Source organism: Chryseobacterium sp. G0162 (genome assembly GCF_003815715.1).
Classification (GTDB): domain Bacteria; phylum Bacteroidota; class Bacteroidia; order Flavobacteriales; family Weeksellaceae; genus Chryseobacterium.
Genome location: NZ_CP033922.1, coordinates 5,205,709 through 5,263,379, shown reverse-complemented (window position 1 = coordinate 5,263,379; position 57,671 = coordinate 5,205,709). Strand labels below are relative to the sequence as shown.

Sequence of the window (57,671 nt, the reverse complement as noted above, 5' to 3'; positions counted from 1 at the left end):
CTAATTAAGATTGCAAGTGCGTACCATGCATTTGGCGATATTGGGAATAAAATCATATTTACGTTTTCCAAGAAAATTATTTTAACAGAAAATAAGCAGTTCCGAGCTTTGCTATCTTGCTAAGTTAAGAACGTTGGATAGATATTTAAATCTCAAAAAGGATATGAACAAAAATTTACTTATTAATGAAATTAAGAAGAAATGATCCCTGTCCATGTGGTTCTGGATCGGTATACAAGCTTTGCTGCAGAAACAAGCCAAAAGAGAAACGTGATCAACCAAAGTCATATAGGCAGGAATATCAGTTACCATTCATGTCTCAATTGGATCGGATGGATTTACTTAAAACTTTTGCTGGCCTTTCGATTATACCTGAAAATCACGGTAAATATATTAGGTTAGAAGAGTTGATTGTTTATGCTTTGCTTCAAAACAACTCTGGGACGAAGCATACAGAAAGCGTAACAATTAAAAAAATTGTTGACCGCAATTTTTCTAGCCACCATATGGAAGATGTTTGCGTAAACACTTTTACTGACCTCATTACATTTTATGGGGGTGATTACATAACTTTTCCAGGAATAGCAGAAAATAGTCAGGAAAAATTAAAGAACCTTTTGTCAGCGGTCTTTTTAGATCCTAAACAAAATATACCGGATTGGGTAAAGGATAATGTAAGGATGAGTTCATTACTGATGCTTGGAATTTCAGATCTCATTGCAAAAAGATTAAATTATAGTCGGTATGCGGAAGGTAAAAATACTCAGAGCAGATTATTTGTCCCGGATCAGGATAAGCTTGAAGAGCTAAAGACGGCGGTTACCATAACAAACGCTCAAATGTATGAACTTGTTAGGGAGAAAAGGATAGATCCTGAAGTAATAGAACTCTTTACCGTTGATCCTGAAAAGGAAATTGGAGAACATAGTTTTGATCCATACTCCAATGCTATATTGTATAAACCGCTTCTCAAAACTTCAGAAGGTTATATTGTACTATCTCCATCAACAATTAGCCTGTCATTAACAGCATTTATCTGGACAATGGCAAAGGAAAATAATTGTATGGCTGTGGTCAACGAAGCCTATCACTTTTTAAGTTGGCACAATTTACAATTGCAACTTAGGAATATGGGTTTCAATTACATTGAAGTTGAAGATCTTCAAAATGAAGCAGATAGAAGATCCGGTTTTTACCAGTTTGATACTGATAAAGTTGCGTATATCAGATATTTGGGTGATAATGGTCAAAATTATCTGGTAATGGGAGAAGGTGGAAATGGTTCATCATCGTTTGGGAAGGATGATGATGGAAAGCAGGCTATTTCTGATTTTAAGAACCTTCCGGAATTTAAAGATTATAAAGTTCTTTCCATAACATTGTTGTCCGTGATTGGTGAGGTCTTAATGTATTCAATAAGGAAAAATGGTGCTGACAGGGTACTGGCAATGCCTGTACAGGAGCTGAGTATAATATCGGAGCTTGGAAAAGCTGATGCCATTGATCTTTGGAAATTTACAATGGCAAGAGATCGTTTGATGAGTTCAGCACCTTCTTTTTTTAGCATTTCTTTTTTAGACCTTTTTATACTATATAAGAAGAATTCTGATTCGTTTTATTTGTCGGACGATACATCGGCAATAGTTCCTGTTATTGAACCTGGTTATGCCCAGGAATGGTTTCTTGAATCAAAAATAAAGAGCGATAAGCATTCGATGATGCAGAGTTTAGGGGGCAGGATGAAATTTGTGGAGGTTCAAAAAAAGGATAGTTTTATGCCGGTATATTACAGCATGCACGATGTTGCATCGGGTGTACCAAAATTCGGTGTTGGTGGTTTTGAGCAACCAATATGGGTGATGCCTGACGGTATGCTTTCCGTAGCTTCGCAGGGCCTAAAAATTATATACATGCAAGTTTCAGAAGGTATTGCTTATTGGTTGTGGCAAATACAAGATGGGATAAAGGAAGTATTGTCCCAGTTGGGCAATACACCATTAGAACTGATTTTTGCTTTTGATAAAGTAGAAGAATTTGATGTTATCAGTAGAGACTATAGCAGGGTGGAAGATTTACCATCATTTTTTAAGGTAGATGCAGAAAAGGATAAGATCAGAATAATTATCCCGGCTGAAATTCTGCCATTTTTATACGGCATGGACAATGAAGGGGAAAGGGTATTGGTAGAACAGATGATCTTCGGATTTAATGAGGTACTGAAACTGAATGGTTGCCAGGAGATTACTCAGGAGGTAATCGATAACATTATGGAGTCAGATGTGCCTCTGGGCATGAAAAAGAAATTCTATCTATTAGATACCAGTGATAATTTTCTGATAGATCCCCGTAACTTAGGAAGACATAGATATATTCAGGATTATGATACCGGTAGAGTTTCGGATCAGATAACGACGCTACTGGGGACAGATTGTCCAGCCATAGGGAAAATCGAAGAAAAAGCAGAACGTGAAGAACTATCACGAAAAATTTCTGACGAGTGTTTAAAAGGACATTTAAGAGACAGACTAAAAGAACTGGACAGTGCTGAACTTCTTAAAAGGCTGTTGGGATTAAATGAAAGCCTGATTAAAAAAAGGGAAATGCTTAGAATACAAACGCCTACCAGGATTGCGTGTTTTGTAAGTGTAGAACAGCAGATAGCCGATGTCTATGAGAATCTGGTTGATATTAACAGGACTACAATTGCTGTCCGGTGCCTTATAGAGCACGTGACAGCGGAGCAGGACACAGGAACAAGGGCGCCGTCAACTACTGATATTGATGAACTTATTGGTATCATGGATCAGATTATTTCGTGGGGATCAGTTCATGATTATATACTTTATGATCTATTTGATATAGAGATGGGAATATTGCCATCGGGAAGAATCGGGACGACAAAAAAAATGGTTTCAGACGTTTTTGATCCTTATTATAAGTCAAAAACAACAGAAAATGTGCAGGATGCAGTACAGGCGTTCAATCAGGTATTTCCACAGCGCAATACTGAAGCAGGTGGAGATGTCCCGGAAAACCTCGACAATGCATTTATGACGGATTATGGAGTTTCGTTTTCCAGAATATGCGTGTTTAGTGACTCATTAGCTGATATAGGATTTCGACAGTCAAATGCTTATGGTAGCTTACCATTGGATGAATTAAGAGATGAAGTTAATAAAGTTGCTGTAGATAAATTTTCAGAAGAAGAATTTCAAAGTGTAGTTTCGTACTTATCCTTAGTACATAGAGGAAAAGTGGAAAATGTGGATGAAGACGCCGGTTATGATGCAGTTGATATTATGCCTTGCAGGTTTAACAGGATGCTGTCGCTTTTAAGAAAACCTATTGTTATTTTAGGCGATGTAGAAAACCCTAAAAGAATAGCTCTTTGGGGACCAAGACAGATACTTGACAGCAAAAAATACCTTGCAGATCAATGTTTGTCTGATAGAATACGAGTGCCAAAAGACTGTAAAGAAATCAAAAAGGTTACTGGTGGCTTTGCAGATGCCAGAGGTAAAAAATTAGTGCAGGCAATTGTAGATGCTATAGATCCGGCTGGTTTGATGATTGATCAGGAAGTTCCTATTTCTCCCAAACGACAGCTTAAACATACTAAAGATTTAGGTGATGTTGATGTTCTGATTATAGATCAGGCTGCAAAAATGATATATAGCTTGGAAAGCAAATCTATGTCACCGAGCAGGAATATCAAGGAAATGGTAAGCGAGGTAAGTAAGCTTTTCGGTGGTTCAAAAAAAGGCTGGATTGATAAGCATCTTGAACGTCATGATTGGCTTGAAAATAATAAAGACCAGTTAGGTGCAAAATATGGAATTGACTTGTCTGATTTTGGGGTTAAATCTTATTTTGTGACTGATGAAGATATGCTGACGCCACATTTGAAGAAAATGACATTGCCTCTTCCATTTATAACAAGATACGATTTGGAGAAGCATGGCTATAATGCTATTAAAGTATAAATATTGATAATAAGTGATGATTCCAGACAAATTATTTAGGGTGATGATGACCAGCAAAATATCGGGCAGCTGAGATATAGTAGTTCACAACAACAATTTCATACTAACTTGATAAAGGGAGGGAGCGGCAAGGTAATTTTTACCGAACCGTTGCTTTATTTAGTTAATAGTGGTTGTTTGGATGCTCCGGAATATTTTACCATTAATAGGGGGAGCAATTTGAGCTGTTTAATACTTTTGAATATTGATAAATGGAGGGCATCGAATTCAGAAAGGCAGGAGCTAAATTGATTTTGGTCTAACACTACTCAACTTATTTACAAAACGATTGGGTCAGGGAAGAACCCAAAGAACATGGGAGTTTTACTTTGAAGCGTACTTTTGATTTTGAAAAAAAGTATATAGTAAAGGTTGACTATGATAAATATGATTGTGATGAATTTATATTAGGGATTAAAGTAGATAAGTTTTATAAGCTTAACAGAACAGTTTTAAGAACAGCCAATGATTTTTATATTCAACATGATATTGACGTAAAACTTAAGTTTTTTTGTTGCTGAAAGTAAGATTTCTGCTTTAAATACCATCAAAAAATGACCATCAAAAAGATAATGATAAAAAGTTAATTATTATTTATGGAAAATTATTCACGTCAGCATAAATTTGAAATTGGGACAAAATGTTCGGTTGGAAACTGTGAAAATATCGCAGAATTTGAAGTTGTCTTGTATGACTTTTACGACTTTGATGATGAACCAGAAACTTTTTACGAACAAGATTATACATGTCCATTTCTCTGTAAAAAACATTTAGATATAAATGAAAATAATGCAGAAGGTGAAAGAAAACCCAGAGGCATTGTTTATTATCCGTACACAAATAAACATAATGCACAAGGATATTCAAAATACAATCCTATAAAAGAGGTTTATCCACAACTTTTTTCTTCTGAAGAAATAGAAAATAATCAACAACTTCAAATTCAATTGAATGAAATTAATGAAGAATTGATTTCCTACTTGTCCAAACATCCTGAATATATAAGACAATTGCATCATCGAAAGTTTGAAGAGTTAATCGCTGAAATTATAAGAAGTAAAGGATTTGATGTGACACTAACACTGAAAACAAGAGACGGTGGAAAGGATATTATTGCACTTTACAAAAGTCCATTTGGACACCAAATGTTTATTGTAGAATGTAAAAAATATAATGAAGAGAACAAGGTTGGTGTTGAATTAGTTCGTGGCTTGTATGGTGTTAAAATAGCTGAAAGAGCTACAAAAGGAATTTTAGTAACTTCATCTACTTTTACAAAAGATGCGCGAGATTTTGTAAAACCATTAGAATTTGAACTTGCCTTGAAAGATTATAGAGATATTATTCAATGGTGCAAAGACTATAAAATTAGTAAGTATCAAAAAACGATTAAATAACTATTTTATGATTTTCAACCTTTTACAGCTACGCTAAGATTCTTGACAGTCATACTTATGAAGAAATAAAAAGAATGGGAATTAAAAAATAATATTTACGCAAATAGATTGCGTAATAGGTATGTATTTTTGTCTTAATATTTATCAAAGTAAAAATTTATATTAATAGAATGGCTTGCGACTATCATATAGTTTGAATTGACGAAATGCATTTATTTAAAAGTCAACACAGAATAAAAAACATATCTCAAATTAAATGAATACACTAAAAATGAATGAATGGACTGAAGGAGAAAAGGCAAATAATAATTTTTTCGGCAATGCTGTTGGAATTGATATGCAACTTGATGAACTGAAAATATATCTTAAAGAAGTTCACAATTTTATTGAAATCACACACATAAATCTTCAATCTGACAGAATACAGGGTTTGGACAGCGAGACACTAGAGAATTTAAGTTATCATTTCGAGCACACACAAGGAGAAATTTTAAGAAAATCAATTATTATATCGATAGTTATTTTATTGGAAGCCGAAATCGATACATACTGTGAAGACTTTAGGAAACATAAAAAATTATCAATAGGCTACAATAATTTTAAAGGTGACTTGCTTGACAAATTCAAGACATTTACTTCCAAACTATTGCAGTCTGACTTCGACTTTCAAGGAATACTTTGGCAAGACATTGGTGGACTTTATGAGATTAGAAATTCATTAGTTCATAACTGCGGACTTGTTTCAGATTTTGGAAAAAGAAAGACAATCGAGAATTTTATTTGTAGAAACAAATCATTTGAAATTGATGACAACGAGAGAATAATTATTTCGCACCAAGCCTGCCTCGATAGTATCAAAATTGTTGAGACATTTTTCAATGAAATAACAGACTTTGCTTTGAGAGTATTTCCGGACAGACATCACTATATTGACAATGGAACAGAACCTTTTTAGCTTTGCAAGAAAACCTACCGCTACAGGCATTTGACAAAAGTGGCTGTTCATTGTCCGCATACAGTTTTTATGGTTAATCAAAGTTTGGTTCCGAACATCAACATCTATGATGAAAATCCCAACTTTCGCCAAGCGTCGAACTATTATAATTCCTATTAAAATCTCAAAAAACGATGAATACTACTTTAAAAGGAGACAAATTTGAAGACCTCGCAGTAGATCTAGTGCATAAATTAATTGAAGAAGAAGAGCTTCTCATTAATATGAAGTATATCCGTCCTTATAAGAAAAAAAAATACAAATCTTTGTCAAGAGATGGTTATGTTGAATTTGATTATGTCATCGAACTCTGGTCGCCAAATGCAGAAAGATATTCGATAGCTTACTTTATTGAATGTAAGGATTATAAAAATAGAGTTGGTGTAAGTCAGCTAAAAAAGTTCCATAATGATATTCAGGAAGTTTCTGGAGCTAATGCAAAAGGAATTCTAATAACAAGGTCGTTACTGCAAGAGGGAGCTAAAACATATGCAGAAGCAAACGGGTTTATGGTTGTACAGGTAAATAGTATCGAAGATTACAAAATTATCTACCACAAAATAGAATCCAAAGACAATTCTATCCCTACACTCAGTGGTATTATTCGGGATGAAGGTATTTTAGGGTTAACAAAGATTATTGATAAACAAATTAATAAGGCTTTTGAAGAATTTAAAGTAGGTGTTAGTTATAACATTGATCGAATTTCTAAAGAAACAATTGAAGAAATGTGCCATGTTGAACTGCAAGAAGTAAATCCTCGCATTCTTTCTGATGCTGAGAATTTGGACATTAACAAACTTAAGAACCATTTAGAAAAAAAATACAATATTTCCGTAAAATATCATGATGATAATAACCTATTAGGTTATTGTGATATTGCAAATAACACCATTTCATTGCATCAAAATGTTCAAAGAACAAAAAGAGAACTTTTTATTTTATGTCATGAATTCGGACATTATAAACTTCACCAGAAATTAATAATAGATCAGTTTACATATAATAATTTTACTGAAAGTGAATACAATTTTAAGATGGGAAAACATTCGCTAACTAATCCAAAGCATTGGATCGAATGGCAGGCAAATTATTTTGCAGTTTCTATGATTCTACCTAATACTTCTCTTCTTGCAATGCTTTGGCAACATCAGCAAAGGCTGGGGTTGAACCCAGGGAAACTATACCTAGATGATCAAAAAGATAACTACCTGAATTATCAAACTCTATTATATAGACTTAGTGAATATTTTAATGTCACTAGGCCTAATATTCTTTATCGTTTGAAAGAACTTAAACATTATGAAAATAGATCTAATTTAAAAAATGTTAGAGAAATTCTTGAAGGCATGGTGATAGATCAGCATATTTAGAATAAATTCTTGCGAATGTAAAAAAAGACTTTAAATCTCCAAAAACGATAGTAAAGAGCTCCCAGTAGAGGAGATCATGATAGCTTTCAAGATAGTAAAAAAACAATATTCTATAAAATAATTAAATCTTAAAACAATAAATAACCATGTTAATACCATTGAAACAATTTATATGTGATTCTTGCAAAAAACCTATAGTTAATATTGAAGACGGTTGGATCGAATGGGAATCATATATTGATGCTAAAACAGATAAAATTGTTAGCAAGAATTTTCGTATCTGTCACCATAATAATAAATGCCAAAAACTAATTAAGCATCCCAATTGTGCCGATCTACCATTATCTGATTTTACTGGAGATTATGCTATTGTACAAACTATTAGTATGCTTGATATAGGTGTCTATCATGATCCCACATATGCTGTTGGTAGTGAGATTGAAAATTTAAGAGAATTTGCAGAGCTTCAAAGGAGATTATTGCTGCCCTATTATGAAGAAGCAAGGCAATACTGGAATGAAGCAATTAACCAAGGATATTTTGGAGATATGAATGAGATTTCTATTTATTTGCCTAGTTTTCTAAAAAGAATGATAGAAGACTTTTCTGAAAGTCATTAATTTTAAAGACCCTTAAATATTAATTTTTTATAATATGAAGAAAAATGAGGTGCTTAAGGATTTAATTTTTTTTAGAACAACACCCAATATTTGAAGGTTCTGATGAAGACATTTATTCTGTAAGAAAAGATTTAAAGATCAAATTGTGGATGGATGGAGGATTTATTTTTGATTTATACCCTTTAAATTTTGAAATAAACTTTAAAGGAATATTAGTAATAGCTGATAGAAATAATGGGAGTGTGCTTAGAATTTTAGCGAAAATATTATTGGTTTTGAATTAATTAGAGAATCTGATTTTAAAGGGAATTTAAATGAATTATTTGCATTAAGAGATAACCAAAAAAATTAAATCTCAAAATAAGATCAAAACCAATTTTAAATTAATAATGGAAAGAGCTTTACGAAAATATTAGAAGTAAAGGATTTGATGTAACATTAACACTGCAAACAAGAGATGGAGGTAAAGATATTATTGCACTATATAAAAGTCCATTTGGGCACCAAATGTTTATTGTAGAATGTAAAAAATATAATGAAGAAAATAAATTTGGGGTTGAATTAGTTCGAGGAAAATATTAGGATTAATTTTAATTTCATATTTGATGGGAATTCTAACCCAAAGAATAATTAGCTATTACAATTGCAAAAGAGAGAGTAAAATAAGCCATTCTAACGCCTGTAGGAAGAAAAGGCTCATTTTGAATAGCTAATTAATAACATCTCAAAAGATTAACCTTTATTTAAGTTAATCTTTTGTTTTTGTAATTATATTATAAAGTAATTAGCCAGGAGTGCAATTGGATTCATTTACCTAATAAACTTCCGATCTTTATTTCATGATGATCTATAATACCTCCATACATAAAGTAGACCTATGGCTATTAAAATATAAGAAATCCATTTTCCAAAGCGTTCAAAATATCTCAGGATTGTAGCTTTTTCATAACTAGAAAACTCTTCAATTCCACCAATGCCCCGACGATTAAACTTTCGCCGATTTATCCAATAACGTAATGCAAAACCTAATAGTAAAAAGACCATTGAAGTAATTAATAAATACATAGAGTAGAATTTTAGAATTATTTACTAATCTTAAATTTATATAAATGTATTTGATTGATAATCAAATTGAAGATTAATTTTTACGAAACGTTAATAAATTATGGATTTGATAATAGTTTTATAACCTAAAAAAGTCTTAGTACTAGTTCAATTTTAGGAGAAAAGCTCCAATAATCATAAAGGATTTTTACCAGTATGTGATGAAATTGTAAGGTTTGGCGAAAAGATGTAGATTCTTTGTTTGCAAAATCATCTAATTTTTTACATCTGCAATAGTTTTCGATTCATCACTTTCGTGCTGGTAACTTTATACTGAATGGAGATTAATTAATAATATCTAATGATGATTGCCTTTAATCTGGTATATTGATACCTTTCACATTTTCAAATTCTTTAAAGAATTTTTCTAATGAATATCTTTCATGTCGAAGTATATTATAAATTGTCGACATTGGTACATCATAACCTGCAGGTAGTTTCAATTTTGAAATTGTAGAAGATGTAATTCCGCATAGTTTAGCATACTTATTTTGTGAAACAATATTACCCTCCTGATCATAGTATTCACGAAGAAATTTACTTTCAATAAAATTACATAAATGTTTATTTACTAAAGCATTTTTTCTATTCAAAACATCTTTATTTTGCATATCCACAATATTCATTACTCAAAACAAGAGATTTAATTGAAATTTACTGTTCGTTATAGCGAATGATGTTCTTTTTTTTCTTTATATTTGTAAAATAGGTTGCAATAAATGTAACTTTGCGATACTTCAACTAAATATTAGAAGCTATTGCTTAGAGTCTTGATCTGAAAACTGGTAATTTTTAACGTACAAGATGATAAGCAGGAAGCTCACGACCTAGGCGTGGGCTCTCTTATCTGTACGTAGGGTATACCAGTGCCTCAGATCGGATATTGTAGAGTCCCATGCCGTTTTTTATTGATGCAGTTCTGCTTTTCTACAATTATCTTTTTATTCTAAGCCGCTTTACAAAATAGAGGTATACTGATACGGTACAATGGGGTGTACAATCCATTGCGGCTTTAGGGCTTTCACGGGAACACAGATTTCATTCATATTCACATTTGACCTTGTAAGGAGGAGCTTTATGCTTTGTCTTGGGTTTCTCCTACATGGTTTTTGAAATGGGTATTTACACTAAAAAACATTGAAAAATAAAGAAATGGCTGTTGAACCGGGTAGGAAGAAGGGGGAGGATCTACGGGGTATTGAGGAATTCTTTCAGAGTAACGATCTGGTTGCAGTAAAACAGATGCTCAGTTCCATAATGCAGTATGCGGTAAATGGGAAAGACTGGATAAAGGAAGAACCTTCTGTCGTTTTGAAGTTTTATGAATCACTGCGCTTATTGATCCATGAAGGTGATAGGATAAGCAGGAAGGCTGGGAAATGGAAAGTGAAGGAAGGGGAAAGAGTGAGCTCATTACTGATGATGGGTGCTCTGTCTCACGAAGAATATGAAAATCCACTCTTGGTTTTTGAAAGAGCCTTTGAGGAATATAATGCTCGGAAGTTTGACTACTTTATTTCCGGAATTGTCTATTACTCTCTTAGAGTCTATAGATATGGACCGGAAGGGAATCTGGTTGGACCTTATATCCATTTGAACAGGATGCTTGATGCGGCATATATTATTCTTCAGAGAGGAATTCAGAAGCGTAAGAAAGGAGGGGGAAATAATAACAAACGAAATGAAAGTAAATAGAAAGGATAGAAAAAGAACAGGAAGTAACTACAAAAAAATAGAAAAATAAAACCATAGGAAAATGAAAAAGCCCTTTCCATAAAAGTTGACCGCTTGGCAGGAAAGAGCATTGTCTAATAAATTAAACTTATTCAAAAGTATGAAAAAAAACTTTTGCAGCCTGAGTCATGTTCAAATGGCTTTTGGGCTGGTATTGCTGGTGTCTTGTTCAGCAATAGGACAGGTACGTGAGATTTCAGGTACCGTCACAGGGAAATCAGGTGCTTTAAGCGGGGTTTCAGTATTTCAGGAAGGAACGGATCAGAAAGTTGTAACAGGTAGTGCAGGTGGCTATACAATAAAGGTTACCGGTAAAAATCCGGTACTGGTATTCAGGTATGATGAGTATCCGCTTAAAAAGGTGAAGCTGGAAGATAGCGATGGTGTGGGTGAGGAAAATCGTATCGGTGAAAATAATACGAAGGGAAAGAAGATCATTAACGTTACCCTTAGCAGGAATTCTGAGGATACATCTTTTGATAAAACCCAGGTAACCGGAATTGGAGAGATCGTACTGAATGCAGGGTATTATAAAGTGAAAGAGAAGGAGAGTACGGGAAGTATTGCAAGGGTGGGAGCTAAGGAGATCGGAAATCAGCCCGTAACCAATGTACTGTCAGCAGTACAGGGAAGGGTGACAGGAGTAAGCATTACCCAAAGCTCGGGAGTGGCAGGAGGCGGGTACGATATCCAGATCCGGGGAAGAAACAGTTTACGGAATCTGACCAATAGTGTGGTGGATGGCAATCAGCCCCTCTACGTAATTGATGGAGTTCCCATAGGAGGACAGCTGAACTCAACTTTTTCGGTGGGGGTGATTCCACTGAAGAATATCAGTCCGCTGAATGCCATCAGCCCTAATGATATAGAGAGTATTGAAATCCTTAAAGATGCAGATGCAACAGCTATTTATGGATCAAGGGGAGCTAATGGGGTGGTGCTGGTGACGACTAAAAAAGGAAAGAGAGGGAGACTGGGTGGGATGATCAGTACTGCGTACAGCATAAGCAGGGTGGGAAGCCGTATGAAAATGATGAATACCGAGCAGTATCTTGCTATGCGCAGAGAGGCCTATAAGAATGATGGAATATCGGGATTCCCTGCCAATGCATATGATGTCAATGGAGTTTGGAATCAGGGCTGGTATACCGATTGGCAGAAGGAACTGATAGGGAAGACAGCGGAAGGAACTACCACCCAGGCAAGCCTTAGTGGGGGGACAGAAAACAGTAGTTTTTTAGTAAGCTTTTCCCACAATGACCAGACAACGGTATTTCCCGGTGATTTTCACTATAAGACCAATATATTGAATTCCTCATTCAGCCACAGCTCGGTGGATAAAATATTCAGGATAGAGGCTTCCAATATGTTTTCATCGCTTTCCAATAATGTTGTCAATACAGATCTTACCCTAAAAGCACTGAACCTGAGTCCCAATGCTCCGGCGCTTTACACAGCAGGTGGGAGCCTGAACTGGGAGAACAATACCTTTACCAATCCATTAGCGGCTTTGGAGAGTACCTATTCGAATAAAGTATTGCAGTGGAATTCCAATGTGAATCTGTCATACCGGTTTTGGAAAGACTTTGTATTGAAAGCCAATGGCGGGGTTAATTACCAGAATCTGGAGGAACTTTCCTTACAGCCCAGTACCATGTACAATCCTTCATATGGAATGACTTCGGCAAATTCCTCAGCTTCCAAAAGCGGCAATACCATGTTCTCCTATATCATAGAACCTCAGCTTTCATGGGCAAAAAAGCTGGGACATCATGAGCTGGATATTCTGATAGGAACTTCTTTTCAACAGACAACAACAAAACTGTCTTCAATGACAGGGGTAGGTTTTGCAAGCAATGCCCTTATCGGAAATATTGGGGCTGCTTCAACGAAGATCATCTCCAATCAGGTAGTGAATCCCTATAAATATGCAGCCATCTATGCAAGGATCAATTATAAATGGAAAGATCGCTATATACTGAATATAACCGGACGGCGTGATGCATCAAGCAGGTTTGGGCCTTCAAACAGGGTTGCGGATTTTGGAGCGGCAGGTCTTGCCTGGTTATTTACAAAAGAATCGATATTCGATTCATGGAAATGGCTGAGCTCAGGAAAGGTACGGGCAAGCTATGGGGTCACAGGAAGTGATTTTATAGGGGATTACCAGTTTTTGAATACCTACACGATAGGGGACTCGAATTATGACGGGGTAACAGGGCTTTATCCGTCAAGGCTTTATAACGCTGCTTATAGTTGGGAAAAGACAAGAAAGCTGGAAACAGCTCTTGAACTGGGATTTCTAAAGGACAGGATCATGCTGACCACAGCATTTTACAGGAACCGTTCAACGGATCAGCTGGTAGGAATTCCCCTGCCTTCTATAACCGGTTTCTCAGATGTGACGGCTAATCTGGGAGCTACCGTGGAAAACAGAGGCTGGGAACTGTCGCTTAATGTCAATGTTTTGAAATCAGCTCCTGTAAGATGGGAAACCGGATTTAATCTGAGTATTCCAGAAAACAAGCTGATCGCATTTCCGGGACTGGAAGGCTCTACTTATGCCAATACTTATAAGGTAGGGTATCCAACCTCAATGGTACGGGTGTTTGAGTCTGAGGGGATTGATCCGGTTTCGGGCCAGTACAGGTTCAAGGACTTTAATGGAGACGGGAAGATAACAGCCCCGGCAGATGCACAAGCCATAGAAAACATAGGTATGAAATATTACGGAGGCTGGCAAAACCAGATATCCTATAAAAATATAAGCCTTTCGTTTCTGCTGTATTTCGTGAAACAGAGAAACTGGAACTATATAAAAGGGATGGCCGTACCTGGGACTATGAACAATATGCCTGTCGATTTTCTCAATGTATGGTCAGCGGATAACCCCACAGGAATGGTAATGCCTTACTCAGCAGGTGGGAATGCCACCGTGAACGGATTGACAGCCAACCTGAGGAACAGTACGGCAGCCATAGGGGATGCCTCCTTTATCAGGCTTAAAAATGTGCAGTTTAATTACAGGATAGAAGGACGGGACAGTTTGTTTAAGGATGCAGTACTCTATCTACAGGGGCAAAATCTCTGGACATGGACCCAATACTTTGGATTGGACCCTGAGTTCAGTGTAGCGGGATATCTTCCGCCGCTTAAAACTTTTGCCTTTGGAATACAGCTTAACTTTTAAATATTAAATCATGAAATACAATACTCATATAATAATCGGGGCAGGACTCATTTTTTTGATATTCCTGTCCAGTTGTGAAAAACTGGTGGAAATTGATCCGCCCACGGACCAGATCAATACCGCTGCTGTGTTTGAAGATACCCACACAGCAGAGGCTGCATTGGCTAACCTGATGGCAGAAATAAGGGATAACTCCATGTTTTCGGGAGGAAGTAACGGCCTCGCAGCCTTTTTATCAAGCTATACCGATGAACTAGATGCCTACTTCATCAGTAATACCAATGCAGCCCAGGATATTTATCATAACCAGCAGCTTTCAGGGAATATCAGCGTGGAACTGATATGGCGCAATGCTTATAAAGAAATTTATATGGCGAACTCCATTGCAGAAGGGCTGGAGAGGTCTTCATCGATACCGGTGAATGATAGACAGCGTATTGCCGGAACGGCCCTCCTGGTGCGTTCAATGATTTATTTTAATCTTCAGCGTTTATTTGGAGATGTACCTTACACGGAAACAACCGATTTTACAATCAATAAAAGCCTTCAGAGGATGCCGGAAAATCAGGTGCTGGATCACCTTGAAAAGGATCTACTGAAATCTGCAGCTATGCTGGCTGATGAGTATACATCAACAGAAAGGCTATATCCTAACCGTAAAGTGGCACAGCTGGTTTTGGCTGAAGTGTATCTGTCCCGGCAAAAGTGGGCGGAGGCAGAACAAATGGGGAAGGAGGTGATCAGCAGTCCAATGTATAGTTTTGAGGAGGATGTAAAGAAAGTGTTTTTAAACACAGGAAAACATATCCTTTGGCAGATGAAGCCTCAGAATGAAAATGATGGCACTGCGGAGGCTTTACAGTATTATTTTGCCAATGCCGCACCTTCTTCTTATGCGCTTTCCGTGGATCTTATGGCTTTATTCTCTGATGCAGACCTTAGAAAGCAGTTCTGGACACTTCCTGTGAGCTTTAACGGAAAGACATGGTACAGGGCCTATAAGTATAAAAACCTCGCCCCCAATACGACAGAGTATTCGGTTCTTTTCAGATTGGAAGAGGGATATTGTATCCTGGCTGAAGCGATGGCACAGCAGGGAAAAATCGCAGAAGCCGCTGTTTATCTTAACCGTATAAGACAAAGAGCAGGTCTTGCTGCTGTTACAGCAGGGCTAACGCAGGAAATGTTCCTTAATGAACTCCTGGAGGAAAAACGGCGGGAATTCTTTACAGAGAAAGGACAACGGTTCTTTGATCTGAAAAGAATGGGAAAGCTGCAGCAGCTTACCGCCCTAAAATCTAACTGGAAGCCTTACCACAGGCTTTGGCCCATACCCCTTAATGAACTCTTACTCAACCCTAATTTAAATCCTCAGAATGAAGGCTATTAAACTATTATACATCATGATCCTGCTTTTTTCTATAGACGCGATCAGCCAGACGGTTAAAAAAGACAGGTTTAATCCCAGGTATCACAATCTCCGGTATACAATAATGTTTCCGGAAACATCACCCAACGGAAAGTGGACCGCATTCCGGAAAACCTATGAGGAAAGCAGGGACACCATTGTTTTGGTAAACCGTAAAAGGGCTGAGAACGTGAAACAGTATGCAGGGGTAACCAAATTTCATTTTACAGGCCGTTCAAATCTTCTTTTAATAAGAAAGGGCAGTGCTGAAATGATTAACCTTAATTCAGGACTGAGTAAAAGCTGGAATCAGATCGTCAGTTCAGAATTTGTAAAGTCTCAGAATACATGGTTGGTATTACGGGGAATTTCATCTTCAGGGACTGATCTGGAAATCTGGAAGGAGGGAGATCTGGCAGACAGCTATAAAAATGTTACAAGCTTTTTTGTAAAAGGGAGTGATGTGTTTTTTGTGAAAAAGGAAGCCGGGAAAAACATCCTGTATGATCTGCGGAAGCCTAAAAAAGCAATCTATTCAACTGATCAGAAAATACTGGATTGCAGATGGTCAGACAAGGGGGCCAGTGCATGGATTACAGAAAAAAATGGAAAAACGGATCTGGTTTATATTAGCAAAACCCAAGAGGTATTTCATCTGAACAGTGATACGAGCCGGGACTTTAAAGCGGCCACTATTTCCCGGCTGGGAACCGGAGAGCGTTTTCTGGTCAGGCTCACCTATGGTGATGATCCAGATAAGCTTCCCGGTAATCCTGACATCTGGAATGCGGATGATCGTAAACTCGAACTGAAGTTTCATGGTGGTGAGTCGGAAGAAATAGCAGTCTGGGATCCGAAGCTGCACAGTCTGAGAATGGATACTGATGATAAAGCGCTGGAGAAAATCAATATTGGAGACAGTACGTATGTTATCAGTTATAATTACTATAAAAATCAGGATTATGTACACCAGTACCCTGAGTTTGATTTGTACCGTTATGAAGTTGGGAATGGAAAACAGCAATATATCGGGAAGGGAGGGTATATCCTCTATTATGGATCTACAGGAAGGTATATACTGTCTAATCCCGGCAATAATTGGGTGCTTTATGATTTGTATAGACTGGCTGAAAAAAAGTTGAAAATAGCGGATACGGGAGATCCCTATTTCTCAGAAGATGATCAATATATCCTGTTTGAAACAGAGGGCGGGTTGTTGCGGTATCAAACAGATACTGGTGATTTGGTGAAAATTTCCTTACTGGATGGGTTCCATTCTACCATTGTAAATCCAATTCAGGGAGAGGGTATAAGTGGTTATCCTAATGGAGGCCAGAATCTATATAATAGTAAGGAGTCCCTGATTATAAAAATGTATGATAAAAAGAATGATCAAACTGCCATTCTTTCGTATTCTTGTCAATCAGGGAAAAAGGTAATGCTGCAGGCTCCTACAAGAGAACGGATTGATAAAATAGAACATAAGAATGGCATCCTGCTGGAGGCTTGTATTGAGGATTACAATGTTCCGGCCTATATAAAAGTATTTAACGGCTCGAAAGCAAAAATCATTTATAAAAGCAACCGGAAGGACATGGAGATTGGAAGGATTCGTAGTGAGAGGATAAGCTATAAAAATTCTGAAGGAGCAGACCTTACCGGTATTTTGTATTACCCTTTGGATTTCACAGATCTAAAGCGTTACCCCATGATCACTATTGTCTATGCGAGACAAAGCCATTTTGGCAATCAGTATCTGCGAGATGGGTTTTTCGAACGTACGGAGGGTCTGAACATACGTTCTTATCTTGAGGGTGGGTATTTTGTGTTTCTTCCTGATATTGTTTTTGACAAAAGAGGGACTGGATTCTCGGCTCTGGATTGTGTGAACAGTGCTCTCGATGCTGTATCTGGATTGAAGTCCATTGACTTTAAAAGACTGGGACTCATAGGGTATTCCCATGGAGGATATGAGACTAATTTTATAGCCACCCATTCAGACCGGTTTAAAGCCTATGCCTCGGGAGCTGGAAACAGTGATTTGGTACGGTCTTATTTTTCATATAATTACAATTTCCTGAGGCCTTTTTACTGGCAGTTTGAAAATGGACAGTATAAAATGCCTGGAAGTTTGAAGGACTATAAAGAACTGTATATTCAGAACAGCCCGATCTATAGTGTATCCGAAATCAGTGCGCCTATTTTCTTATGGACAGGAGTCAATGACAGAAATATAGACTGGAATCAGGTCATGGAGTTTTATATTGGATTGAAAAGAAATAAAAAAGAAGTCGTCGCCTTGTTTTATCAGGATGAGGCTCATGGTTTCTGGAAGAGATCCAATAAAATAGATATCGCCCGAAGAGTAGAGCAGTGGTTTGAATATCACCTTAATGATGGGATAAAAGCTGATTGGATGAAGGGAAGTGATAAACGGGATTAATTAACAAATAAAGGATGCCTTTTGGGCATCCTTTATTAAATTAAGGTTTTACAAAAAGTGCATTGGGGCATGAAGTATCACTGATTCTCTGATAGAGTTGTTCAGGACCATTTCCGAGATCTGCGGTACACATAACATTCCCTGATGTGTCACATTGAACATGGGCATTGACACATTTAATAGCTGCCGCAGGGCGGAATACGTATCCTGTCGCAGGGATTTTCGTGTTGCTTTTGCTGACATTGCTCGCAAGAGCAGATGTTGCGCCTATCATCACAATGGCGACAGGCAGAATAAACTTTTTCATAAGATTGGATTTGTCGTTTTGCCTACTCTGATCTAAGGTTTTCGGCTTCCCCTTTTTTGAAATCGTCCGTAATGGTCTGCGCATAACGATAGCGGACAATTTCATTACTCATAAGTGAATAGAAATACTTTGATGTTGCCAGCATTCCGGACATTTTATGGTTGCTGCGGTTTTGTATATAAAAACTTCCACTATAACTTTTATTTCTGGTGTTGTACATATCAATAATAGCATTGGTCTTCCACTGGTCTCTATTTTCATAGTTTCCCATAAGATTAGATCGGTTAAATAAGATCCCTTTACACGCTGTTGCCATTTTGTTCACTACAACAGGCGGAGCAGTCATCTTTGTTTTTCCATTGGAAAGAATAGTACTTTGAACTTTTGCAATATGGGTGGTATCAATAGTGTTTTGCTCCGAAAAAGAATTGTCAGGAGTTTTTATTGTAATGATCTTATTACGGTAGAAGTAGATGTAATAATAGGTATTAGTATAGCTGTCTGCAATTAGCTGTCCGTCTGTATCAAATAGACCGTCCTTTTGTTTTTTGATGATATTGTTATTCAGATGATAATTGCCGGAGATTGATTGTAATATCCCTAAAGAACGCACTTTGATATTAGGATTAAAGGTTCTGAATGCTATATGAGTAGAGTCCAATATTTGTAGCTGGTCAAAATACATCTTTTTGTAACTCAGGGTTTTTGCAGAAAGATTATTGAGATTCCCACGATAAATGACAGGAACACTTCCGTCGGCAAGGTAGAAATGGGAATCACGGATATAAAGCGTTAAAGACTTAAATTGGTGGTCATAATAATCCAGCGTAAGGGTATGTTGGGTGAAAGTAGTGAAAGTGGAATCAATCTCAGTGATGGTGAGCGGGCTGATATAGTTACCGAGTATTACTTTTCCGTTACTGGTACCTGCAAAATAATAAGAATTAGCCTTTAAATCGAGACTCTTATCCTGTAAAATTGGATGATGGGGAAAACGCCTTATGAAATTATTATTTTTCTTTATCATCTGTTCGGAGGAAAAGAAGAGGATCATTACCAGCGAAAAGCTAAGGATGATCAGAGAGATAATCCATAAAGATGTTGTTAAAATTCTTTGTCTTAGTTTAAGAGAAAGAAAAATGCCTATGATAGCAATGATAATACAGCCTATGTTAAAAATAAGGTGCTCATTCCAATCTAGTTTTTCGAGAATACCTCCACAGGAGCAGGGTATAAATTCACTGTAATGAATAATGAGATAAATATAGGTAGTAAATGAGGTCATGAGTCCAAGCGAACTATATAAACCGTATAAACGATATTTTGGTAGTATTAGAGAAATGCATATCAAAAGTTCTGCAATAATCACGGCATATGAAGTGATACCTGCATAGCTACTCAATAATGGTGATTGTGCAATCTGGACCTGAAAGTTTTCAAAATCAAGTATTTTGCTCACGGCAGCATACACAAACAACAAAACAAAGAAGTAGCTTATGATGCTGATGGAGGTTGTTGATATCTTCATGATGTAAGTTTTAATTTATATTGCTCTTATCAGGATCCACTTTATTTTCTCTCCACAGTAATCCGGCATTTTGGAACCTTTAGAAATTGGACAGGTGGTTTTGAAATTCCCCATACTTTCCCAAATTCCACTTCTAGGACATGGTAAGCCTGTTTTACAGATGAGGGATAAGTGATGGGGAATCATATTTTAATATTTTAAGGATTATTTTCATTTATCCGCCAATCGTGAGTATCCTTTATTGGTGGATCTGCTGCCGGATTTATGTCTTTTAGTATTGTATCCTGATTTTTTTTGGAAAAATTTTTCCTGTTTTCAGGATTATGGATGATCTGGGATTCTGATTCGTCCATTATATCGTTCTGTCTGCAGCTTAAAGCTATTGCACTTAATGCTAAGATTAAAATCATCTGAGGAATATACTTTTTCATATTAATATTGATTTAAGTTATTCCCAACCGGTCAGGGGTATTTATTAGAATTCTTAAACCAAAGGTATTTGGAAACCGGTCTATAAAAAACTGATATTGGATCAGCTTTTCAAAACAAGACGTCATCATTTATAAATGATGACGTTTATAATTTTGTAAAATCTCTTTATTGATGAATGATTGATAGTAAATGTCACATATTATTGTGATTTAATTAGTTATCTGGCTTTAGTTGTCTTTTTTTGGCTAAATTTGACTCTTTCAGCTAAAAACTAATCACTATGATGGCCTCAAAATGTATCATGATAACATTGTTGCTGTTTTTTTCCATCACTGATTTCCATGCAGAGGAAAACAGGAATGATTATGTTTGGCTCAGAAGTCAATACGAAAATCTTAAAAAGAATGACTCGACAGCTTTCAGGTATTTAAGGATTTATATATCAAAAGCAAAGAAGGATTCTGATTTTGCAAGGCTTTCGGAAGCTTATAAGTTTGCTGTATATTTCACTCCGTCCAATGAAGGAAAACTTTCCTATGCAGACAGTACTATCTATGCAGCATTGAGGTCAAAGCAGCCGGAACTTATCGGTGATGCCTATTTAGGTAAAGGAATCTTTTATTACTTTACCCTTAAAAAATATGAACCTGCCCTGGCAGAGTATCTGAAAGCTTATGAATATTCTAAAAATGGTAAGGATGAGTATTTACATCAAAAAATCATATATCACCTGGGGGTTGTAAAAAGTTATTTGGGATTTTATCAGGAAGCTTTAGAGTTGTTTAAACAATGCAGTGCCTTTTTTGAAAAAAAGAGTAAAGAAAAAAGCCATCCAAATACGTTATTCAATTTTAAAAGAGGCTATTATAATTCTATTCATCAAATGGTGATCTGTTATCGAAACCTTAAGGAATATGATATGGCAGACGGCCTTGTTGAAAATGCTTTACTGCAACTTGCTGATCAGGATAGATTTTTACTGGAAAAAAGCTATCTGTTAAAATGCCGTGGCATTTCGGCGTATCACCATAAAAATTACGCTGGAAGTATACATGATTTAAGTTCAGCTTTACAAGAGATCGTAAAATCAAATGATTTTTCCTGGTTATCTGTTATTTATTATTACCTGGGAAAGAACCATATGGTGAGTAATGAAAATAAGGGTATTTATTATCTTGAGAAGGTTGATTCTATTTTCAACCGGCATACATTTATCCTTCCTGAAGTAAGACCAGCATATGAAGATCTTATAATGTACTATTCAGAGAAAGGCGATCAGGAAAAGCAGCTGTATTATACGAAGCAGCTATTGAAGGTTGACAAGCTTATCGGCAAAGACTTTACCTACCTATCATCAAAAATACACAGGGAGTATGATAAGAGATTACTCACTGAAAGTAAAAACAGATTGGAGAAAATGAGTTCGCATCGGATGATGTACATGCTTGTATTTATTGTATCAACAATATTCTTTCTCTGTCTATTCATTTTGAAGTATCATAAGGAACAACATATAAAATTGAAGTATCTGCTACTGCAGGACAGATTAAATAATAAACAATATGATATGTTAATTATTGATAGACAGGATGTTATTGGTAATTCTGTAAAAACTGGGCTCCCCGAAGAACTTTATAAAGAATTGGATCAGAAACTTCGGCAATTTGAAATTGAAAACGGATTTAAGCAGAGAGGGTTGACATTAGGAATATTAGCTACAAAAATGAATACTAATACTTCTTATCTTTCAACTTTTATCAATGAAAATAAAGGTGAAAATTTTAAAACTTATATCAATAGGCTTAGAATTTCCTATATCACACAATTACTAAATTCGGAGAGGAAATACCTTTTGTATACGATTGAAGCTCTCGCTGAAGAATCGGGTATTTCAACTCGCCAGCATTTTTCAGATCTATTTTATGAAGTCAATGGATTAAGACCAACAGATTTTATTCGCAAAAGAAAAGAAGAACTTAAAATGGAATAGAAACTTTTTTATTGTAATCTTTGTAAATTCCTGAAAAAAGGACATGGTAACAAAAACTATTTTTAAAAGAACTTCACAGTTATTGGAAGATCTGGATGTAAAGATTAACGAAGTCTACGCAGATGGAAATGATATGATCAAAATTTCTGAAAAGGCTTTACTCATCATTGACGAGTCTATAAGAAAATTGAAGCTTCTGGTTTCCAACCATCACTTTGATCATATTGCCGAGGAAGTATTTTTTTTTAAGAAGCTAAAACCACAGTTTATTTCAAAATTTATCTATTACTCTTCGGTACTGGATATTGAGGCCCATAAGCCGGCTGCGGGAAGTAAAACTTTAAAGAAATATTATGAGGCAGAGCAGGAGAAGTTAAAGAACTTTTATTTGGAACATTCCGAATTCTACAGTTATTATAAACGTGAGGCGACTTATCTTGACCATAAAATATTTGTCCGTAATTCCTATGATTTGAAAATGAAGCTATCATCAGGTTTTTACAACTATGATCCCAATTTTACGACATCACACGATCATATGATCGCCAGATTTATTTCCAATCAGCAATTTGATCACTATTTAAAAAGACAGATTGAAGGTTCTAATGAAGATACAGTATCAAAACTACTTTCTCCTCTTAGCTGGTCGGGATCAAAGGTTGGTCTTATAGAATTGATCTATGCCCTTTACCAGATGCGTTGTTTTAATGGGGGGAATATAGAATTAAGTGAAGTCATAAAATTTGTTGAAAAGTCACTGGATTGCGATCTTGGCAATTTCCATAAAACCGTCTTTGAAATCCGCACCAGGAAACAGGGGCCAACCAAATTTCTTCAACTGGTCGGGGACAATCTCAACCAGCATTTTATGACTCATGAAGCTGAATAACTGAATATCAAATTAAACCTCAAATAATACTGTATTTGAGGTTTCTATTTTAATCATTTTTGATTAAATACTGCAAATCAGGATCATTTTTTATTCGATCCATCTCATTCGTGATGATGTTAAGAATATCAGCCTTAATTTCTTTGTAATTATCTTGGATCTGTTTGGTCATCGAATCATTTCCATCTTCGTCAATAAAGGATCGAATCAGCGGTATTTTCTGAACGTTTTGCATTTCTTGAGAAAGCTTAACACTATCCACAACAATCTCCGAATGAAAAATCTTCTGTTCTATCCTTTCGTCAAAGTTATCAGATACTGCACCAACAAAAAATCCCTGAGTCAAGGTAGAAATTTTCGAAGCAGGAATCAAACTATCCAATTGGGTAGAGATGGAGGTAGAAGTATCATTCCTGTTGATGGATATACTTTGTCTTTTTTGCAGCACTTTTCCAAAGCGTTCAGATAAGGTTTTTGCTGTTTCTCCAACTACCTGCCCGCTGAAAATATTGCCGACTGTATTCTGAATCACTTTACTTTCCTTGTCTCCATAATCTCTTGTCAGCTGAGAAAAATCCTGAAACCCAAGACATACAGAAACTTTATTGCTTCTGGCAGTAGCAATTAAATTATCCAGGCCTCTGAAATATATTGTGGGAAGCTCGTCGATAATGACAGAACTTTTTAACTGTCCTTTTTTATTAATCAGCTTAACAATTCTTGAATTATATAATCCCAGAGCAGCAGAATAGATATTCTGACGGTCAGGATTATTACCTACGCACAATATTTTAGGTTCATCTGGATTATTGATATCCAAAGAAAAATCGTCTCCGGTCATTACCCAATATAATTGTGGTGAGATCATTCTAGACAAAGGAATCTTAGCTGATGCAATTTGCCCCTGCAATTGATCCTGTGCACCGCCTTGCCATGCATCCATGAAAGGAGAGAGGTAGTTCTCTAATTCGGAATAAGATGTTAATATCGTAAATACCTCTTCATATTTTTTATTCAGCAGTTCAATAGCGTGTGGAAAAGTGCAGTATCTGCCGTTTTCATAAATTTTAAGAAACCATATGATCGCCGCTAACAATATAATGGGACTTTCAACAAAGAAGTCACCTTGTTTTTGAATCCAGCTTCTGTTAAGATTCAGCATAATGGTGTAGGCGGCTTCATATGCATCTGAAATATCTGTCATAAAACTAGGATGTAAGGGGTTACACCGATGGCTTTTTCTGGGGTCGTCAAAATTGATGATATAGAATTTCGGCTTTATTGTATAAGCATCGGAATGATTTAAAAGATGGTTGTACGCAGTGGTTGACAAGTCATCAAATTTAAAATCGTAGATGTACATAGCAAATCCTTTTTCGATATGCTGTCTAATATAATTGTTGACAACAGTATAAGATTTTCCCGAGCCTGGTGTCCCTAAAACAATGGTCGCACGAAACGGATTGACTACATTAATCCATCCCTGATGCCAGTTTCCCTGATAATAGAATTTTGTGGGAAGATTAACCGAGTATTCATTATAGAGTAATTGAGTTTCCTGCTGAAAACTTTCATTCTCACTGTTAAAAACATCAGTCATTAAGTTATGCTTCAGAAGGCGGCTTATCCATACTCCCGCCTGCATTAGGAGAATATATCCGGATCCAGTAGATAGAATATAAAGTACAGGAGTAAAACTGCTGGCAGATTGTAAGAGGATTGAGTTTAAAAAGAATAATAGAAAACCAATAGAAAAAACAACACTAATTTTTTTCCATGTGATCTTTTCATTTTTGACTCCCTTTGTTCCGAGGCAACTCAAAGCCAATAAAACTATTGCGAACAGCTTAGAATAAATAGATTGAGAAAAAAGGCCTGCTGTCTTATTAAAATTATGAAGTATTTTATTGATGAGTTCCAGCGTCCATTGTTGCTTTGCAAAAAATCCGTAACAAAACCAATAGAGGTGCATTAGTACTATAATAATGCTTACCGCTCGCATAAACGCCATGATTTTGGCAAGTCCTCTTAAATCGTCTTCACCCTGCATATTACATTTTAGAAGCATAAATACAGGATTACGTATTCTCAACTATAAATTCGTCGTTGCAAGCATAAGTTGTCTGTCTTTGGCTCTCTTAGTATATTAATAAGACAGCTTGTGCAATAGAAGATTATTTTTTATCTTCTTTTTCTTTGGCGCTTTTTCATTTGAGATGCAAAAATTTGTTCCTCCTGATCCGTATTTGTATCTGACGACAATAAGCTGGAAAAGAATCCGTCAAAAACTCCGCTGATGCTATCCGTAAGAAATTGTTCTGTGCATACTTCATCAGATAAATTAAAGTGATCATTACGATCATATTTTGTTTCACGCTTTATTTCTAACTCATTCCACCGTGTATTGAATGAGTTGGCAGATAGTTCTTTACTCAGTTGAGAGCCATTCCAGACTAATTTGGAGTTATGGTCTATGAATGTAATTCCATATATTCTTCCCTGATTATTTTTTCTAATAACTGTAGCAATTCCCTGCTCTAATAGTTGAGACTTAAAAGAAGCTTCCGATTTACTCGTGCTGAGTGCAGTTTCTACCGTTCTTTTAAGAATATGTTTTGAAGGATCATTTTTTATTTTTATTCTAGATTTCTCAATACATGCTTGAATATTTTCTACTCCTGCATGTTTACCGAAAAGGGATGATTTAAAAGGATTGCTTATTTTTTTTCCATTTTCATCCGTTACAAAATAGACGATTCCCTTTCTCATCTTTCCATGCAGTTCTCCGCTAACCTCTTCACAGGAAATATTAAATTGAGAAAGTAAAGCGTTATAAGCACCCATACTTTGAAAGCCACAGGTTTTAGGGATATGCCTTATTACGGATGATAATTGTGTTTTGATATTTCCCTTAGTATAATCTACAGGTTTAAAAATAGAGCTTTGATTTAAATTTCTGTTCTCACCAGCGACTTTCAGGTTATATTGTTTTTCCAGTTTTCTGCAGGCTTCCATTGATCGGGGGTGATCATAGCGATCTGATATTTTCTTCCCATCGATCTGTACACATGTGGTTACGATATGAATGTGAGTTCTGTCAATATCCGTATGTTTAAAAACGACATAGGGTTGGTTGGCATAACCCATTTCTTGCATATATTGCTGAGCCATTTCTCTATAATCTTTGTCATCAACCTTATCGTTAGGGTCAGGATTAAGGGAAATATGTCTTACCGGTTTTTCAGTTTTATTATTGGCAATCAAGTAGGGTTCAAAATACTTATGAAAAAAATTAACGGAATAAGGTCGATCCCACAAATCAGGAATCTTATTAGTGAATAAAACCGTTCCATTTTCGTTGTCTACTTTTTGCTGATTGTATGTGAGGGCACCCCAAAGATTTTCACCTTTTCCAATTTTAGCGATCATCTTTCAGAAGTTTTTTGAATATGGTTTTGCTCAAATTCTTTAGTGATTTCTATAATTTGCTTACAAATTAATGCCAGATCTTTGGTATGGTTTTCCAGTTTAAAGAGATAAAAAGATGCTTTTTTCTCAGTAAAATTTCGATATAAAATTTTTACAATCTGATTATAATTGTTTCCAATCGATTGAAACTGGTAAAAGAATTTAGTGAGTTGAGTATAATAATCCATTGTTGAAACATCCACTTTGACAATTTTTAATTCTCTCTGAAGCAAAATTGTTGTAATAAATTTTGCTTTATTGCTCATACCTGAAGATTCAAATAATTTTAGAAAACCAACATTTTCTTCATCGGTCAATCTAAATACATATCTGTTTTTACTTGGGTTCAGCTTGGGCTTACGCCCACCTTTATTGTTTTTATTTGCATCCATATTATCCAATTTAATGTTAAGAAAATCACGACTTCGGAGTGGTTTTTAAGGCCCCAGCCAGGGCAAGTTGTTTTGAGGCACGAAAAAAGTTATGAGGCACTCAAAACATAACTTGCCCCTTTCGGGTGAAAGGAAATATCTTGAATAGAATAGATTTATAGCATTATGCTATTCGGACACTACCATTTAAAACTCCTCAATCTTCTAAAACAAAGTAAATCACATTCAATTAGAGAAACGGAATAGTAAACAAAGCCAAGGAAGGAAGTGAACTGCCAAGAACTACCATTATAAAAGCAGTGAAATAGAAATATTTTTCATTTGCATCAGATGGAGGGCAGGACTAACTGCAAATCCGATAGAATTCTTTGACTCTGGAAATCCTGCATTATTGCCTTCAGGAAGGCCAGCTTTCGTGATATCATTTTTGACAGATAGAAGTCAGAAATTCAATCTATCAGGATTGCAAGACGAATAAAATTCATTCACTAATGCTGGAAGCCAATACAGTTTTCAATGGTGATAGCTAGCATTCGTTATGGCGAAATATCATGCTTGAGGTTATTATGGTTTGAAGGCTTGCTGTCCTTCAGTCTTTCAATTTCGGAATAATTAAAATTCAATATAATGAAAACAAAAAAACAACCCACAATTATTACTTTTTCCACTCAAAAGGGAGGTGTAGGAAAAAGCACATTTACAACATTAATGGCGAGTATCCTTCATTATCGAATGGGATATCAGGTTGCTGTCTTTGATTGTGACTTTCCGCAGTACAGTTTACTCCAAATGAGAGAGCGGGATTTGAAAATGGTGATGCAGAATGAGATTTTAAAAAAGATGGCTCACAAACAATTTACGAGTATTAATAAAAAAGCTTATCCTATTTTTCAGAGTAAAACTGATGAAGTTTTACAAGAAATAGATAGGTATGTTGATGGCTTGGAAATAACTCCTGACATTATATTTTTAGATCTGCCAGGAACCGTGAATACTGTTGGTATTTTAAAAACATTGACGAATGTCCATTATATTTTTTCTCCTATTACTGCAGATCGTCTCGTATTGGAAAGTACGTTAAGTTTTACTGATGTTCTAACCAATGTATTGATGAAAGAAACTCAAACAGGAATCCGGGCTATTCATCTTTTCTGGAATCAGGTGGATGGAAGAGAAAGAACGATACTTTACAAAAATTACAGTAAAGTGATTTCAGATTTAGGGCTGCCTCTTATGGAAACAACCATTACAGATAGTAAAAGATTTCGAAAGGAAGGGGAGACCATTACAAAGAATGTTTTCCGATCAACATTACTGCCTGCAGATCCTAAGCTGTTAACTCAATGCAGAATGGATCAATTTATAGAAGAATTTTTAAGAATTGTAAAACTATAAAATAATGGAACATGACAAAAATAACAATGAAGATAATGGTATCGATGAACAATATCTGATGTCCATTATGGCAGGAAGTCTAAAGAAAGAAGTTTATGTCCAAAATGCAGATTCCCAAAAAAAGAAAGCTGTAATAAAAAATAAGTTGAAGAGTCAGAAAAGTAATGATATAACTTATATGGAGCAGTTTCTTACGCATCATACAATGACTAAGCGTGGAGATAAAAGTATTTATATCCGTCCTGAATATCACGAACGCCTCTCACGCATTATTCAAATCATAGCCGATGACCAGATTCCTCTGTATGCTTATCTGGATAATATACTGGCTTATCATTTTGAAATGTTTGAAAAGGAAATTACTGATGATTTCAATAACAAATACCGTCCAATCTTTTAATCAATCATCCTATGGAACAAATTATCATCATCACTTTATTAATCATTCTTGTTTTAGTTCTTGTAGACAAAAAATTTTCAATCAGCATCCGTCGAAAAGATAATGTTATTAAAACTAAGAATCTACCATCTATTATGGGAGATACAAAACAAAGAGAGAGACAAGCATCGCCAATCGATACGAATGAGAGACAAAATGAATCTACTTTACAAGCAGAATCTATTTTTGAATCAGAAGCCAGAGAAGCTGAATTTGACACTGTGGGTCAGACTAAAAGTCTGGATGATATCCTAGTCAAAAAGGATGAATGGGAGCAGGAGAATGAAGATTGGAAATATGAGAACTCTACTATTGAAAGCGGGTTTGCTACAGGGGTTACCTTTCAGGAATTGAGTACTGCGGGTGAGTTGCTTCAACAGGACGTGCTGAAGCCTGACTTAGAACAACAAGCAGTCAACATTATTCAAAGAATTCATGGGACCGAGCTTTTTAATCTTTTAGAGAATTCATTAGGAGATGCTTCAAAGAGAATTGCCATATTGTTAAGTGAAAGCATTTCGAATGATAATGAGATTATTTCTTCAAAGCGAAGTAATTCTTCTGACGGGTTCGACATTGGGGAGTTTTTATAGACTTCCCTTTGTTTTTGAAATGATGATGTAAGGAATAACTTTTAATGAATAATACAATGGATTCAACTAAAAAAAATATTAACGAAGAGTCTTATGACTTGCGTGTCAATAAAGGACAGCTTCCCACTATAATGATTGCAGGACATCTATTTTACGTAGACATCCGTATGGGTATGCTGAGACCCAAAGATGATTTTCTATCTAAAGGTATTGTCTTTTCGAATATACAGAATTACTATGATGAGGACCAAAACAGCTATATTATACCTTATAATCCCAAGAAACACGAATTTCAGGATATAGACTTTAGTTCGCATAAAGAATTTCCCAAAGACTTAATCGCTGTACAATTTCCCATTGAAAATGAGCTTGACAGGATCGGATGGAATAGACATCACGGCTTTGAATTGAGAGAAGGGTTATCGGAGGAGGGCTTTCAAATACAGTTTGAAGCAAATCAAATTCCGTTGGAAAAAACTTTTCTTGCCGGTGTGATCAAAAGCAATTTAAATTCGGTAAAAACCACTGCGAATCATAAAGAAAAGCCAAAGAACAATAAATCCAAAGGGAGGAAAATATAAAATCCATTGTAATATAGATAAACGTCAAACTAGAAAAGTTTGACGTTTTTTTATGTCTAACCCTAAGTTCGGTGCCACTAAAAGCCATTCATTTCCTACTGCTGACATTTCCCGATAAGTCTGTTTTTCCAAAGCACATTTGCTCCTGAGTTCTGCAGAGTGCAGTTCTCAGTAACAAAAAAATGTTTACAAAATGGAAAAACAAAGAAAAAAACTGATGTATGCATTACTGGCAATCTTGATTACACCGTATGCTTTTTCACAGGGTAATGGCAGTGCCGGAATCAACGAGGCTACACAGATGGTCACTTCTTATTTTGAACCCGCTACCCAATTAATTTACGCCATAGGTGCAGTCGTCGGACTCATCGGAGGAGTAAAAGTCTATAACAAGTTCAGCAGTGGTGATCCCGACACCAGTAAGACCGCTGCCAGCTGGTTTGGTGCATGTATCTTTCTGATTGTTGCGGCAACAATCCTTCGTTCATTCTTCCTTTAAAATATTGACTATGAATACCTATCATACCAATAAAGGAATAGGAAGGACGGTGGAGTTCAAGGGACTTAAAGCGCAATACCTCTTCATCTTCGCCGGAGGATTATTAGGAATATTGATCTGTGTCATGGTTATGTATATGGCAGGTGTCAATACCTATCTATGTTTAATTCTTGGAGGAATCAGCAGTGGACTTCTTACCTGGCAGACTTTCGCGCTGAATAGAAAATACGGTGAGCACGGTCTGATGAAAATGGGTGCTCAAAAAAAGCATCCGAAATATATCATTAGCCGTAAGAGTATTTATCGGTATTTGAAAACTAACCGTAAAAGAACATACGTATGAGAAATTCTTCCAAAGCAGCAACCTTGGAAAGTAAATTTCCATTGCTGGCTATTGAAAATGATTGTATCATTTCAAAGGACGCTGATGTTACGGTTTGCTTTAAGGTTAGACTTCCTGAGTTGTTTACTGTTGCTTCTGCTGAATATGAAGCCATGCATTCCGCTTGGTTCAAAGCCATTAAAACACTCCCGGATTTCACTGTGGTTCATAAGCAGGACTGGTTTATCAAAGAAAACTACAACCCTGATCTTTCAAGAGAAGATCAGAGTTTTTTGTCCAGGTCTTTTGAAAGACACTTCAATGAGAGGCCGTTTTTAAATCATTACTGCTATCTGTTCATTACTAAAACCAGTAAAGAAAGGATGCGGATGCAGAGTAACTTTTCATCTCTATGCAAAGGTAAGCTGATTCCGAAAGAGATTAAGGACAAAGAAGTTATTAATCTATTTCTTGAAGCAGTCGACCAACTGGAGCGGATTATGAATGACAGTGGTTATATCCATCTGGAAAGGATGACAGAAGATGAGATATCAGGAACTTCCGAAAGGTCCGGACTACTGGAACAATATCTGACTCTATCGCGTGAAACCCATCCATCATTGCAGGATATCAAGTTAGGATCTGAAGAAATGCGAATCGGTAACAATCGTATTACTATGCACACCTTATCGGATACAGAAGATCTGCCAGGCACTGTTTCATCACACAGCCGTTATGAGAAGTTAAGCACCGACCGCAGTGACTGTCTTCTATCATTTGCTTCTCCCGTGGGACTTCTGCTCAGTTGCAATCACATTTATAACCAGTATCTGTTCATCGACAACAGTGATGAGAATTTGAGTAAGTTTGAAAAATCTGCAAGAAACATGCATTCTCTGGCAAGGTATAGCAGAGCCAATCAGATCAATAAGGAATGGATTGAAAAGTATTTAAATGAAGCACATTCTTTCGGGTTACAATCTATCCGCGCTCATTTTAATATAATGTCATGGTCTGACAATCCTACTGAGCTCAAGCAGTTAAAGAATGATACGGGAAGCGCTTTGGCTTTAATGGAATGTAAACCCCGTCATAATACGACAGATACAGCAACATTATATTGGGCAGGAATTCCGGGCAATGCCGCAGATTTTCCAAGTGAAGAAAGCTTCTACACATTCATCGAACCTGCTTTATGTTTTTTCACAGGGGAAACCAACTATCAGGATTCACCGTCACCATTTGGGATTAAGATGGCTGACCGTCTAACGGGAAAGCCGATTCATCTGGATATTTCAGATCTGCCGATGAAGCAGGGGATTATCACCAATAGAAATAAGTTTATTCTTGGACCTTCCGGAAGTGGTAAATCCTTCTTTACGAACCATATGGTACGACAGTATTATGAGCAGGGAGCGCATGTCCTTCTTGTAGATACCGGAAATTCCTATCAGGGATTATGTGAACTCATTAAAGGAAAGACAAAAGGTGAGGATGGGGTATATTTTACTTACACCGAAGACAATCCCATTGCTTTCAATCCATTTTACACCGATGACGGAATCTTTGACATTGAAAAAAGGGAGAGTATCAAAACCTTGATTCTGACACTTTGGAAAAGAGATGATGAACCACCGACCCGTTCAGAGGAAGTTGCATTGTCAAATGCTGTAAGTGGATACATTGAAGTAATAAAATATAATGACCTGCATCCTTCTTTCAATGGATTCTATGAGTACGTCAAAGATGACTATCAGAAAGTATTGGAGCAAAAGAAAGTCAGAGAAAAAGACTTTGATATTGCCAACTTTCTCAATGTGCTGGAACCTTATTACAGAGGAGGGGAGTATGACTATCTGCTCAATTCAGAGAAGCAGCTGGACTTATTATCCAAGCGTTTCATTGTCTTCGAAATCGATGCCATTAAAGATCATAAAATTCTGTTCCCTATTGTGACCATTATCATAATGGAAGTCTTCATCAATAAGATGCGAAGGCTCAAAGGAATCAGAAAACTGATACTCATCGAAGAAGCCTGGAAAGCCATTGCCAAAGAAGGTATGGCAGAGTACATCAAATACCTTTTCAAGACGGTAAGGAAATTTTTCGGAGAAGCCATTGTGGTGACTCAGGAAGTCGATGATATTATCCAGTCACCGATTGTTAAGGAAAGTATCATCAACAATTCGGATTGTAAGATTCTTCTTGACCAAAGGAAGTACATGAATAAGTTTGATGATATACAGGCGATGCTGGGATTGACTGACAAAGAAAAATCTCAGGTTCTTTCTATCAATATGAACAATGACCCCCGAAGGCTTTACAAAGAAGTCTGGATTGGATTAGGCGGAACGCACTCTGCGGTCTATGCCACCGAAGTATCTGCAGAAGAATATCTGGCCTATACTACAGAAGAAACGGAAAAGATAGAAGTAATGAATCTAGCATCGGAACTTGACAGCAATGTCGAACATGCCATCAAGCGGATTTCTCTCAAGAGAATCAAATCAAATACGAAAGACAATTAAATCATTTAAAATTTTACAACAATGAAAAATTTATTCATCAAAACGATGATGATGGCATTCTTCGCTACCATCACCTATACAAAAGCACAATTTGTAGTGACCGATCCAGCAAATCTGGCATCCGGAATTTTAAACTCAGCCAATGAAATTGTACAGACTTCATCGACGGTATCCAATGTCGTAAAAAACTTTAATGAAGTTAAAAAGGTGTATGAGCAGGGCAAAGAATATTATGACCAGCTGAAAGCTATCAATAACCTGGTAAAAGATGCCAGAAAGGTTCAGCAGACAGTCCTATTGGTGGGCGATGTTTCGGAGATGTATGTCAACAATTTCGGTAAAATGCTGAATGACCCCAACTTCAATGCACAGGAATTAGCTTCCATTGCCAATGGTTATTCGGCACTTCTTACTGAGAGTACGGAGCTACTGAAAGAGCTAAAGGAGATCATCACTTCTAACGGGCTTTCTCTGAATGATAAAGAAAGGATGGATGTAGTTGACCGGGTATATAAAGAGGTCAAAGCGTATCATAATCTGGTAAGATACTATACCAATAAGAATATTTCGGTCAGTTATCTGAGAGCCAAAAAACAGAACAATACCCAAAGGGTATTAGATCTTTACGGAACCTCCAATCAAAAATACTGGTAAGATGGAACCAAGCAACTTACACGAAGTCCTGCGTTCCGTTTACGAAGAAATGATGCCGATGTGCGCTGATATGGCTGCAGTGGCCAAAGGAGTTGCCGGTCTAGGAGCCTTGTTCTATGTGGCATTAAAAGTCTGGCAGTCATTGAGCCGTGCGGAGCCTGTTGATTTGTTTCCTATACTGAGACCTTTTGCCATAGGTATCTGCATTATGTTTTTCTCGACATTGGTGTTAGGAAGTCTGAATGGTGTGATGAGCCCTATTGTTCAGGGAAGTCATTCAATGCTGGAAAATCAGGTGTTGGATATGAATGATTTGCAGCAAAAGAAAGATCTATTGGAACGGGAAGCGATGCTAAGGAATCCGGAGATGGCTTACCTTATTTCAAACGAAGAATTTGACAAAAAGCTGGAGGAACTCGGATGGTCACCATCGGATTTGGTCACGATGTCCGGAATGTATATTGAAAGAGAAATGTTTGCCATCAAGAAAGATATCAGAGATGGTTTCCGGGAGTTTCTTGAAATATTGTTTCAATCGGCAGCCTTAGTTATTGATACCATCAGAACCTTCTTCCTGATAGTCCTTTCAATATTGGGACCAATAGCATTTGCAATTTCCGTCTGGGATGGATTTCAGACCACTTTAAGTCAATGGCTGACAAGATATATCAGTGTTTACCTATGGCTGCCTGTTGCTGATATTTTCAGTGCCATTCTTGCCAAGATACAAACTTTGATCTTAGAGCGAGATATCGAAATGCTCGCAGATCCCACCTTTATTCCTGATACCTCAAATACAGTTTACATCATCTATATGGTAATTGGGATCATAGGTTATTTTACGGTACCGACGGTGACAGGTTGGGTAATTCAGGCAGGAGGTGCCGGCAATTTTATGCGCAATGTTAACCAGACTGCTACGAAATCAGGCAATGTTGCGGGAGCAGCGGTAGGTTCTGCGACAGGTAATATTTCAGGAAGATTATTAAAATAAAAATACAGTTCTATGGAATTTAAAACTTTAAGAAATATTGAGAGCAGCTTTAAACAGATCCGCTTGTTTACGTTTGTTTTTGCGGTGCTGTGCTTTGGAGTCGTAGGGATCGTGGTATTTAAATCATATCAATTTGCCGAAGAACAACGTCAGAAAATATATGTCCTGGATAATGGCAAATCTTTAATGGTGGCTTTATCACAAGATATGTCGATCAACAGACCTGTGGAAGCAAGAGAGCATGTCAGACGATTTCACGAATTGTTCTTCACGATAGCACCTGATAAGAATGCTATTGAAAGTAATGTAAAAAGGGCTTTCAATTTAGCTGATCAATCTGCATTTAACTACTATAAAGACCTTCAGGAAAAAGGTTACTATAACAGAATCATTTCAGGTAATATTCAGCAGAGAATTGAGGTGGACAGTGTCGTTGCCAACTTTGAAAGTTACCCTTATGAAGTAAAGACGTACGCAAGACAGTTTATAATCAGGTCCAGCAATCTTACCATCAGGAATTTAGTCACCAACTGTTCACTGGTTAATTCTGTACGGTCTGACAGCAATCCGCAGGGATTTACCATTGAAAAATTCAACGTGCTTGAAAATAGAGATGTCGAAACTGTTGAACGCTAAAAGAAAAGTAATGAAAAAACTAAGAGATACAATCGAAAATTATGTTGTAAAGGTTGAAAATCATTGGAAAGTTCTTCCAGTAGAGCGACAAAAATTCCTGACCAAGGTTTTCTTCGGTAGTTATGTTTTGCTGACAATTATTGTCATTATCAGTGTTTTTATTTCTACAAGTAAAAGAAGTAATGAGATGTCTATCAATCATATTGATGGTATTTCTAAGAAATCTATCGAAAAAGATTCTGAACAGAATGACACAGTACAATCACTCATTAAAAAATAGAATATGAAATATTCAGAGAAAATCAAAGTGACAGAAAATGATCTCTCACAAAATTCCAAAGGAGTGAGTGACACTCCCAAAGCGCCGTGGGAAAGACTGAAGAAGCCTATCATCTATTTTTTGATGGCTGCCTTGTGTGCGTCATGCTTTTACCTCATTTTTAAACCAAAAGCCAACAATAGGATTATTGAAGAGAGTGGTTTTAATGCAGTCATTCCGCAGGCAAAAGATGGTCAGTTGCAGTCTGATAAGCAAAAGGCTTATGAGCAGCAGTTGTTAGAGCAAAACAACGAAGAGAAAAGAAATGCTGTAACCACCTTATCCGATTATTGGAATGACCAAAGCGATTCAAATTCTAATAACAATCCATCAAGTGTAGCGGCTAGAACAAGTATTCTTCAGCAATCAGATCAGAATGCTCTGAACAGCTATCGCAATTCCCAACAAACCTTGAGTTCATTTTATGGTCGGGATGATCAGGAAGTCAATAATCTGAGGAAAGAAATTTCAAGATTAAAGAATGAAGCCATGCAGAACAATTCTGCTCCTGTAGGTCTTGGAATGAACGATCAATTAGAACTGATGGAAAAATCATATCAGATGGCAGCCAAGTATCTTCCAACGACTTCAAAACAGGAAGAGGCAGTACCAAAACAACAGGAGGAAAAACCAACTGAAAATAAGATAAAGCTGATACCGGCAAGACCATCACATTCGACTATTATTTCTTCATTATACAGAGAGCCATCAGATAGTGCCTTTATGGCAGGTTTGAATCAGAATAGATTTTATGATAGTCAAAATGATTCAGAGAACTTAGTTCAAGCAAAAAACGCAATAAGAGGTGTGGTCTATGAAACTAAGGCTTTGGTCAACGAAAGTACATTATCCATAAGGCTTTCCGAAGCCATGCAACTCGGGCGCACTGAAATCCCAATAGGGAGTTTGCTGATTGCCACAAGTAAATTTCAGAGTGGGAGACTTCAGTTAAAAATATCTTCCATTCAATATAAAGGCAGTGTTTATCCGGTAGAAATCAATGTTCATGATAATGACGGACAATTGGGTCTATATGTTCCGTATTCACCGGAACAAAATGCGGTAAACGATATTGTTGCCAATATGAGCCAGACTTCGGGCACCAATATTATGATGACGCAGTCAGCGGGACAGCAGATTGCGGCAGATCTGAGCAGGGGAGTAGTACAGGGATTGTCAGGCTATTTTCAAAAAAGAGTCAGACAATTGAAAGTCATTGTAAAAGCAGGTCATCAAGTATTACTCTTACCCAAAAATAACTAATCAAAAAATTAAAAAATGAATATCCAAAAAAGCCATTATATTCTCATTATGCTATTACTTCTGTTGGCAAGCAAGTTATTTGGTCAGGATTCTGTGACAACTTATATTTCTTTGGAACAGGCAAAATTGAAACCTTTCAAAATGCAGGTCACTTATAGTAAAACAAGCCATGTGATTTTTCCATCACCCATACGATATGTTGATCTAGGGAGTGAACTGTTAGTTGCGAATAAGGCAGAGCCTATCGGAAATGTTCTCCGGATTAAATCGGCTGTAAAGGATTTTGAAGAGGAAACCAATTTTTCGGTTATTACTGAGGATGGAAAATTTTACAATTTTGATACGTCTTACAGTTCTTATCCGGAAATACTCAGCTATGATTTAGTAAAACTTCAAAGGGGTATTGAACGGCGATATGCTACTGATGTATTATTTGAGGACCTTAAAGGAAGCTCAACTACTCTGACAGAGCTTATTATGGAAAATCTCTATAAGAAAAGCAACAGAACTACTAAACATATTGTTTCAAAAAGTTACGGAATTGAGTTTTCAGTCAAGGCACTTCACGTTAATGAAAGCAAATTTTATTTCACATTGCAAATTGAGAATAAAAGTAATGTGGCGTATAGTATCGAATGGGTCAACTTTAAAATTGTTGACAAGAAGAATTTAAAACGAACGGTAGTTCAGGATAAGGTACTAGAAAAGGTTCGTAGCTACTTCCCGCAAATGACAGCAGCTGATCATTCAAACATAAAAGGGGTTTATCTGCTGGATCAGTTTACTCTTTTAAAAGATCAGGTGTTGGAAATTGAAATTCTGGAGAAGAACGGGGGAAGACATCAGAAAGTACAGCTTGAAAATTCAGATCTGATTCGTGCAAGATTGATAAACAGTTTAACCATAAAAACGAAGTAAGATGAACAAAATATTTTTAGCAGTCATCTTAATGATTGCATTGAACAGCAAAACATTTGCTCAACAAATGATTCCTGGACAAACAGGTGTTGAATTTTCTTATTCAGTATTTCCAAAATCTCCTGAAAAGCAAAATTATGCACTAAGTGTGGGGCTTGTTTCTTACCTAAGGAATGGTAATTACTTTTTTGCATTGGCAGAATATAACATAAAGTATTATGAATACACCAACTATAATATTCCGATAGATACTTTCCTCCTGGGCGGTGGTTACAGTTTTTATATATGGGGAGACTTCATGCGCAATGTCAATCTTAATCTTGGAATCGGAGCTCTTGCAGGTTACGAACAGTTTAACAGGGGCAGTGAATTGCTATATGACGGCTCAATGTTAACAGCAACAGATAACTTTATTTATGGAGCAAATGGTAAGCTATCCATTGAAAGTTATCTGACGGATCACTTTGTTTTTCTGGTCAATGGACAACTGCGGTTTTTGAAAAATAGTCAAATGGCTCAGTTTTACTCCATGATGGGAGTTGGAATAAGATATAATTTTTAAAATATTTACTATGAAAAATATAGTTAATAATAAAATAGGAATACTCTTCAAATTTTTCATCATGGCAGTTATGGTCGGATTACTTGTACAATCATGTGAAAAAGATGATTTAGAAATTCAAAAGAATTTTCCTTTTGAGCTAGAGGTGATGCCTGTTCCGAAATACGTTGCTAAAGGTGAAACTGTAGAAATCAGATGTCGTATTATTCCAAATGGAAATTATACAGGAACCACTTATTTAATACGATATTTTCAGTACGAAGGGCAGGGAAGTCTTCGTTTTTATTTAACAACCTATCCTTTGTTCCTAATGATTTCTATCCGATAACTGAAAAGGAATTTAGGTTGTACTATACTTCTGAATCTACAGTTTCCCAAAGTTTTGATATTTGGATTTTATGTGGTATACCACATAAAATCCATTATGTTGTGTAAGCATTTATGTTAGTGTTCCAGATATTTTATCGTTTAACACTTAATAATAAAAGATAAGGTAATCTGGAACACAACATAATAATTTACCAAATTAAAGATTATTTAAAAAATTCATTAGGTCATCATTATTTTTCCAATGTGTCCTTTTATTGTCCACAGATACTTCGCAGGCACTTAAAGCCTTCGCTTTCATTTCAATATCTATTTCAGCATAAATATTCGTTGTATTGATAGAAACGTGTCCAAGCCATGCCCGAATAGTATTAATATCTACACCAGATTGCAATAGATGCGTTGCTGTAGTATGCCTTATAGTGTGCGGACTGACGTTTTTTTTAGATATGGAAGGGACTTTTAGAGAAGCTCTTTCCGTATATTTTTCAATTACGTTATAAATACCGAAACGGGTCATTGATTGCTTCTGTCTATTAATAAAAAGATTCTCAGAAGGGTCTCTGGCGTTTGAAAGTATTGTTAATTGGTCCACTGTCTCTTGCCAAAGAGGACATCGTCTTTGTTTGTTCCCTTTTCCTTTAATTAAGACAGTTGATATCTCGTTTTTTCTTTGAGCAAGACTAAGATTAGAGATAGTCATCTGAGCAACTTCGTTAGCCCTTGCCCCGGTATTATAAAGTAAAAGAATAAGCGCATAATCTCGCTGTCCTTGTTTCGTTTGCTTTTCAGGTTCATCCAGCAGGGCATCCATTTCTGACCGGTCGAGATAGGTTATTGTCTTTTTAGGCCCCTTTTTAATCGGTATAAGTTTTATCATTCTAACCCATTCTATATAATCTATGCAATTTTGGCTGACGAATTTCGCAAAGGAATTAATAGCCGCTAGGCGCTGGTTGCGGGTAGATATGGAACATTTTCTTTCTGTTTCGATATTTGAGAGAAAGTTTTTGATCAAATCAGCATTTAGGTCTTCAATCATCAATTTGTCAATAGATTTATTTCTCAATTTCGAGGCATATGGTATTATCAGCCGCATGGTATCCCTATAACTTGCAAGTGTATTGGGCGAAAGATTTCTATTGTTGATAACATATTCGGTCAAAAATCTCCTGACCCACGTGCTTAGGTATTTTATATTTTTCATAATCGATTTTCATTTGCATAATGATTAAATTTTTTATTCGCCTCTTCAAGCAATTTGTTGGTCATAGAAAGGTATACAGATGTATAGTCCAAACGATGATGCCCCAGGAATGTCGATAATACAGGTAAAAGTATCTGTACGTCTTTCCCCTCTTCATACCAGCTAATTAACCTGTTTGTCGCAAATGTATGCCGAAGATCATAAATCCTAGGCTGATAAACTGCTCCATCAGTCCTCTTAATACCAGCATTTAACCGTATTTTGGAGAAAATAGCATCCAGCAATGACCCTCCAAATGGTTTATTACCCTTCCATACAAACAAATAAGAACCAGAATCTTGTGTGATACCTTTTTCTTTTCGATGCAGAAGATAATGGATAATGATATCTTTAATCTGCTGGTTAAAAGTTACATAACGGGTTTTATAAAATTTTGATTGTTCAATTAGTATTGTTCTTTTACCTAAATCAATATCTTTAAGTTTAATTAAGAGCACTTCTCTTCTTCTCAGTGCCATGGTGTATGCTAAAATTAATATCGTTCGTATCATGACAGGATCTACTTGAGAGGGCCTCTTTTGATAAGTCAAAGCCGAATCAAAAAGACTTTTCAATTCTTTATTACTGTAGATATAAGGAATGTATTTCGCAGGTTTTTGTGGAGAGAAATCAGGCAATGGGATTTCAAAAATGTATCTCTTTAATTTGGCGTAATTAAACAGTCCTTTGATTACAGTCCGTTTCGAAAACCAGCTGTTTGTTATCATTCCTTTTTTTCCAACTAGAAAGACCAGCACCATCTCTGTAGTAACGTCTTTAACATTGATATTGAAGCCCATTTCTCTTGAGAATTGTTTTAACAGATATTTAAGCTGAATAGTACAAGACTCTCCTAATGAATCCCTATATTCAATATAGCTATTTACTAAATCTTGCATTTTCATAGTATTTCCCAGTTAATATCTGCTACCTTATACAGATTGGTTAAATCGACCTTTGAATATATTCTGGTTGTATCAATTTTTTGATGACCTAAATAATCACTGATTTCCTTTAATGAAAAACCTGTATTGATCAAGTAGGTGGCACTTGCATATCTCAAACAATGAGGACCACAGGATTTTATATTCCAATCCATCGGTTTTAATATCTTATTTATGATTGCGTAAATAGAGCTGTTATTTAACTTCTTGTAAGGTCCAATCTGTGTCAGGAAAACTTCCCTCAAACTTGATTCATTGGGCCGGGCTTCTTTAAGATAATGTATTATGGCATCACCAACAGTTGGGGTTAAGGGGAATAATTGCGGCTTACATCCTTTTGATCTTCTTACGTAGATAATCTCCTTTTGCCAGTCTAAATCATCAAGCTGAAGATATGCTACTTCACTGCTTCGAAGTCCATAAACCGTAAGTAGCTGTAAAATGGCAAAATCTCTTATATTAATAGTTGTTTCAGTTGCGAATTCTGAGACCATCTTCTGGATATTTTCTCTTGTCGGTGCTAATGGCAACAGCTCATGTTCATAGATTCTGGGAGCTCGGATGGATTCAGATAAACCATTCATACACCATCTTTTCTCAGATGCAAAGCAAAGGAAAGATCTCAATACACTTAATTCGTTTTTAATTGTTCTTCTGGAAAGACCGGTCTTCTTACGGTTGCTAATAATTTTTCCAATGATATCTGGCGTAACTTGATCAAAGTGGACACAATGCTCACTGATGAGTTTCAGATAACGCTTTAATATTCCGCGTCTGGATATTATAGTTCTTTCTGATAGACCTTTGATTCTTGATTGAAAATATAAGTATTCGCTCAATTTTTTTGTAAAGGGAATTGAGGGCACTGTATCATCTTCCAAACAATATAATAAGGACAACCATATTTTAGCAGTATGAATTAAGCTTAGCTTATTCTTATAAGTATAATTTTTTGTTCTGGGATGTATCTTGTCTAATCTTGACCAATTACCAGCCATAACTGTTAATTCAGAAACTTTTACTGTCCGTACCGAATAGAACTTAAGATGAGTCATAATAACCAATAGACTCATTGCTTCATTATAAAGGGTAGAATCTTTTATCCCTTGGTTCTTCCGATAGTGTAAAAACAGCAGCCGTTCTGCCAGTAAAGGGCTTTCTATTTGATGAAATAAAACATGACGTAATTTAAATAACTTTTTCAGTAATATATCATTTTCTTCTGAAGTTGCTTCCACACGGTTCAGAAAGCCCAACCAGTCTAGTCCAATTTTAATAAACAGCTTCTTTCCAAATTGATTAGAACTTGTTTTTGTATTGTATTTTTTACTTAAACCCCATTTTTGGGCAGCCTCAATTAACTCTTTAATAGTAATTATCCTGCCATTTTCCAGATGCAAAAATTCTATTATTCGCAGAAGATAAGATGCTGTAAGCTTTAATTCCAGAGTCCGCTTCTCCTGACTTTGTAAATATTTCAGATATGAGATTCGCTCTCGAAGTAATGGATGGCCTTGATGCCGTTTTAGCGTGCTGGATGTTTTATATAACTCCTGCAGTATTTCATTTCCCTCTTCTATGACAGGTACATCCAGCCAGTTTAGGTACCTTAACCATGATTTAGTGTACATAGAAAAATTTTTTTTTCCAGATTCTGAAAAATTCTTTTTTAAATGGTGAGTAGTTTTCATTTTCCCCTATTTCACAGCAGCCGCCTCAATTTCTTCCACAGTTACCATCCTACGATCCTGCAGACGGAGCAATTCGGTTGCTCTTAATAGATATCCTTCAATTAATTTCAATCTGAATTCTGTAGCATTATTAATCGACAGATAATTCAGATACTCAACTCGCTCTTTCAGTAGTGGAGCGTTTCGATGATGATTTAAATTTCTTTTGAATAATTGTTCTAACATATGTTTCTGTTTTATACCTATTTATTCTAACGTTGAAATACAATTAAAAATTTGAATTTTAAATAGTTACGTATAATAATCAACATTAGTCCTAACCGAAAACAAAGCAAAAAGTCCACATAAAATTTAAATCTGCATCTTTTTTATTTTGTATTTAAAAATAATATCGTAATATTGCAATATAATAATTAATTATGGGAGCAACAAAGACAGATCATTTTACGGACCGCCAAAACCAGATTGCGGTTATTGCTAAAGCATTGGGCCATCCTGCAAGGGTTGCTATTATAGAATATCTGCTAAAAGTCAATACCTGTATCACCGGAGATATTGTCAATGAGCTGCCACTAGCACAGCCTACCGTATCACAGCATTTGAAAGAATTAAAAAATGCGGGATTAATACAAGGGAGCATTGAGGGAACATCTGTATGCTACTGTATTGACGAAAATACATTCAATATATTGAAAGAGTATTTTTCAAAAATAATTTCTACAGTAACCAATCAAAAATGTTGTTAATGATGGAAACTGCTTTCATTATATCTTCGGTATTACTGATCAGCTATTCATTATTGGCAGTATTTGATGGTGTATTTCTGCACATATACAAATATCACCTCTATGAGCATAAAGAAAGCCGGTTTGAACATCTTACCCATACGATAAGAGCCTTTTTATTTACAGGTATTCTTACAACTTTATTTATAAATATTGAAAACAACAACCTTTTTGTAATAGGATGCGTTTTGATCTTTGCGGACATCATTACATTGCTGTTGGATGCTTATGTGGAAAAAGACAGCAGACAATTTATGGGTGGACTACCCCGTTTGGAATATATTATCCATCTTATGGTTAACGGCTTCCACTTTGCGGCTATCGCTGTATTTTTAGTGATCAAACTCAATTTTGATTCTACGGGTTTTACATTAGCGCAGAACTTTCAACATATAGAGAGCTATGACACATTTAGATTTATAGCAATAAATCTACTGCCGGGAGCGATTGTCATAAGCCTCTTACATGTGCTGCTTTACATTCCCAAATTCAGTAAGTATTTTAATAAATTACAGCTAAAGTGCTGTTAAAAAAATTTGTTTGAAATAATCGCAATATTGCATTATAACTATAAATATAAACCAATGAAATTATCAGAAATCAAAGAAATCCTTCCAACATTAGACAATGTTGAATTTCAGTTAGAAAACGGAACGTTTGTACCCGAGCATTTCCATGTGACCGAAGTCGGCCAGATTAATAAAAGATTCATTGACTGTGGTGGTGTAATCCGTGATGAAAAGGCAGTGAACTTTCAGCTATGGAACGCCGATGACTTTGAGCATCGTTTAAAGCCTGGAAAACTATTGAATATTATCAAACTTTCGGAGGACAAATTAGGTATAGAAGATGCTGAGATCGAAGTGGAATATCAAAGTGATACAATTGGAAAATATGATCTGGAGTTCAATGGGAAAACTTTTATATTGAAAAGTAAGACTACTGCCTGTCTTGCACAGGATGCATGCGGCATACCTTCCGAAAAGCAAAAGATAAACCTTTCTGTACTTACAGGTACTGCAAATAATTCGTGTACACCTGGTGGAGGATGCTGCTAATTCGCTGTAGAATGTCGATTGTATCTTTTTTATAAAATGTACTAAAATTAAATCAATGGATGAAATCTTTGATGTTATTGTTATTGGAGGAGGCCAGAGTGCGCTAGCATGTGGATATTATCTGCGGCGGGCAAAACTTAAATATCTTATATTGGATAAACAAGATATTCCGGGTGGTGCCTGGATCCACAGCTGGGATAGCCTGACCCTGTTTTCTCCCGCAGATTACAGCTCCTTACCAGGATGGCTGATGCCAAAATCTGAGCATCAGTTTCCGCTTAGACAAGAAGCAATTGACTACTTGGGTAAGTACGAAGAGCATTATCAACTGAATGTGAGGCGGAGTATTGAAGTTCTTGAAATTAAAAAGGATGGGAATATTTTTAAGATCTACACCCTTCAGGGAGGTTTTAAAGCTAAAACAGTTATTTCGGCAACCGGTACCTGGGGCAATCCGTCTATTCCAAAGCTAGAAGGAATAGAAGATTTTAAGGGACTTCAAATTCATTCAGGAAAGTATAAAAGCCCAAAAGACTTTACGGGGCTGAAAACGCTGGTGGTAGGAGAAGGTAATTCCGGTGCCCAGATTGTCGCAGAGGTCTCAAAAGTTACGGCTGTAAAGTGGTCAACCAAAAAGGAACCTGAATTTTTGCCTGACGAAGTAGACGGATATTATCTGTTTAACGTAGCCTCGGCACGATACAAGGCCGAAAAAGAAGGAAAACCCTTCGATGCAGCGCAATTTAATTTAGGAAATATCGTAATGGTTCCATCTGTTAAAGAGGCCCAACACAGAGGTGTCTTAGTGTCAAGTGGCACATTCGATAAGTTATATGATAAGGGGGTGATTTGGCATAATGGGGACAAAGAGGAATTTGATGCTATTATTTGGTGCATAGGATTCGGTTACGATACTTCTTATCTGAAATCATTGATACACATAGACGAAAAAGGCGTTGCAAAGACCAGTGAAAGTAAATCACTAGAATTGCCCGGATTATGGCTCGTCGGATACGGCAACTGGACCGGTTATGCCTCCGCCACAATCATAGGTGTAAATAGAACAGCAAAACAGACCATACTTGAGATTGAAGAATTTTTAAAAAATAGTAACTAATAAAATATGAAAATTGCATTATTCAGCGATATACACGCCAATTTACCCGCTTTGCAAGCTTTCTTCGAAGATGTAGATAAAAGAGATCCAGATAGTATCTATTGCTTGGGTGACCTGGTAGGTTACAATATATGGCCAAACGAAGTGGTCAATGAGATCCGTAAGCGGAAAATTCCAACCATTGCAGGAAATTACGATTTCGGTATCGGACGTATGAGCAATGAGTGTGGTTGTGCCTATAAGTCAGATAGTGAAAAGGACAATGGCAATATTTCTATCTCCTTTACCAACTCTATCATGAAGGACGATGAACGTGCCTATTTGCGCACGCTCCCTGCACATATCAAAGTTGAGTTTCAATTGAATGAAGATAAGCTCAATTTGCTTTTGGTGCACGGCAGCCCAAGGAAGATCAATGAATATCTTTTTGAAGACCGTGAGGAAAAAAGTATGCTCAGGATCATGGAGCAGGCTGATGCAGATATTATGTGTTTCGGACATACACACAAACCTTATCACCGCATTTTAAATTCTGGATCTGAAGAACAACCTTATTATCGCCATGCGGTCAATATCGGTTCCGTCGGTAAACCTAAGGATAATGATATCCGCGGAGCGTATGTCATGCTGACCATCAATGAAAATAGTTCTATACTGAACAAAGAAAGCATCGGTATCGAGTTTATACGATTTGACTATGACATTGAAAAAGCAGCTAAGGCAGTAGAAGAAAGCCCCCTGCCTAATGAATATGCAGAAAATCTGAGAAGAGGCTATTAATTTTAAATCATAAAAATGAACCATAAACTTATAACAACCATTGAATCCATTTCAACAAATAGTATTTCAGAAGAAAGAAAAACAGTTTTACAGCCATTGGCAGACTATATCCAAACGAAAATAGAAACAGGTCAGACAATACGCTTAAATTTTATCTGTACCCATAATAGTAGGAGAAGCCATTTATCCCAAATCTGGGCGCAAACTATGGCCTATCATTTTGGGATTACTAATGTGTTTTGCTATTCAGGTGGTACTGAGGCAACAGCAATGTTCCCCAAAATTGCAGAAACATTGAGCGATCAGGGGTTTCAAATTCAAAAGCTCAGCGAAACAGAAAATCCTGTCTATGCAATTAAATATGCCGAAAATGAGGCAGCGATTATCTGCTTTTCCAAAGAATATAACAGCGAATTTAATCCTAAAAATGAATTCGGTGCCATCATGACCTGTAACAATGCAGATGAAGGCTGTCCTGTGGTTTTTGGAGCTGAGGCAAGATTCCCGATAAAATACGATGATCCCAAAGCCTCGGACAATAGCCCACAGCAAACAGAGGTGTATGCGGAAAGAAGCTTGCAGATTGCAGCAGAAATGTTTTATGTTTTTTCACTGGTAAACAAATAGCATGGAAATAACAGCGATCGGTAAGGAGCATTATTCAAATATCTCCAGAATATACAAAGAAGGCATTGAAACAGGCCATGCCACTTTTGAAACAACAACCCCAGAGTGGGAAGATTGGGATAAAAGTAAACTAAAACACAGCAGGTTTGCAGCAGTAGTTGATGGTATCATAGTCGGCTGGGCAGCCCTTTCGGCAGTGAGTGACCGATGTGTTTACGGAGGTGTAGCAGAAGTAAGTATTTATGTTTCTAATTCTCATAAAGGAAAAGGCGTCGGAAAGACCTTGATGGCCAGGCTAATTGAAGAAAGCGAAGCTTATGGAATTTGGAGGCTTCAAAGCGGAATGTTTCCTGAAAATGAAGCAACAGTAGCGCTTCATCAACGCTTTGGTTTTAGAATAGTCGGTTTCCGTGAGAAAATAGGAAAACTGGGAGACACCTGGCGCGATACGATTATTATGGAAAGAAGAAGTAAAACAATAGGAATAAATTAAAATAATATGCAGCCAAAATTAAAATTTCTCGACAGATACTTAACACTTTGGATATTTCTTGCCATGGCAGTTGGTGTGGGCTTGGGATTCTTATTTCCCGGGACTTCAAAAGTTATGGATTCTCTATCCGTAGGTACAACTAACGTCCCATTAGCTATTGGACTAATATTAATGATGTACCCTCCACTCGCTAAAGTTGACTATTCTCTTTTACCTACTGCTTTTAGGGATAAAAAAGTAATCAGTATATCATTATTATTAAATTGGGTGATAGGACCTATTTTAATGTTTGTTCTTGCCATTTTGTTTTTAAGAGATGAGCCGGACTATATGATCGGATTAATTCTTATTGGTTTGGCCAGATGTATTGCAATGGTGATTGTATGGAATGATCTCGCTAAAGGAAACCGAGAATATGCAGCCTTATTAGTCGCCTTAAACAGTATCTTTCAGGTGTTTACCTATAGCTTCTTTGTATGGTTATTTATCAATGTACTGCCTGGTAAATTAGGACTAGCCAACTTCAATGTCAGTGTTTCAATGAAGGACGTCACAGAAAGTGTTCTTATCTATTTGGGTATTCCTTTTCTGGCAGGCTTCCTAAGCCGATATATCTTAGTTAAATCAAAAGGTATAGAATGGTACAATAGAAAATTTGTACCCACAATATCACCTATAACATTGTACGCTTTATTATTTACGATCGTCTTAATGTTCAGCTTAAAAGGTGAAAAAATCGTGGAGCTTCCAATGGATGTGGTAAAAGTAGCTATTCCACTGGTCATCTATTTTGTCCTTATGTTTTTTGTAAGCTTTTTTATCAATAAATCAATGAAGGTACCATACGATAAAAACGCATCCATTGCATTTACGGCCACTGGAAACAATTTTGAACTGGCAATTGCGGTAGCCATCGCAGTATTCGGTATCAACTCTCCGCAAGCTTTTGTAGGTGTAATTGGCCCGTTGGTGGAAGTACCGGTACTCATACTATTGGTAAGAGCCAGTTTATGGTTGAAAAAAAGATATTACAGTTAGACCGTTTCAAAAAAAGCAAATTTATAGTGAATAGACTTAATTAATAAGTCTATTTTTTTTTATATTTGCAATCTATTATGAAATTATTCAGTACTACATCTTCCCAAGTTACACCGCCTTAATTTAACAGGCTAATAATTCATCCTATATCCAAAAGCTTTTTTTGGATAGTTTTTCTTATACTTTCAAAAATCAATTTTAAATCATTATTCCATAATCTACTATGGGATCAACATACAATTTATATCTATGGAAAACACTTTCTTAAGTTTTCAATCATTACGAAACGTAAATATTAAAAATGAAATTTTAGCTGGATTAACCGTTGCGATGACCATGATACCTGAGTCATTGTCATTTGCGATTTTAGCAGGATTATCTCCATTAACAGGACTTTATGCAGCTTTTTTAATGGGAATTGTCACTGCCATTTTGGGTGGTAGACCTGGAATGGTTTCCGGTGGCGCGGGTGCTACTGTGGTTGTTCTTATAGCTCTGGCTTCCGCTCATGGTGTTGAATATCTTTTTGCAGCAGTTGCTTTAGCAGGAATTATTCAACTATTAGTCGGGGTGCTGAAACTCGGTAAGTTTGTAAGATTGATACCACAACCCGTGATGTATGGTTTCTTAAATGGTCTTGCGGTGATTATTTTTATGGCTCAGGTTGCCCAATTTAAGGTGTTAGAAAATGGAGTAAGCTCTTGGATGGAAGGTTCAGCACTTGCTATAATGGCTGGATTGACCATGCTTACTATTGCTATCGTTTTGATTTTCCCAAAGATTACAAAGGCAATACCTTCATCGCTGGTTGCCATCATCGTTGTTTTTGGTCTGGTGTATTTCTTAAACATAGATACCAAGAAAGTGATAGATATTGCATCGGTGAGTGGTTCCCTACCGTCTTTTCACATTCCAAATATTCCGTTTACCATAGAAACTTTAAAAATCATCTTTCCATACGCCGCGATTATGGCCGGAGTGGGACTTATTGAATCTTTATTGACTTTAAATATGGTAGACGAGATTACCAATACAAAAGGACGTTCCAATAAAGAAGCCTGCGCACAAGGTATAGCCAACATTACCAATGGCTTTTTTGGAGGTATGGGAGGCTGTGCTATGGTAGCCCAAACCTTGGTAAATATCGATGCCGGAGCAAGAACCAGAATCTCTGCAATTATCGGAGCGGTTACTATTTTGATTATAATTCTGGCAGGTGGGCCGATTATTGAACAGATCCCGATGGCTGCTTTAGTTGGTGTTATGATGATGGTGGCAATAGGCACTTTTGAATGGGTTTCATTCCGTATTATAACCAAAATGCCTAAATCAGATATTTTTGTGGGTATGCTTGTAGCAATAATTACTGTTTTACTTCATAATCTTGCCTTAGCAGTACTGATTGGTGTTATTATATCCGCTTTGGTTTTTGCCTGGGATAATGCAAAAAGAATCAGGGCTAAAAAATCGATTGATGAAATGGGTAATAAAGTGTATGAAATTTACGGTCCCATTTTCTTTGGGAGCACGACAGCTTTTTCAGAGAAATTTGATGCGCAGGGTGATCCGGAAAAAATAATTATTGATTTCAAAGAATCCCGTATCGTTGATATGTCTGCCATTGAAGCACTGAAAAAAGTGACCGAAAAATATACAGCTAATAATAAAGAAGTTGTTCTAAAGCACCTCAGCCCAGATTGTATACAACTTCTGGATAATGCCAGTGGCTTTATTGAAGTGAACCTTCATGAAGATCCTACCTATAAGGTAATGCCGGAAAAATAAGATAAAGACCAATAGTTTAAGCCATAATTAATAGCAAAAAAAAACATCAGTTGTTTTTTTTTGCTATTGAACATCTTCGTTATTAAAAATTTTAGTAACGAAGATTGAGATATGGCTATTTTTGCTCTGTTTTTATAATTAATTTTATAACATAAAAATATGATAAGAAATTAGTTGAAAAAGAGCATCAGCATAAAAAGTAAAATTGAAGCAGCAGAACTAATAAAGGTTTTGCCGTTCAAAAAGGAAATTCGTAAAACCGAACCTCATAAGCACAACAGTTATTTTGAAATTATTTACCTACGGAAAGGAAGCGGTTGCCACACCATCGACCATACTCCTTTTCCGATAGATCCTCCAACACTATTTTTTGTTCGAAAAGAACAGGTACATCATTGGGATATTACAGATACACCAGATGGTTATGTACTACTTTTAAAGAAAGGTTTTGTAGATAACTCGATTGACGGCGAACTAAAAAGTCTTTTATCCAAACTAAGCGGATTAACTTGCATTCATTTGAGAGAAACTGAAAGTATCGGTACGTTGTTCAATTTACTCACCAAAGAAAAAGACTTTACAGTTACAGAAGGATTATTGAAAGCACTATTTGCTAAAATATTGATTGCCGCAAAACCTCTGGTAATTAAGACCAACAAAACGGATGATATCATTGCATTGCTCAGGGAGTTACTGAACCAGACAAATGACCTGCAGAACAATGTTGCCTACTACGCAGAAAAGCTGCATACGACACCACAAAATCTAAATGCTATTTGTCGTAAAACACTAAGCCAATCAGCAGCAGAAGTAATTGCTGAGCATATCATCAGCGAGGCAAAAAGACAATTGATTTATACGGAAAACAGTGTTTCTGAAATTGCCTATAGTTTGAATTTTAATGATACTTCCCACTTTGTAAAGTATTTCAAACGCTTTGCAGGCCTTACACCACAGGTATTCCGCAATACCTAAAAGCTGTCGGAATATTTTCAAATATACCGTATAAGGTGACTTGTATTGTACGAAATTTGTGGAGAGTAAATTGTAAGCAATGAAATATTCAACATGTTTGTTAATAATTCTTTTTATTTCGGCTTGTAACCAAAAACAAGAAACAGTTCAGGGGCAGTGGATAAAAGGAAACGAGCAAAAAAAGCTTGAAACAATAGAAAATCAATTTCGTGGTTTCGATATGGCCATGGTTGAAACCGGATATCGTTATCAGGAATTATATTGGGCTGGACAAGACGAAAACTGGGGATATGCCGATTATCAATTGGAGAAAATCCAAAAGGCAATTGAAAATGGCCTGGAAAGAAGGCCTAAACGGGCACAATCCGCACAGCATTTTCTAACCGTTACAGTCCCCCAAATGAAAGAGGCACTAAAAAAAAAGGATACAGTTGTTTTTAATAAGAACTTCCAAGTAATTACCAATAGCTGCGTTAGCTGTCATGCAATGGAAAAAGTACCTTTTTTTACTGTAAAAACTCCGACAGAAAGACAATCACCCATCAGAAAATAATGCTTGAGGATATCAAACAAATAGATACAAATATTCTATTATGGCTAAATGGAAGCCACAACGAATTTTGGGACGAAGTAATGTGGTTTGCCAGCGACAAATACACTTGGCTTCTTTTTTATGTTGCACTGATAATTTTGCTTATCTGGAAGTATAAAAAGGATGCCATCCTAATGATTTTATTAATCGTATTGCTCATCACAATGAGTGATCAGTTGGCTTCCGGCATATTTAAACCACTATTTGAAAGGCTGCGTCCAAGTCATAATCCAGCATTAGAAGGTGAGCTACATATAGTAAACAATTATCGTGGCGGCAAGTTCGGTTTTATTTCTTCTCATGCTGCCAATGTCTTTGCTTTGGTATTTTATTTAACCATATTAACTAAACAAAATCTGAAATGGCTCCCAATTATTCTCATCCCATGGGCAATTTTTGTCAGTTTGAGCAGGGTTTATTTAGGCGTACACTATCCCGCTGATATTTTAGTTCCAGCTATTTTAAGTATGCTTATTGCAGGGATGGTAGCCCATTTATATAAAATATACAATCCAAAATTCATAAAACTATTTAATCATGATGTTTCAAAAAATAACTAAGACAGACCTATCAAAAACTACCATACTTATTCGACTGATGGTAGGTGCCGTATTTCTTTCGGAAGGAATACAGAAGTTTTTATTTGCAGACACCTTAGGTGCAGGACGTTTTGCAAAAATAGGTCTGCCTAATCCTGAGTTTTTGGGTCCGTTCGTTGGCAGCTTTGAAATTGTTTGTGGATTTTTAATTCTTATTGGACTTCTGACAAGATTGGTGAGCATTCCTCTTATCATTATTATGTTCGTTGCTATTGCAACAACTAAATCAGAAGTTTTAGCAGAAAAAGGATTTTGGGAAATGATGCATGGAAGTCGTACAGACTGGGCGATGCTTTTGGGTAGTATCTTTCTATTGATAAAAGGTGGAGGTTGTTGGTCGATAGATAGCTTGACAAATATTCCTAAATAAATAGGACAATTTCAATCACTTAAATATAACATATCATTTTAGACAATTTATATGAATAAGATACTATTTTCTGCTATTGCGTTAATGTTTGCTACAACAGCAATGGCACAACTTCCTAAAATTCCTGCTACATACAGTAACCTGGGCTATGATACTAATGGAAGATTATATTTTGAAAATAAGGGTGAAAAATACTTTGCTGAAGAATTTAAAAATCCACTAACGATCGAACAACTTCTTGGTAAACCGGAAGCTACTGAAAATGGGGTTCAGATGGATTTTGGGACTTTAAAAGGCACGGTAACCTATGGCTTGATCCCATACGGAAAAGTTCCGCATCCGCTTCCAGTATATCGAAAAACAGTCAAAATTGAAGATGGTAAAATAGTGCTCAATATAAAAGACGATTTCAAGTATCCGTATGATTTTGTAGACTGGAAGAAAAATGGGTACCTGAACCTTGGCTACCGAATTGCTGATGAGCAAGGTATGCTTTTGTTTGATGGCATAGTTGCTTTAAAAGGTGAAGGACCATTTGAAGTCATACCAGCAATTTATGAAGGACCTTTTGTAAATATGGTAACTGATAACTCTGCTGTAATCTGGTGCAAAACCACACGTCCTGTAAAAGCCGAAATTGAAATCAATGGCAAAGTTTATAAAGATGAGCAGGAAACAACGCCGCATCGCTGGAATATAGCAGGACTTACCCCAAATACAAAGCACAACTATAAGGTAAAATATGGGATACAATCACAATCGTATCATCTTAAAACTGCACCATCTAAAGGCAGCAGAGAAGCGTTCGTATTTGGTTATGCAAGCGACAGCCGCCATGCTACAGGTGGAGGTGAACGGAAAATCCTTGGAGCGAACGCCTACATAATGAAAAAAATAGCCGCACTGGCTAATATGAAAGACGTGCGCTTTATGCAGTTCACCGGCGATATGATTAATGGCTATTTGAGCAGTAAAGAGCAGCAGAGAGTGGAGTATTCTAATTGGAAAAAATCCATTGAACCATTTTGGCACTATATGCCCTATTATATTGGCATGGGGAATCATGAAGCATTAGGTCTTATTTTTAATGATGAGAAAGGTAAACAACAAGCATTTATTGATGCTTTTCCTTATGAGACCCAATCCGCAGAAGCACTTTTTGCAGAGGAATTTATTAATCCTGAAAACGGCCCTGATAGCGAGGATAATAACAAGTATGACCCTGACCCTAAAAATATAGATTTCCCTTCTTATAAGGAAAATGCGTTTTATTACACATACGGCAATGTGGCGATGATTGTCCTTAATAGCAATTACTGGTATGCACCTTCCATTGCTAATCAAACGGCTTCTAGCGGAGGGTTGCATGGGTATTTAATGGATAACCAACTTCAATGGCTTCGTGAAACGATCTCAAAACTGGAAAAAGACAAGAATATTGATCACATTTTTCTTACACAACATACCCCTGCATTTCCTAATGGAGGACACAGTAAAGATGTGATGTGGTACGGAGGTAACAACGAAAAAAGACCCTACATTGGAGGAAAACCTGTTGACAAAGGAATTATAGAACGCAGGGATGAATATTTAGATATTTTGATTAATGAAAGTAAGAAAGTGGTGGGGATGCTTACAGGAGATGAGCATAACTATAACTGGTTGAAGCTTACGGCTGATATGCCTATTTACCCCGGGAATTATCCCCATAAAAAACTTAACGTATCGCGTCCAATTTATCAAATCAATAATGGTGCAGCAGGAGCTCCTTATTATGGCCAGGAAGTATTGCCATGGAGTAAGCATACCCAGTCCTTTAGCGTGGAAAATGCACTGTGCCTGTTTTATGTGGAAGGAAAAAAAATAACAATGAAAGTATTCAATCCGGACACTTTAAATCAAATAGATGAAGTCGAATTAAGATAATTAAAATGCAAGAGAATGTAAACGTAAAAGAAATCGCAAAAGTTTTCGGTAAGTTAGGTATCATTGGGTTTGGAGGTCCGGCAGCACATATTGTCATGATGCGGGATGAAGTAGTGATCAAACGAATGTGGATGAACGAACAGCATTTTTTGGATCTGCTGGGTGCTACCAACCTTATTCCAGGACCTAACAGCACGGAAATGGCTATTCATATTGGCTATGATAAAGGCGGTTGGAAAGGATTGTTAACAGCAGGTTTATGCTTTATTCTGCCTGCCGTATTTATCACTGGAATTTTCGCATATTTATATAATCTTTACGGACAGCTACCCGAAGTACAACCTTTTATCTATGGTATCAAACCTGCTATAATAGCCATTATTCTGGCAGCAATTTATCCATTGGCAAAACAATCTGTCAAATCCATAAATTTAGCTCTTATAGGTATTGCTGTTTTGTTAGCAGCTGTGTTTGGAGTTAATGAAATTTATTTAATGTTTGGTGCAGGTTTGTTAGCGTTTGGATTGTACAAGATACAGAGTAAACAAAAAAATGACACTTTACAAAGTATTGTTCCGCTTACATTTCTTCAAATAATACAGACAACTTTTTGGACAGCGACCAATACCAAACTTTTTTGGACGTTCCTAAAAATTGGTTCCATACTTTATGGGAGTGGATATGTATTATTTGCCTTTTTAGATACGGAATTGGTAGCAACAGGTATACTCACAAGACAGCAACTAATGGATGCCATTGCGGTAGGACAGTTCACGCCCGGTCCTGTTTTTTCATCGGTAACGTTTATTGGCTTTCAAATCAATGGGCTTTCAGGAGCCATTATCTCAACTATTGCAATTTTCCTGCCCTCATTTGTTTTTGTGGCACTGCTTAATCCGTTAATGAAAAAGCTACGAAATTCTAAAGGATTGTCCGCCTTTTTAGATGCAGTGAATGTAGCATCGGTAGCCATAATCATAGCTGTGTGCTATGAAATGGGTAAAGAAACCATTACTGATTGGCGAACGATTTTAATTGTGGTTGTAGGTGCGATTATTGTTTTTAATTTCAAAAAGATCAATAGTGCGTACGTAGTTTTGGGAGGATCATTTTTGGGATATATATTAAAAATGATCTAAAAAATATAATACCATTATTCAATTATTTCAATGCTAATAAATCTGTCTCCAAGCAATCTTTTTAAAGATGAAAATATCTCAATTATACTGAATATTCAAAAAGTTCCAACACTATAGGTTTAGCTTTAAATATAACAAAAGCTAAATAGGTATATATGAGTTCTCTTACGAACTTGTCTTTTTCGCTATTGGTTGAGCTTAAAATCAATAGTATTGTGATCCCATTAAAAATCAAGTAAAAATAACTGCTGATAATTTGTTTCCATTTTTATTTTAGAATAATCAGGCAAATATTATGTTGTGTTCCAGATTACTTTATCTTTTATTATAAAGTGTTAAACGATAAAATAACTGGAACATGAACATAAGTGACTACACAACATAATGGATTTCCGATAATATGGATAATAAACAAATGTTCAGTTTCCAATTTAATCCTCAAAGTGCGGGGACTTTATAAAAAAGCTATCATTTAAAATTTCAGGCTATTTCATCAGAAATAGCCTTTTGCTTTTATAATAGTAGGTTATAAATAATAACCTACTATTTTAACTGTAGTCTTTTTGAGAAAATTTATATAAGCTATTTTTTTTCAATAGGGTTACTCATAATTTGCGAAAAGACGTTCCCAATTACAGAAGGAATTGTCTTTTCTCCGAATTGACATAAGCGACAATTCATGATTGTCGCTTATGTTAGTAGTGATAATTTTTGATTCAAAAATGCCCTTCATCAGCAAATGACAAGTAATCAGTTGAGGTCAAAATACAATGATCCAGCAATTTAATATTTAAAAATTCTGAGGCATTTTTAATATTCTGAGTAATTTTTAGATCTTCCGCTGACGGTTTTAAATTTCCAGATGGGTGGTTATGTGCTAAAATTACTGCGGATGCATTGCATAGTAGGGCGGCCTGCATAATAATTCTTACATCAACTATTGTTGAAGAAATACCTGATTCAGATATTTTCTTTATCCCTAAAACTTTGTTTGCCTGATTTAAATACAAAGCAAAAAATGATTCCCTGTAGTCTATTTCATCAATATCAAAGTATTGACGGAATACATCAACAGCATCACGTGAACAGCTTATTAATTTCTCTGAATTACCTTTTCGTGAATAACTTAATTTTATTTCATTGACAATATTAAAATCCATGTGATTGCTCTTGTACGGCAGAGAC

The 57,671-nt window shown here is 36.3% G+C and carries 55 protein-coding genes and 1 pseudogene (1 of these 56 running past the window's edge); 43 read left to right on the top strand and 13 right to left on the bottom strand.

Annotation, left to right across the window (positions count from 1 at the left end; translation table 11 throughout):
• The 7 genes from EG344_RS23640 to EG344_RS24575 form a co-directional block, all read left to right on the top strand.
• On the top strand, positions 1-8 hold the final stretch of the coding sequence (locus EG344_RS23640) for a PIN domain-containing protein (protein WP_123911710.1). It extends 1,039 nt beyond the left edge of the window; the window shows 8 of its 1,047 coding nt (coding positions 1,040-1,047); its start codon lies beyond the left edge, outside the window; it ends in the stop codon at positions 6-8.
• A 177-nt stretch (positions 9-185) separates the two neighbouring features.
• The gene (locus EG344_RS23635; protein WP_123911709.1) at positions 186-3,983 is read left to right on the top strand and encodes a YecA family protein; all 3,798 of its coding nucleotides are present in this window, start codon (positions 186-188) and stop codon (positions 3,981-3,983) included.
• Positions 3,984-4,618: 635 nt separating this feature from the next.
• Positions 4,619-5,419: a restriction endonuclease gene (locus EG344_RS23630; RefSeq protein WP_123911708.1), complete on the top strand. Its 801-nt coding sequence runs from the start codon at positions 4,619-4,621 to the stop codon at positions 5,417-5,419.
• A 256-nt stretch (positions 5,420-5,675) separates the two neighbouring features.
• A complete protein-coding gene (locus EG344_RS23625; protein ID WP_123911707.1) occupies positions 5,676-6,374 on the top strand; it encodes a hypothetical protein in 699 nt (232 codons plus the stop codon).
• Positions 6,375-6,547: 173 nt separating this feature from the next.
• Positions 6,548-7,786: an ImmA/IrrE family metallo-endopeptidase gene (locus EG344_RS23620; RefSeq protein WP_123911706.1), complete on the top strand. Its 1,239-nt coding sequence runs from the start codon at positions 6,548-6,550 to the stop codon at positions 7,784-7,786.
• Positions 7,787-7,932: 146 nt separating this feature from the next.
• The gene (locus EG344_RS23615; RefSeq protein WP_123911705.1) at positions 7,933-8,406 is read left to right on the top strand and encodes a hypothetical protein; all 474 of its coding nucleotides are present in this window, start codon (positions 7,933-7,935) and stop codon (positions 8,404-8,406) included.
• 411 nt (positions 8,407-8,817) lie between these two features.
• Positions 8,818-8,988, top strand: coding sequence for a restriction endonuclease (locus tag EG344_RS24575; protein WP_123911887.1), 171 nt, complete (start codon positions 8,818-8,820; stop codon positions 8,986-8,988).
• Between the two features lie 836 nt (positions 8,989-9,824).
• On the opposite strand, the gene EG344_RS23600 is transcribed toward EG344_RS24575, so the two are convergent.
• Complete coding sequence (locus EG344_RS23600) at positions 9,825-10,121, bottom strand: hypothetical protein (RefSeq protein ID WP_123911703.1); 297 nt, start codon at positions 10,119-10,121, stop codon at positions 9,825-9,827.
• Positions 10,122-10,647: 526 nt separating this feature from the next.
• On the opposite strand from EG344_RS23600, the gene EG344_RS23595 reads away from it, so the two are divergent.
• The 4 genes from EG344_RS23595 to EG344_RS23580 all read left to right on the top strand — a co-directional run bounded on the left by EG344_RS23595 (position 10,648) and on the right by EG344_RS23580 (position 18,285).
• Positions 10,648-11,205, top strand: coding sequence for a hypothetical protein (locus EG344_RS23595; protein ID WP_164464498.1), 558 nt, complete (start codon positions 10,648-10,650; stop codon positions 11,203-11,205).
• A gap of 139 nt (positions 11,206-11,344) precedes the next feature.
• Positions 11,345-14,434, top strand: a complete 3,090-nt coding sequence (locus EG344_RS23590; RefSeq protein WP_123911701.1) for a SusC/RagA family TonB-linked outer membrane protein — start codon at positions 11,345-11,347, stop codon at positions 14,432-14,434.
• A 10-nt stretch (positions 14,435-14,444) separates the two neighbouring features.
• The gene (locus EG344_RS23585; RefSeq protein ID WP_123911700.1) at positions 14,445-15,824 is read left to right on the top strand and encodes a RagB/SusD family nutrient uptake outer membrane protein; all 1,380 of its coding nucleotides are present in this window, start codon (positions 14,445-14,447) and stop codon (positions 15,822-15,824) included.
• On the top strand, positions 15,811-18,285 hold the full coding sequence (locus EG344_RS23580; protein ID WP_123911699.1) for an alpha/beta hydrolase family protein: 2,475 nt from the start codon (positions 15,811-15,813) through the stop codon (positions 18,283-18,285). Before EG344_RS23585 ends, EG344_RS23580 begins: the two co-directional genes overlap by 14 nt.
• A gap of 40 nt (positions 18,286-18,325) precedes the next feature.
• Here EG344_RS23580 and EG344_RS23575 read toward each other — a convergent pair whose 3' ends face one another.
• From EG344_RS23575 to EG344_RS23565, 4 genes are read right to left on the bottom strand one after another with little or no spacing between them, the layout of a single operon-like run.
• Positions 18,326-18,592 carry a DUF6520 family protein gene (locus tag EG344_RS23575; RefSeq protein WP_123911698.1) on the bottom strand — a complete coding sequence of 89 codons (267 nt, stop codon included), beginning with the start codon at positions 18,590-18,592 and terminating at the stop codon, positions 18,326-18,328.
• Between the two features lie 22 nt (positions 18,593-18,614).
• Positions 18,615-20,120: a MauE/DoxX family redox-associated membrane protein gene (locus EG344_RS23570; protein ID WP_123911697.1), complete on the bottom strand. Its 1,506-nt coding sequence runs from the start codon at positions 20,118-20,120 to the stop codon at positions 18,615-18,617.
• Between the two features lie 15 nt (positions 20,121-20,135).
• Positions 20,136-20,306 carry a hypothetical protein gene (locus EG344_RS24120; RefSeq protein WP_164464497.1) on the bottom strand — a complete coding sequence of 57 codons (171 nt, stop codon included), beginning with the start codon at positions 20,304-20,306 and terminating at the stop codon, positions 20,136-20,138.
• Positions 20,307-20,317: 11 nt separating this feature from the next.
• Positions 20,318-20,551 carry a hypothetical protein gene (locus EG344_RS23565; RefSeq protein ID WP_123911696.1) on the bottom strand — a complete coding sequence of 78 codons (234 nt, stop codon included), beginning with the start codon at positions 20,549-20,551 and terminating at the stop codon, positions 20,318-20,320.
• 281 nt (positions 20,552-20,832) lie between these two features.
• Between EG344_RS23565 and EG344_RS23560 the strand changes: the two genes are divergently transcribed.
• Both EG344_RS23560 and EG344_RS23555 read left to right on the top strand, forming a co-directional pair.
• Positions 20,833-22,542: a helix-turn-helix domain-containing protein gene (locus tag EG344_RS23560; protein WP_123911695.1), complete on the top strand. Its 1,710-nt coding sequence runs from the start codon at positions 20,833-20,835 to the stop codon at positions 22,540-22,542.
• Positions 22,543-22,585: 43 nt separating this feature from the next.
• Entirely contained in the window at positions 22,586-23,431 is an 846-nt protein-coding gene (locus EG344_RS23555; protein WP_123911694.1) for an RteC domain-containing protein, read from the top strand.
• Positions 23,432-23,480: 49 nt separating this feature from the next.
• Here the strand turns inward: EG344_RS23555 and mobC are convergent, their stop codons facing one another.
• The 3 genes from mobC to mobA all read right to left on the bottom strand — a co-directional run bounded on the left by mobC (position 23,481) and on the right by mobA (position 27,291).
• On the bottom strand, positions 23,481-25,481 hold the full coding sequence (gene mobC, locus EG344_RS23550; RefSeq protein ID WP_123911886.1) for a conjugal transfer protein MobC: 2,001 nt from the start codon (positions 25,479-25,481) through the stop codon (positions 23,481-23,483).
• 131 nt (positions 25,482-25,612) lie between these two features.
• Entirely contained in the window at positions 25,613-26,860 is a 1,248-nt protein-coding gene (mobB, locus tag EG344_RS23545; protein ID WP_123911693.1) for a conjugal transfer protein MobB, read from the bottom strand.
• Positions 26,857-27,291, bottom strand: coding sequence for a conjugal transfer protein MobA (gene mobA, locus EG344_RS23540; protein ID WP_123911692.1), 435 nt, complete (start codon positions 27,289-27,291; stop codon positions 26,857-26,859). Before mobA ends, mobB begins: the two co-directional genes overlap by 4 nt.
• Before the next feature lie 627 nt (positions 27,292-27,918).
• On the opposite strand from mobA, the gene EG344_RS23535 reads away from it, so the two are divergent.
• The 15 genes and pseudogenes from EG344_RS23535 (at position 27,919) to EG344_RS23465 (ending at position 39,429) form a co-directional block, all read left to right on the top strand.
• On the top strand, positions 27,919-28,686 hold the full coding sequence (locus EG344_RS23535) for a ParA family protein (RefSeq protein WP_123911691.1): 768 nt from the start codon (positions 27,919-27,921) through the stop codon (positions 28,684-28,686).
• 4 nt (positions 28,687-28,690) lie between these two features.
• Positions 28,691-29,086, top strand: a complete 396-nt coding sequence (locus EG344_RS23530; RefSeq protein WP_123911690.1) for a DUF3408 domain-containing protein — start codon at positions 28,691-28,693, stop codon at positions 29,084-29,086.
• Positions 29,087-29,097: 11 nt separating this feature from the next.
• The gene (locus EG344_RS23525) at positions 29,098-29,718 is read left to right on the top strand and encodes a hypothetical protein (RefSeq protein WP_123911689.1); all 621 of its coding nucleotides are present in this window, start codon (positions 29,098-29,100) and stop codon (positions 29,716-29,718) included.
• Between the two features lie 56 nt (positions 29,719-29,774).
• Complete coding sequence (locus tag EG344_RS23520; protein WP_123911688.1) at positions 29,775-30,299, top strand: hypothetical protein; 525 nt, start codon at positions 29,775-29,777, stop codon at positions 30,297-30,299.
• A 193-nt stretch (positions 30,300-30,492) separates the two neighbouring features.
• Positions 30,493-30,798, top strand: coding sequence for a DUF4134 domain-containing protein (locus EG344_RS23515; protein ID WP_123911687.1), 306 nt, complete (start codon positions 30,493-30,495; stop codon positions 30,796-30,798).
• A 10-nt stretch (positions 30,799-30,808) separates the two neighbouring features.
• Positions 30,809-31,141 (top strand): DUF4133 domain-containing protein, encoded by a 333-nt coding sequence (locus EG344_RS23510; protein ID WP_123911686.1) that lies wholly within the window; start codon positions 30,809-30,811, stop codon positions 31,139-31,141.
• Entirely contained in the window at positions 31,138-33,648 is a 2,511-nt protein-coding gene (locus EG344_RS23505) for a TraG family conjugative transposon ATPase (RefSeq protein ID WP_123911685.1), read from the top strand. The genes EG344_RS23510 and EG344_RS23505 overlap by 4 nt, the downstream gene beginning before the upstream one ends.
• Positions 33,649-33,693: 45 nt before the next feature.
• The gene (locus EG344_RS23500) at positions 33,694-34,302 is read left to right on the top strand and encodes a DUF4141 domain-containing protein (protein ID WP_228412933.1); all 609 of its coding nucleotides are present in this window, start codon (positions 33,694-33,696) and stop codon (positions 34,300-34,302) included.
• Position 34,303: 1 nt separating this feature from the next.
• A complete protein-coding gene (traJ, locus tag EG344_RS23495) occupies positions 34,304-35,296 on the top strand; it encodes a conjugative transposon protein TraJ (RefSeq protein ID WP_123911683.1) in 993 nt (330 codons plus the stop codon).
• Between the two features lie 12 nt (positions 35,297-35,308).
• Positions 35,309-35,932, top strand: a complete 624-nt coding sequence (gene traK, locus EG344_RS23490; RefSeq protein ID WP_123911682.1) for a conjugative transposon protein TraK — start codon at positions 35,309-35,311, stop codon at positions 35,930-35,932.
• 10 nt (positions 35,933-35,942) lie between these two features.
• A complete protein-coding gene (locus EG344_RS23485) occupies positions 35,943-36,212 on the top strand; it encodes a hypothetical protein (RefSeq protein ID WP_228412813.1) in 270 nt (89 codons plus the stop codon).
• A gap of 3 nt (positions 36,213-36,215) precedes the next feature.
• Entirely contained in the window at positions 36,216-37,514 is a 1,299-nt protein-coding gene (gene traM, locus EG344_RS23480; RefSeq protein ID WP_123911680.1) for a conjugative transposon protein TraM, read from the top strand.
• A gap of 15 nt (positions 37,515-37,529) precedes the next feature.
• On the top strand, positions 37,530-38,432 hold the full coding sequence (gene traN / locus EG344_RS23475; RefSeq protein ID WP_123911679.1) for a conjugative transposon protein TraN: 903 nt from the start codon (positions 37,530-37,532) through the stop codon (positions 38,430-38,432).
• Between the two features lies 1 nt (position 38,433).
• The gene (locus EG344_RS23470) at positions 38,434-38,994 is read left to right on the top strand and encodes a conjugal transfer protein TraO (RefSeq protein ID WP_123911678.1); all 561 of its coding nucleotides are present in this window, start codon (positions 38,434-38,436) and stop codon (positions 38,992-38,994) included.
• A 10-nt stretch (positions 38,995-39,004) separates the two neighbouring features.
• Positions 39,005-39,429: pseudogene (locus EG344_RS23465) on the top strand (DUF3872 domain-containing protein).
• Positions 39,430-39,520: 91 nt separating this feature from the next.
• On the opposite strand, the gene EG344_RS23460 reads toward EG344_RS23465, so the two are convergent.
• The 4 genes from EG344_RS23460 to EG344_RS23445 are packed head-to-tail and all read right to left on the bottom strand — an operon-like array spanning position 39,521 to position 43,427.
• Positions 39,521-40,528, bottom strand: coding sequence for a tyrosine-type recombinase/integrase (locus tag EG344_RS23460; protein ID WP_123850913.1), 1,008 nt, complete (start codon positions 40,526-40,528; stop codon positions 39,521-39,523).
• Positions 40,525-41,466 (bottom strand): tyrosine-type recombinase/integrase, encoded by a 942-nt coding sequence (locus EG344_RS23455; protein ID WP_164462974.1) that lies wholly within the window; start codon positions 41,464-41,466, stop codon positions 40,525-40,527. The genes EG344_RS23460 and EG344_RS23455 overlap by 4 nt, the downstream gene beginning before the upstream one ends.
• Positions 41,467-41,468: 2 nt before the next feature.
• A complete protein-coding gene (locus EG344_RS23450; protein WP_123911677.1) occupies positions 41,469-43,202 on the bottom strand; it encodes a tyrosine-type recombinase/integrase in 1,734 nt (577 codons plus the stop codon).
• 6 nt (positions 43,203-43,208) lie between these two features.
• Positions 43,209-43,427 carry a hypothetical protein gene (locus EG344_RS23445; protein ID WP_123911676.1) on the bottom strand — a complete coding sequence of 73 codons (219 nt, stop codon included), beginning with the start codon at positions 43,425-43,427 and terminating at the stop codon, positions 43,209-43,211.
• Positions 43,428-43,621: 194 nt separating this feature from the next.
• Here EG344_RS23445 and EG344_RS23440 point away from each other — a divergent pair, with 194 nt between their 5' ends.
• The 15 genes from EG344_RS23440 (at position 43,622) to chrA (ending at position 56,486) form a co-directional block, all read left to right on the top strand.
• The gene (locus EG344_RS23440; protein WP_021190660.1) at positions 43,622-43,948 is read left to right on the top strand and encodes an ArsR/SmtB family transcription factor; all 327 of its coding nucleotides are present in this window, start codon (positions 43,622-43,624) and stop codon (positions 43,946-43,948) included.
• Entirely contained in the window at positions 43,948-44,517 is a 570-nt protein-coding gene (locus tag EG344_RS23435) for a hypothetical protein (protein ID WP_228412812.1), read from the top strand. Before EG344_RS23440 ends, EG344_RS23435 begins: the two co-directional genes overlap by 1 nt.
• 54 nt (positions 44,518-44,571) lie before the next feature.
• Entirely contained in the window at positions 44,572-45,045 is a 474-nt protein-coding gene (locus EG344_RS23430; protein WP_021190662.1) for a DUF6428 family protein, read from the top strand.
• A 55-nt stretch (positions 45,046-45,100) separates the two neighbouring features.
• Entirely contained in the window at positions 45,101-46,162 is a 1,062-nt protein-coding gene (locus tag EG344_RS23425; RefSeq protein ID WP_123911675.1) for an ArsO family NAD(P)H-dependent flavin-containing monooxygenase, read from the top strand.
• Positions 46,163-46,168: 6 nt separating this feature from the next.
• Positions 46,169-46,942 (top strand): metallophosphoesterase family protein, encoded by a 774-nt coding sequence (locus EG344_RS23420; protein WP_021190664.1) that lies wholly within the window; start codon positions 46,169-46,171, stop codon positions 46,940-46,942.
• 15 nt (positions 46,943-46,957) lie between these two features.
• Complete coding sequence (locus EG344_RS23415; protein ID WP_123911674.1) at positions 46,958-47,569, top strand: low molecular weight phosphatase family protein; 612 nt, start codon at positions 46,958-46,960, stop codon at positions 47,567-47,569.
• Position 47,570: 1 nt separating this feature from the next.
• Entirely contained in the window at positions 47,571-48,062 is a 492-nt protein-coding gene (locus EG344_RS23410; protein ID WP_123911673.1) for a GNAT family N-acetyltransferase, read from the top strand.
• 6 nt (positions 48,063-48,068) lie between these two features.
• Positions 48,069-49,100: an ACR3 family arsenite efflux transporter gene (arsB, locus tag EG344_RS23405; RefSeq protein WP_123911672.1), complete on the top strand. Its 1,032-nt coding sequence runs from the start codon at positions 48,069-48,071 to the stop codon at positions 49,098-49,100.
• Between the two features lie 249 nt (positions 49,101-49,349).
• Positions 49,350-50,885: a SulP family inorganic anion transporter gene (locus EG344_RS23400; RefSeq protein ID WP_123911671.1), complete on the top strand. Its 1,536-nt coding sequence runs from the start codon at positions 49,350-49,352 to the stop codon at positions 50,883-50,885.
• Positions 50,886-51,059: 174 nt separating this feature from the next.
• A complete protein-coding gene (locus tag EG344_RS23395; protein ID WP_021190068.1) occupies positions 51,060-51,860 on the top strand; it encodes a helix-turn-helix domain-containing protein in 801 nt (266 codons plus the stop codon).
• A gap of 79 nt (positions 51,861-51,939) precedes the next feature.
• Positions 51,940-52,413 (top strand): hypothetical protein, encoded by a 474-nt coding sequence (locus EG344_RS23390; RefSeq protein ID WP_123850908.1) that lies wholly within the window; start codon positions 51,940-51,942, stop codon positions 52,411-52,413.
• The gene (locus EG344_RS23385) at positions 52,413-53,012 is read left to right on the top strand and encodes a phosphatase PAP2 family protein (protein ID WP_123911670.1); all 600 of its coding nucleotides are present in this window, start codon (positions 52,413-52,415) and stop codon (positions 53,010-53,012) included. The genes EG344_RS23390 and EG344_RS23385 overlap by 1 nt, the downstream gene beginning before the upstream one ends.
• Positions 52,990-53,421 carry a DoxX family protein gene (locus tag EG344_RS23380; protein WP_228412811.1) on the top strand — a complete coding sequence of 144 codons (432 nt, stop codon included), beginning with the start codon at positions 52,990-52,992 and terminating at the stop codon, positions 53,419-53,421. Before EG344_RS23385 ends, EG344_RS23380 begins: the two co-directional genes overlap by 23 nt.
• A gap of 51 nt (positions 53,422-53,472) precedes the next feature.
• Positions 53,473-55,347 (top strand): metallophosphoesterase family protein, encoded by a 1,875-nt coding sequence (locus tag EG344_RS23375; RefSeq protein WP_123911669.1) that lies wholly within the window; start codon positions 53,473-53,475, stop codon positions 55,345-55,347.
• Positions 55,348-55,352: 5 nt separating this feature from the next.
• Positions 55,353-56,486: a chromate efflux transporter gene (chrA, locus tag EG344_RS23370; protein WP_123850906.1), complete on the top strand. Its 1,134-nt coding sequence runs from the start codon at positions 55,353-55,355 to the stop codon at positions 56,484-56,486.
• Between the two features lie 716 nt (positions 56,487-57,202).
• Here the strand turns inward: chrA and EG344_RS23365 are convergent.
• Positions 57,203-57,646: a JAB domain-containing protein gene (locus EG344_RS23365; RefSeq protein WP_123911668.1), complete on the bottom strand. Its 444-nt coding sequence runs from the start codon at positions 57,644-57,646 to the stop codon at positions 57,203-57,205.
• Positions 57,647-57,671 lie beyond the last annotated feature (25 nt).

What these genes read in the sequence shown, in the direction of transcription:
- EG344_RS23635 (WP_123911709.1), top strand. Translation starts at nt 186, where the DNA reads ATGAAATTAAGAAGAAATGATCCCTGTCCATGTGGTTCTGGATCGGTA.
- EG344_RS23630 (WP_123911708.1), top strand. Translation starts at nt 4,619, where the DNA reads ATGGAAAATTATTCACGTCAGCATAAATTTGAAATTGGGACAAAATGT.
- EG344_RS23625 (WP_123911707.1), top strand. Translation starts at nt 5,676, where the DNA reads ATGAATACACTAAAAATGAATGAATGGACTGAAGGAGAAAAGGCAAAT.
- EG344_RS23620 (WP_123911706.1), top strand. Translation starts at nt 6,548, where the DNA reads ATGAATACTACTTTAAAAGGAGACAAATTTGAAGACCTCGCAGTAGAT.
- EG344_RS23615 (WP_123911705.1), top strand. Translation starts at nt 7,933, where the DNA reads ATGTTAATACCATTGAAACAATTTATATGTGATTCTTGCAAAAAACCT.
- EG344_RS23600 (WP_123911703.1), bottom strand. Translation starts at nt 10,121, where the DNA reads ATGCAAAATAAAGATGTTTTGAATAGAAAAAATGCTTTAGTAAATAAA.
- EG344_RS23590 (WP_123911701.1), top strand. Translation starts at nt 11,345, where the DNA reads ATGAAAAAAAACTTTTGCAGCCTGAGTCATGTTCAAATGGCTTTTGGG.
- EG344_RS23585 (WP_123911700.1), top strand. Translation starts at nt 14,445, where the DNA reads ATGAAATACAATACTCATATAATAATCGGGGCAGGACTCATTTTTTTG.
- EG344_RS23580 (WP_123911699.1), top strand. Translation starts at nt 15,811, where the DNA reads ATGAAGGCTATTAAACTATTATACATCATGATCCTGCTTTTTTCTATA.
- EG344_RS23575 (WP_123911698.1), bottom strand. Translation starts at nt 18,592, where the DNA reads ATGAAAAAGTTTATTCTGCCTGTCGCCATTGTGATGATAGGCGCAACA.
- EG344_RS23570 (WP_123911697.1), bottom strand. Translation starts at nt 20,120, where the DNA reads ATGAAGATATCAACAACCTCCATCAGCATCATAAGCTACTTCTTTGTT.
- EG344_RS24120 (WP_164464497.1), bottom strand. Translation starts at nt 20,306, where the DNA reads ATGATTCCCCATCACTTATCCCTCATCTGTAAAACAGGCTTACCATGT.
- EG344_RS23565 (WP_123911696.1), bottom strand. Translation starts at nt 20,551, where the DNA reads ATGAAAAAGTATATTCCTCAGATGATTTTAATCTTAGCATTAAGTGCA.
- EG344_RS23560 (WP_123911695.1), top strand. Translation starts at nt 20,833, where the DNA reads ATGATGGCCTCAAAATGTATCATGATAACATTGTTGCTGTTTTTTTCC.
- EG344_RS23555 (WP_123911694.1), top strand. Translation starts at nt 22,586, where the DNA reads ATGGTAACAAAAACTATTTTTAAAAGAACTTCACAGTTATTGGAAGAT.
- mobC (WP_123911886.1), bottom strand. Translation starts at nt 25,481, where the DNA reads ATGCAGGGTGAAGACGATTTAAGAGGACTTGCCAAAATCATGGCGTTT.
- mobB (WP_123911693.1), bottom strand. Translation starts at nt 26,860, where the DNA reads ATGATCGCTAAAATTGGAAAAGGTGAAAATCTTTGGGGTGCCCTCACA.
- mobA (WP_123911692.1), bottom strand. Translation starts at nt 27,291, where the DNA reads ATGGATGCAAATAAAAACAATAAAGGTGGGCGTAAGCCCAAGCTGAAC.
- EG344_RS23535 (WP_123911691.1), top strand. Translation starts at nt 27,919, where the DNA reads ATGAAAACAAAAAAACAACCCACAATTATTACTTTTTCCACTCAAAAG.
- EG344_RS23530 (WP_123911690.1), top strand. Translation starts at nt 28,691, where the DNA reads ATGGAACATGACAAAAATAACAATGAAGATAATGGTATCGATGAACAA.
- EG344_RS23525 (WP_123911689.1), top strand. Translation starts at nt 29,098, where the DNA reads ATGGAACAAATTATCATCATCACTTTATTAATCATTCTTGTTTTAGTT.
- EG344_RS23520 (WP_123911688.1), top strand. Translation starts at nt 29,775, where the DNA reads ATGGATTCAACTAAAAAAAATATTAACGAAGAGTCTTATGACTTGCGT.
- EG344_RS23515 (WP_123911687.1), top strand. Translation starts at nt 30,493, where the DNA reads ATGGAAAAACAAAGAAAAAAACTGATGTATGCATTACTGGCAATCTTG.
- EG344_RS23510 (WP_123911686.1), top strand. Translation starts at nt 30,809, where the DNA reads ATGAATACCTATCATACCAATAAAGGAATAGGAAGGACGGTGGAGTTC.
- EG344_RS23505 (WP_123911685.1), top strand. Translation starts at nt 31,138, where the DNA reads ATGAGAAATTCTTCCAAAGCAGCAACCTTGGAAAGTAAATTTCCATTG.
- EG344_RS23500 (WP_228412933.1), top strand. Translation starts at nt 33,694, where the DNA reads ATGATGATGGCATTCTTCGCTACCATCACCTATACAAAAGCACAATTT.
- traJ (WP_123911683.1), top strand. Translation starts at nt 34,304, where the DNA reads ATGGAACCAAGCAACTTACACGAAGTCCTGCGTTCCGTTTACGAAGAA.
- traK (WP_123911682.1), top strand. Translation starts at nt 35,309, where the DNA reads ATGGAATTTAAAACTTTAAGAAATATTGAGAGCAGCTTTAAACAGATC.
- EG344_RS23485 (WP_228412813.1), top strand. Translation starts at nt 35,943, where the DNA reads ATGAAAAAACTAAGAGATACAATCGAAAATTATGTTGTAAAGGTTGAA.
- traM (WP_123911680.1), top strand. Translation starts at nt 36,216, where the DNA reads ATGAAATATTCAGAGAAAATCAAAGTGACAGAAAATGATCTCTCACAA.
- traN (WP_123911679.1), top strand. Translation starts at nt 37,530, where the DNA reads ATGAATATCCAAAAAAGCCATTATATTCTCATTATGCTATTACTTCTG.
- EG344_RS23470 (WP_123911678.1), top strand. Translation starts at nt 38,434, where the DNA reads ATGAACAAAATATTTTTAGCAGTCATCTTAATGATTGCATTGAACAGC.
- EG344_RS23460 (WP_123850913.1), bottom strand. Translation starts at nt 40,528, where the DNA reads ATGAAAAATATAAAATACCTAAGCACGTGGGTCAGGAGATTTTTGACC.
- EG344_RS23455 (WP_164462974.1), bottom strand. Translation starts at nt 41,466, where the DNA reads ATGCAAGATTTAGTAAATAGCTATATTGAATATAGGGATTCATTAGGA.
- EG344_RS23450 (WP_123911677.1), bottom strand. Translation starts at nt 43,202, where the DNA reads ATGAAAACTACTCACCATTTAAAAAAGAATTTTTCAGAATCTGGAAAA.
- EG344_RS23445 (WP_123911676.1), bottom strand. Translation starts at nt 43,427, where the DNA reads ATGTTAGAACAATTATTCAAAAGAAATTTAAATCATCATCGAAACGCT.
- EG344_RS23440 (WP_021190660.1), top strand. Translation starts at nt 43,622, where the DNA reads ATGGGAGCAACAAAGACAGATCATTTTACGGACCGCCAAAACCAGATT.
- EG344_RS23435 (WP_228412812.1), top strand. Translation starts at nt 43,948, where the DNA reads ATGATGGAAACTGCTTTCATTATATCTTCGGTATTACTGATCAGCTAT.
- EG344_RS23430 (WP_021190662.1), top strand. Translation starts at nt 44,572, where the DNA reads ATGAAATTATCAGAAATCAAAGAAATCCTTCCAACATTAGACAATGTT.
- EG344_RS23425 (WP_123911675.1), top strand. Translation starts at nt 45,101, where the DNA reads ATGGATGAAATCTTTGATGTTATTGTTATTGGAGGAGGCCAGAGTGCG.
- EG344_RS23420 (WP_021190664.1), top strand. Translation starts at nt 46,169, where the DNA reads ATGAAAATTGCATTATTCAGCGATATACACGCCAATTTACCCGCTTTG.
- EG344_RS23415 (WP_123911674.1), top strand. Translation starts at nt 46,958, where the DNA reads ATGAACCATAAACTTATAACAACCATTGAATCCATTTCAACAAATAGT.
- EG344_RS23410 (WP_123911673.1), top strand. Translation starts at nt 47,571, where the DNA reads ATGGAAATAACAGCGATCGGTAAGGAGCATTATTCAAATATCTCCAGA.
- arsB (WP_123911672.1), top strand. Translation starts at nt 48,069, where the DNA reads ATGCAGCCAAAATTAAAATTTCTCGACAGATACTTAACACTTTGGATA.
- EG344_RS23400 (WP_123911671.1), top strand. Translation starts at nt 49,350, where the DNA reads ATGGAAAACACTTTCTTAAGTTTTCAATCATTACGAAACGTAAATATT.
- EG344_RS23390 (WP_123850908.1), top strand. Translation starts at nt 51,940, where the DNA reads ATGAAATATTCAACATGTTTGTTAATAATTCTTTTTATTTCGGCTTGT.
- EG344_RS23385 (WP_123911670.1), top strand. Translation starts at nt 52,413, where the DNA reads ATGCTTGAGGATATCAAACAAATAGATACAAATATTCTATTATGGCTA.
- EG344_RS23380 (WP_228412811.1), top strand. Translation starts at nt 52,990, where the DNA reads ATGATGTTTCAAAAAATAACTAAGACAGACCTATCAAAAACTACCATA.
- EG344_RS23375 (WP_123911669.1), top strand. Translation starts at nt 53,473, where the DNA reads ATGAATAAGATACTATTTTCTGCTATTGCGTTAATGTTTGCTACAACA.
- chrA (WP_123850906.1), top strand. Translation starts at nt 55,353, where the DNA reads ATGCAAGAGAATGTAAACGTAAAAGAAATCGCAAAAGTTTTCGGTAAG.
- EG344_RS23365 (WP_123911668.1), bottom strand. Translation starts at nt 57,646, where the DNA reads ATGGATTTTAATATTGTCAATGAAATAAAATTAAGTTATTCACGAAAA.